This window comes from Ruminococcus sp. Marseille-P328 (genome assembly GCF_964249465.1).
Classification (GTDB): Bacteria; Bacillota; Clostridia; order Lachnospirales; family Lachnospiraceae; genus Blautia_A; species Blautia_A faecis.
Window position 1 is genome coordinate 1 of sequence record NZ_CAXUBQ010000011.1, and the last position, 57,671, is coordinate 57,671.

Genomic DNA, 57,671 nt, shown 5'->3' on the forward strand with positions numbered 1-57,671 from the left:
GGAGCGTTGCGCCGGCGAGTGAGCAATCACCATTGTCCGAATGCGTCCGCCTTGAACAACTTTCAACACACTAAATATCAAAACACCATCTTGACAGCTTTGCAAAAAATGCATATAATAATATCTTAGCGAAAGCACAATTACACAAACTTCGTCTGCGCACCAGCAATACCTATTATATACGATTAGGGCTTGTACTGGTTTCGACGGGGGTTTTGAAGTTGTGGAAGCCATCCGCAGTCTCCCGAACTGCGTAATAACGGGAAATTCTAAATATAAACGCTGACGATCAGTTAGTAATGGCAGCCTAAGTGCTGCCCGTCAGTCCTGTTGCACTCACACTTCAGGAGTCTGGCGTCGACCTTGTGAGAAACCTTGCCGGGTAAGCTTTGCCCCGGTAGATGTATCATGAAGCTACTGAAGCAGTAAGCCTGTCGGTGGGCGTGCTGTGGAGGGAATGTTAATACAGCGACTGTGATGGGAGATGCCGCAAGGGATAGACTTTCGGACGCGGGTTCAATTCCCGCCAGGTCCATAGTGAAAACGCCGTATTTACGGCGTTTTTTCTTTTTCGTGTTGCATTTCGTGTTGCATAGTTGTGAAATGCGAATTAATTTTATCTGTAAATTTCTTTTGCTCATCGTTGATCACATTTCTGTATACAGCCTTTAGAACGGTATCTGTTTTCCATCCACCTCTTGCCATAATGTACTGATCCGGGCTACCAATTGCGTGCATGATCGAAGCAGAGTAATGTCGGAGATCATGAAAACGGAATGGTATAACCATTCCTTCAAATGGACTTATTGATTGCTACAGTGCTGTTACAATATAAGCCTTTTATGTTTGGACTATTAAATTCATAGTCCATTACGTCTATACCGTCCGCGCAGGTCTGGTCTTGTAATTCCTCATATGTGCTCATGTAAACACCTCCCGCTTTAGTATATCTCAATACGTGTACAAAAATCTGTACAGTTGCTTCCACAAAAAGAAAATTGACAAATATTTCGGAGTGACATATAATATATTTAACAAGAGAACCGTTGGTCAGTGCACACCTGACCGCCGGATAAAGCATCAGCTAAAAATAGCGCCTTACTTTACCAGAGCAGGGGCGCTATTTTTTATGCGAAAAAGTAATAACAAGAGTTATGACTGCACAAAGCATAATTACAAAAGTAAATAAATCACTGTATGTAACCATCAGCACCAGCCTCCTTTCACAAAAGTGTCCGGCGGCTGACATAACACCCCAACAGTTCCCTGGGTAAATATATTATATTGTCAATGTACATTCTGGCAGATATGCCGATTATTTCCTTTTGTTTTTCACAAATTCAGCAAACTGGCGAATTTCATTCAATTCGTCTTCGGTGTATTCTTTGCCATCAAAATGAGCGGCAAGAGTGGTAAGTTCGTCATTAAGTCCGAGGAGAGTATCAGCAGAAACATTTAAGCAATCAGCAATTTTCTTTATTGTATTTACGTTTGGTTCTCTATTTCCACTCTCATATAATGAATATGTAGATTTTGCTACGCCAATATTTTCTGCCACTTCTTTCTGGGATAATCCAGATCTTAAGCGAGCTTCTTTTAAATTGTCATTAAAATTGTCACCCATAATTGGTACCTCCTGATAATTCGATTATAGTTGCATATTGAAAAAACTGTCAACAGAAAAGTTTGCAAAATGAAAAGAAAAGTATTGATAAATTTGCAAATAGAAATTATAGTATAATTTCAGTTTGCAAAACGCAAATAAGCGAAAGGAGGAAATGAGATGTTTAGAAATTTAGAAGCGGAACAAGCCAGATTTGGTTATACAAATCAGCAGATGGCAGACAAGTCAATGATGTTTGCAACTGACAACGAACCAAGAGAGAAAGGAGATGACAACGATCGTAATGACGGTTATTTTTGGTTATCAGTGTCTTCGGTCGATTTGGAATTATCAGTACCTTCTTCAACAGGTGAGCATGTGTCTTGAGTCTGTGAATACTGTTTATGCAGCTCTTCGACAGTTTCTTTTAACTATGACATTTTTCTTGAAATATGTTAAGAGCACATAACTAAGTTCGGCACATAATTACGGTTATGTTCTTAAGCACATAACCGTAAAAACTGGCTGTTCTGTGACACACCAAGCGGAGCCCAGGCCAGCGCTATTGTGTACACAATGGTAGAAATGGCAAAAGCCAATGGAGTAAACGTCTATCATTATCTTACCTATCTGCTGGAAAAACTGCCTGATGATTGGATGAGTGATGATGAATTAGAACTTCTGGCGCCATGGAACGAAACTGTCAAAGCTGAGATCGAACGTCGTGCAAACGAATCAAATCAATCATATGTGAATTGTCAAGGTGCTCCGGCTACTGAAAAGTAGTCGAGGATTTTTCTTACAGAGAATATTTAAATAAATATGATGTAAACAAAGACGCATGAGTGTGGAGTGTGTGATTGAGAAATTTCAGAAAAAGTGAAAATCAGTCAGGGCCCCCTTTGGGGAGTCCCTGACTAAATGTAGCTATTCCTCAAATTCCGCAATCACCACATACCCACTAAGCGGTGCCTTTTCCACACTGACAATGGTTCCTTCCTTTGCCTTGATTCTCTGTGAGTTCGGATAGCAGCCGGACATGGCTACAGCAGGCTCAATGATATAGCTGTAGTTCATGTAGGACTGATATTCCGTGATCTGAATCTTATCTCCCGGTTTCACCAGTCCCGGACGCTCCATTTTAAAACTTTCCTGACGCATGTGAATTCCCTCTTTTCAAAAATTGATTTATATTTTACACTGTACTTAGAGCGTGTTTGAAAAATCATTCCCGCAACCTGCACGCCCCACTTTGCGGGAGATTTCACCCGAATTCGGTTGCCGTAGCCCGCTACGGCGCCCTCATCCGAGCGAAATCTCCCACAAATTGTGACGCACATCTTGCAGAAAGCCTTTTTTAAACACGCTCTAGCATAGCACAAAACAGAAAAAAAGTCATCTGTAAGAAAATGTGCTGGCGTTCACAAAATCATCATACCCCTGTGTTAAGATACAGGTAAATCGTACAAAAAGGTATAAAAACCATGCGATAAATGAGGTTGACCAAAAAGGGAGGACAAGATATGGATACATTAAAAATCCTTGTAGTGGATGATGAAAGCCGAATGAGAAAGCTTGTAAAAGACTTTTTAACAAAGAAGAATTTTCAGGTGCTGGAAGCAGGAGATGGCGAGGAAGCCATGGATATCTTTTATAAGGAAAAAGATATTGCCCTGATCATCCTGGATGTAATGATGCCAAAGATGGACGGCTGGGAAGTATGCCGTGAGGTGCGCAAGAATTCTAAAGTACCGATCATCATGCTGACAGCAAGAGGAGATGAGCGTGATGAGCTTCTTGGTTTTGACCTGGGTGTGGATGAGTATATTTCCAAGCCATTCAGCCCGAAGATCTTGGTAGCCAGAGTAGAAGCTATCCTTCGCCGTACCGGACAGACCGGAGCGGAAGATGTGCTCAGCGCAGGGGGAATTGTGATCGATAAGGCTGCCCATCTTGCAACAGTCGATGACAAGCCTATGGATCTTAGCTTTAAGGAATTTGAGCTTCTTACTTACTTTTTGGAAAATCAGGGAATTGCTCTTTCCAGGGAAAAAATCCTTAATTCTGTTTGGAATTATGATTATTTCGGAGATGCCAGAACCATTGACACACATGTGAAGAAATTAAGAAGTAAAATGGGGGATAAAGGTGAGTACATCAAGACCGTATGGGGAATGGGTTACAAGTTTGAGGTAGAGTGATGAAGAAATCAAAGAAGCCAAAGAAAATCCGCTCCATAAAGCACCAGATCACGTTTACATTTATAGGTCTTTTATTCCTTTCCATTCTCACGATTTCCATGATCAACGGAGCATTTCTGGAAAAATATTATGTGTCAAAAAAGACGGAAACTCTTCTGGAAGCAAGGGAAGTGCTGAGTCAGATCAACACGGATTCTATGACAGAGGACGATGTGGAAAGCGAGCAGGAAGAATTGTCTTCTGAGATCATTCAGGAAAGCTCCAGGAATAATCTGACCTGGGTGGTTGTCAATGAGGATAATACGAAATATCTGTGCTGGCCGGAGAATGAAGATCAGCTGAGAAGCAAGCTGTTTTTTGGTTATGCCAGTGATCTTGACATGGATAACGGAAAAGGCACAATTCTGAAACAGACGGATAACTGTGTGGTTCAGCAGGTATATGACCGTTTCGTGGGCATGGATTATGTAGAGTGCTGGGGGAAATTTGACAATGGCAATTATTTCCTGATCCGAAGCCCTCTGGAAAGTATCCAGGAAAGCGCAAATATTTCCAATAAGTTTTATTTCTTTGTAGGAATTGTCATTATTGTTATAAGTGGAATGTGTATTATGGCAGTAACCAGAAAGCTGACCAGACCTATTTCCGAGCTGACGGAGCTTTCCCGTAAGATGACAGATCTTGATTTTGAAGCCAGATATAAAAGCAAGGCCGGCAATGAAATTGATGTGCTGGGAGATAATTTTAACAAGATGTCCAGTCAGCTGGAGCATACTATTTCCGAGCTGAAATCTGCAAACAATGAGCTGCAGAAGGATATTGAGAATAAGGTGAAAATCGATGAAATGCGAAAAGAGTTTCTGGATAATGTTTCCCATGAGCTGAAGACACCCATTGCTCTTGTGCAGGGGTATGCAGAAGGTCTGAAGGAGAACATTAATGATGATCCGGAAAGCATGGATTTTTACTGTGACGTCATTATTGATGAAGCTGCCAAGATGAATAAGCTGGTAAAGAATCTTCTTACGCTGAATCAGCTGGAATCCGGAAAAGACGCAGCTGTTATGGAGCGTTTTGACCTGACCGCATTGATCAAAGGCGTTCTTTCCACCATGGATATCATGATCAGGCAGAAAGAAGCCCGGGTGATTTTTAATGAGACAGAGCCTCTTTATGTCTGGGCAGATGAGTTTAAGACAGAAGAAGTTGTGACGAATTATGTAAGCAATGCCTTGCATCATCTGGATGGAGAAAAAATTGTGGAGATCAAAGTCCAGAAACAGGAAAACAGAGTGAAAGTAACGGTATTTAATACCGGAACCCCAATCCCGGAAGCCGATCTCCCGAATCTGTGGAACAAGTTCTACAAGGTAGACAAAGCCCGCACCAGAGAGTATGGCGGAAGCGGAATCGGACTTTCTATTGTAAAGGCTATTATGGAAGGTATGAATCAGCAGTACGGTGTTCAGAACTTTGATAACGGGGTGGAATTCTGGTTTACCCTGGATCGGAAATAATTGTTTTATTTAGCTCTTTGCAACCGCCTGTTTTTGCGTTATACTGTAAGAATATGAAAGTGTATGTTCAGCAATATTGTGCTTTGGGAAGGCAGTATTTGCTGATTAAAAGCATTTATATGATGGCAGAAAATGCTGCACACAATAGACGCAGTATTGACGAAAAACAGACAACAGGAGGAGCCCGAATGATAGCAATAATTGACTATGATGCAGGCAATATAAAAAGTGTGGAAAAAGCCCTTCATTACCTTGGAGAGGAAACTGTAGTTTCCAGAGATCCTCGGGTATTACTGAGTGCAGATAAAGTAATTCTTCCAGGTGTTGGAAGCTTTGGAGATGCCATGAATAATCTGAATAAATTCGGACTTGTTCCTGTGATCCGGGAGCTTACAGAGAAAGGAACTCCATTCCTTGGAATCTGTCTGGGTCTGCAGCTCCTTTTCGAATCCAGTGACGAAACTCCGGGAGTGGAGGGACTTGGAATTTTGAAAGGTAAGATCGTGAAGATTCCCCCGGCTCCTGGACTTAAAATTCCTCACATGGGATGGAATTCTCTTCACCTTCAGAATGATGGCCGCCTGTTTAAAGGAATTCCGGAAGAGACTTACGTCTACTTTGTTCATTCCTACTACCTTCAGGCAAAAGAACCTGAAATCGTGAAGGCGACTGCGCAGTATGGCGTAACTATTCATGCCTCCGTTGAAAAGGACAACATATTTGCCTGCCAGTTCCACCCGGAGAAGAGCAGCAAGTACGGTCTGAAAATACTGGAGAATTTTGCGAAGCTTGGGAAGGAGGCATAATTATGTTTACAAAGCGAATTATTCCCTGTCTGGATGTAAATAATGGACGAGTAGTGAAAGGTGTTAATTTCGTAGACCTGAAGGATGCAGGAGATCCTGTGGAAATTGCGAAAGCATACGACGCAGCAGGAGCAGATGAAGTGGTATTTCTTGACATTACAGCCTCCTGTGAACAGCGTGACACAGTAGTAGATATGGTGCGAAAAGTTGCAGCCAACGTATTCATTCCATTTACAGTTGGCGGCGGGATCCGTACTGTAGATGATTTCCGGAAGCTGCTCCGCGAAGGTGCAGACAAGATTTCTGTAAACTCCGCAGCCATTGACCGTCCGGAATTAATCCGTGAGGCAGCAGATAAATTCGGCAGCCAGTGTGTAGTAGTTGCCATTGACGCTAAGCGTCGTCCTGACGGCGGCTGGAACATCTATAAGCATGGCGGTCGTTTGGATACAGGCATTGATGCCATTGAGTGGGCGAAGAAAGCAGAAGCCCTTGGTGCAGGAGAAATCCTCCTTACCAGCATGGACTGTGATGGTACCAAGGCTGGCTACGACATCCCATTAACCCGCGCAGTATCTGATGCCGTATCCATCCCGGTCATCGCTTCCGGTGGTGCCGGTACCCTGGAACACTTCTACGAAGGCCTTACCGACGGCGGTGCCGATGCAGTTCTGGCAGCTTCCCTGTTCCACTATAAAGAACTGGAAATTTCTCAGGTGAAGGATTACCTGGCTGAAAAAGGTGTTCCGGTAAGACGATAGAATATTAAAATTGCTATTTAGTGTGTTGGTCGTTATTCCGGACGCGATTTCACAATGTATATTCACCGCCGCGCGTCGCAACGTTCCGGCAAGCTAATGACTAACTACGACTAAGACGCTCAGGAAAGCCTTCGCGCCTAAGTCTCCGTAAGTCATGGATCTCGCCTCCACTAAAACCGCTCCTGAAATGCGCGGCTTGCGAATATACATTGCAAAATCGCTGGTTACTGGAAAGGGAAGAATGAAACAGTAACGACAACAACGCGGGTGGGGTGAAGTAGTTGGTATCCCGCAACTTTATTGTTTTTTGCCAATCTATCATTGCCAAGAAAGTATCGGGAAACCAATCACTCCCCCTCCCCCCTCTGTCGAAAGTTCCTATGCACAAATAAGTCCCAGACAGTACACAGCATTCGGGCAATGGTGATTGCTCTAGCGAGCCATTTCAGGCGCGGTTTTAGCGTAGGCGAAATCCACTGCTTACGGAGACTTAATCGTGAAGGCTCTCCTGAACGATTTAGTCGCAGTTAGCAGTTAGTTCGCTGGAGCGTTGCGCCGGCGAGTGAGCAATCACCATTGTCCGAATGCGTCCGCCTTGAACAACTTTCAACACACTAAATAGTAAAATACAAAAGATGAGGTGACAATTAAAATGGGCCAGATAACAGGAGACTGGCAGGCCGCGCTGAGGAATGAATTTCATCAGCCCTATTATGCCAAACTATATAAAACAATAATGGAAGAATACCGCACCAGAAAAGTATTCCCACCGCCCCAGGATATGTTTAATGCTTTCGAATACACCCCGTTAAACGATGTAAAAGTAGTTATTCTGGGTCAGGATCCCTATCATAACGATGGACAGGCCAACGGCCTTTGCTTCTCTGTAAGAGAAGATATAGACATTCCCCCGTCTCTGGTAAACATTTATAAAGAACTCCACAGCGACCTGGGCTGCTATATTCCTGACAACGGCTGCCTGGAAAAATGGGCAAAACAAGGCGTATTTCTTCTGAACACAGTACTGACTGTCCGCGCCCACCAGGCGTTTTCACACAGAGGAATCGGCTGGGAACAGTTTACCGATGCGGTTATCCAGACCCTGAATGATCAGGACCGCCCGATCGTATATCTTCTCTGGGGAAGACCTGCCCAGATGAAAAAAGCAATGCTGAACAATCCGAAGCAGCTGGTACTCACAGCTGCACATCCAAGCCCGCTGTCTGCGTCAAGAGGATTTTTCGGATGCAGGCATTTCAGCCAGACCAATGAATTTCTGGAGAAAAACGGGTTTGCCCCCATTGACTGGCAGATTGAAAATATCAAAAAGGAACAATAAGAAATGGGGAAAAAGAACGATAACACACTTGTAAAAAATGCTTCATTCCTGATGATCGCGGCATTGATCTCCAAGATCATCGGAATGCTCTATAAAAGTCCGCTTTCCAATACTCTTGGAAATAACAGTATGGGTCTTTTCAATTATGCCCAGAATGTTTACTTTATCCTGCTGATGATCGCTTCTTTCAGCATTCCGCAGGCAGTATCCAAGATTATGGCAGAAAAGCTGGCTTTTAAACGTTACAGAGACGCCCAGAAGGTATTTCACTGTGCGCTGTTATATGTAATCATAATGGGAGGCGTAGTAGCACTTTTTTGTCTTTTCGGTTCGTCTATTCTGGTGCCGGAATCCATGTCCGGAGCCAGACTTGCACTGAAAATGCTGGCACCAACCATTTTCCTGTCAGGAATTCTTGGTACCTTCCGAGGTTATTTTCAGGCATATCGAAACATGCTCCCTACCTCATTGTCCCAGATTGTGGAACAGTGTTTTGTAGCGGTTTTTGCAATCCTGATGTCTACTGTCATGCTGAATAAATTCAGTAGTGCGGAAGAATCTGTACGAAATGCCTGGGGGGCTGCCGGAGCTACTATGGGAACCGGTGCAGGAGTTGCATCAGCATTGCTTTTCATGCTTTTTGTATACTGGGTAAATCGAAAGAATATCAAAAAGAGACTGGCAAGGGATACTCATTCCCGTGATGAGGCCACCGGTGAGGTTATGAAGAATATCGTTCTCATCGTAATGCCGATCATCCTCAGCTCTTTTATTTACAATGTAAACGGCTTTATTAACAGTTATATGTATTCCGGCATTCAGGGCTTTAAAGGAATTGACCATGATACCATTACAAGTCTCTACGCGGAATATGGCTATTATATGACCCTGATCAATATTCCCCTTACGCTTGCAAGTACAGCACCTACATCCATGATTCCGGAGGTTTCTGCCCAGTATGCCAAGAGGGACATGGACAGTGCCAGAGACAAGATTGACCGCGCAACCTGGATCAGTATGTTTATTTCCATTCCATGTGCAGTTGGACTTGCAGTTCTTGCCGGCCCGATCACAAGGCTTTTGTTTCCGCGAACAGAGGGGGCAGCAGCTCAGCTGATGATGCTTGGTGTCATTACCATCATCCTCAATGGAAATTCCAATATTTCCAATGGTGTGCTACAGGGAATCGGAAAGCCCAATATCCCCATGATCAATGCGGCAATTGCCCTGGTGGTGGATGTGATCGCCATGGCAATTCTGCTGTTTGCAACTGACCTTGGCGTATATGCCATTGTAGTGGCTATGATTATTTATGCGGTTGTTATGTGTCTGCTGAACGAGCGGGCGATGAAACAGTATATGCAGTACAAAAATCCATGGAGAAGTGCTTATCTGAATCCACTTCTGGCATCTGTGCCTATGGCTGTAGTGGCTGGATTTTCCTATTATGGAATTTATAAGCTGATCCATTCCAATTTTATCAGCCTTGGAATCGCAGTGGTTCTTGGAATGGCTGCCTATTTTATTGTATATCTGGCAGTGAGCAAGCCATCTGATGAGCAGTTTGCCATGATGCCAGGCGGAGCCTACCTGAAGAAAATTGCAGGGAAACTGCCGTTTTAGAACATGGTTTTTAAATATGCTATTAAAATTATAATATATTGACTTTTAGATATGCATAGGTTATAATGCCATTCGGCAAGAAAGAAGCGATATGTTCAATGTATGCAGCACGAAAGCCCTCAGAGCGGCAACTCTGAGGGCTTTCTTCTTGTATTTTTTCGGAATACGAACCGAGGCTAGTTGTTATTTTTCGCCTCTTCTGTCTTCAAATTCTTCTGTGCAGTAGAAAGCATTAATTTAATTCGGTTCAGCTGGTTTACCTCGCTTGCACCCGGGTCGTAGTCGATGGCTGCAATATTCGCCTTCGGATACTGACGGCGGATTTCTTTGATAACACCTTTGCCAACGATGTGGTTCGGCAGGCAGCCGAACGGCTGGATACAAACAATATTCGGAACATCATCATGGATCAGCTCCATCATTTCACCGGTCAGGAACCATCCCTCGCCAGTCTGGTTACCCTCAGAAACAATGGGGCGTGCCATCTTCGCCAGATCACGGATATCTGCAGTAGGATGGAAATGACGGCTTTCCGCAAGTGCCTCATTTGCAGTCTTACGAACCCAGTCGATTGCCTTAATACCTATATTTCCAAAGAATGCCTTGGATTTCTTAAAGCCAAGATTGTCGACCTTGAAATTCTGATTGTAGAAGCAGTAGGACATAAAGTCGATCAGATCCGGTACCACAGGCTCAGCTCCTTCTGCTTCCAGAAGCTCTGCAAGGTGATTGTTTGCAGCCGGAAGGAATTTAACCAGGATCTCACCTACAATACCAACACGAGGCTTCTTCTCATCACTGATCGGGATGGTATCGAAATCGTGAACCATTTCCCGGCACATTTTCTTAAACTGGCTGTGGCTTAATGAGCTGCCGGTAAGAAATGCAATCACACGTTTTTCCCAGATCTTGTGCTTGCGGTTTACAATGCCTTTCTCCAGTTCATATGGGCGCATGCGGTAAATACATTTCATAAAAATATCACCAAACACAGCGGCATACACAACAGCCTTCACCAGCGGAAGAGTAAGCTTAAATCCAGGGTTGCTCTCCAGACCGCTAAGGTTAAGGGAGATAACCGGAACCTGTTCCATTCCCGCTTTCTTAAGGGCACGGCGGATAAAAGCAATATAGTTGGACGCACGGCATCCACCGCCTGTCTGGGACATGATAACTGCAGTCTTGTTCAGGTCGTATTTGCCTGATAAAAGAGCGTCCATAATCTGTCCCACAACGATCAGGGAAGGATAGCAGGCATCATTATTTACATATTTCAGACCTACATCAACAGCGTGCTTATTGTCATTTGGAAGCACCTCCAGATGATAGCCGTTTGCATTAAAAGCAGCTTCCAATAAGGAGAAGTGCACCGGTGACATCTGCGGGCAGAGGATGGTGTAATCCTTGCGCATCTCCTTGGTAAACGCAACCTTTTCAATAGAGGACGGTTTAATGGTGCGCTCCCTTTTCTGTGCATCCTTTGCACGGAGGGCTGCAAGAAGAGATCTGACACGGATCCTTGCGGCACCAAGGTTGTTAACCTCATCAATTTTTAGGCAGGTGTAAATCTTGCCGCTGCCATCCAGAATTTCGTAAACCTCATCAGTGGTGACTGCGTCAAGTCCGCAGCCAAAGGAGTTCAGCTGGATCAGATCCAGATCATCACGGGTTTTCACAAAGTTTGCTGCTGCATACAGTCTGGAGTGGTACATCCACTGGTCATTGACACGAATCGGGCGCTCAACAGGTACCAGATGGGAAACAGAATCCTCAGTGAGGACTGCCACACCATAGCTGTTGATCAGATCCGGGATACCGTGATGAATCTCAGGGTCAATATGGTAAGGACGACCAGCCAGAACGATGCCCCGGCGGCCTGTCTCCTTCAGGTACTGAAGTGTCTCCTCACCTTTTTTCTCAATGTCCTTATGTACGGCAGCCATTTCCTCCCATGCCTTGTGAGCGGCTTCCTTCACCTCAGATTCCGGGATATCCGGGAAAATCTCAGTCAGTCTCTTTGTAACGATCTCTTCAGAGGTCAGGGCCAGGAACGGATTCATAAAGGTAATGGACGGATCGTGAAGCTCGTCCACATTGTTCTTAATATTCTCTGCATAAGAGGTAACGATAGGGCAGTTGTAGTGGTTGACTGCATCCGGGAATTCATTTCGCTCGTAAGGGATACACGGGTAGAAAATGAATTTCACACCATTTTTGATCAGCCAGGTCACATGTCCGTGGGCAAGCTTGGCTGGATAGCACTCGGATTCACTTGGAATGGATTCAATGCCCAGCTCATAAATCTTTCTAGTAGAGGTAGGAGAAAGCACTACCTGATATTTCAGCTCAGTAAAGAAGGTATACCAGAAAGGATAATTCTCAAACATATTTAAAACTCGCGGAATACCAACTTTTCCCCGGGTAGCCTTATCCGGAGAAAGAGGCGGATAGGAGAAAAGCCGTTTGTACTTGTATTCATAAAGGTTGGGGATATGATCCTTATTCTTCTCCTTACCAATACCGCGCTCACAGCGGTTACCGCTTACGAACTGACGCCCGCCAGTGAATTTGTTGATGGTAAGACGACAGTTATTGGTACATCCGTGGCAGTTGGCCATGGAGGTGGTATATTTCAGCTCGTTGATCTTGTCAATGGAAAGCATGGTGGTTTCACGGCCTTCTGCGTGGTAGCGCTCCTTGGCAATGAGGGCAGCACCGAAAGCCCCCATAATACCGGCAATGTCAGGACGAATAGCTTCACAGCCTGCTATACGCTCAAAGCTTCGAAGAACACCGTCGTTGTAGAAGGTTCCACCCTGTACCACAATATGACGTCCCAGTTCTTTGGCATCGGAAACCTTGATAACCTTGTAAAGCGCATTCTTAATAACAGAGTATGCAAGACCTGCAGAAATATCAGCTACGGATGCGCCTTCCTTCTGGGCCTGCTTTACTTTGGAGTTCATAAATACAGTACATCTTGTTCCAAGGTCAATGGGGTGCTCTGCAAACAGGGCAGCCTTGGCAAAATCCTGTACGGAGTAATTCAGAGACTTGGCAAAGGTTTCGATAAAGGAACCACAGCCGGAGGAACATGCCTCGTTCAGCTGTACGCTGTCTACGGTCTGATTACGGATCTTGATGCATTTCATATCCTGTCCGCCGATATCGACGATACAGTCAACCTCCGGGTCGAAGAAAGCTGCTGCATAGTAATGGGAAACGGTCTCAACTTCCCCCTCATCCAGCAGAAGAGCGGCCTTCATCAGAGCCTCGCCGTAGCCTGTGGAACAGGAAAATGTAATGTGTGCATCCTCCGGAAGAATGCTGTAGATCTCCTGGATAGAACGGATGGCTGTCTTAAGCGGGCTTCCGTTATTATTGCTGTAGAAGGAGTAAAGCAGGGTTCCGTCCTCACCTACAAGAGCTGTCTTGGTGGTGGTGGAACCTGCATCAATACCCAGATAGCAGTTGCCGTGATACTGGGAAAGGTCACCCTTCTTTACCTGATAGGCACTCTGACGCTTGTTAAATGCCTCATAGTCTTCCTCCGTGGCAAACAGAGGCTCCATACGTTCCACCTCGAAATCCAGTTTGATGGAGTTCTTCAGGCGGTTTGTCATATCTGTAAGGGAAACGGTTACCTCATCCTTCGCATTCATAGCAGAACCCATAGCTGCGAAAAGATGGGAATTTTCAGGTGTGATAGCGTGCTCGTCATCCAGCTTCAGGGTACGGATAAAGGCAGCCTTCAGCTGATCCAGAAAGTGAAGGGGACCGCCGAGAAATGCAACATGACCGCGAATCGGCTTGCCGCAGGCAAGACCGGAAATGGTCTGGTTTACAACTGCCTGGAAAATGGAAGCGGAAAGATCCTCCTTGGTGGCGCCGTCGTTGATCAGAGGCTGGATGTCAGTCTTGGCAAATACACCGCAGCGGGCTGCGATGGGGTAAAGCGCTTTGTAATTCTTCGCGTATTCGTTCAGCCCGGTAGCATCAGTCTGAAGCAGGGATGCCATCTGATCGATGAAAGAACCGGTACCTCCTGCGCAGATACCATTCATACGCTGTTCAATATTGCCGCCTTCGAAGTAGATGATCTTGGCATCCTCACCGCCAAGCTCGATGGCAACATCCGTCTGGGGCGCAATCTTCTGAAGAGAAGTGGATACCGCAATTACCTCCTGTACAAAAGGAACGCCAAGGTGGTTGGCAAGGGTAAGTCCGCCGGAGCCTGTGATCACCGGATGAAGGGTAAGCTCTCCAAGTTTGCCATAAGCTTTCGTCAGAAGCTCTGCCAGTGTTTCCTGGATGTTGGCGAAATGACGCTGGTAATCTGCGAAAAGTAGGGTGTCGTTTTCATCAAGTATTGCAATTTTGACAGTGGTGGAACCAATGTCAATTCCTAATGTATATTTGTTGCTCATGTAAAGAATATGCCTCCTCATCTGTTGCATATGTGCTTAAATCGTTACTGTTCACTTCGTTTACAGTAACACGCTTCGCGATGCACAGAAATCATGCTTTGCATGATTTCGCGCCGCAACTCTCGGGTTTTCTGTGAACTTTGTTCACAAAAAACACCTCGCGGAATGTTACCAGTGAACAGTAACCTTAAATCTTCTTATTTATATGTGAAAAATTCAAATGCAAATATTCCGTAATATTATACGATACCCCGGCTTAAATGACAATGTAAAAGTTTAACAAGGATTCTTTGCACAAGTGTTGAATTTTCGGTTATTTCGGGCTATAATATATGAAGTTTTCTGCCTGTGTTTTACACTCTTTTGTAAGTGTAAAAAGAAAAATGTCTTTGCAGGGCTGCAGAAACAGAAATTTTTTTGAAGATAAAGACTTAAAAAAGAAAGGATTCACATATGGCAAAATATACACTTATGAAAACAGAAGGCCGTGCCAAGCGTGCCCAGTTTGAGACTGTACATGGAACCATCCAGACACCTGTGTTTATGAACGTAGGAACTGTTGGAGCCATCAAGGGTGCAGTATCCACCATGGATCTGAAAGATATCGGTACCCAGGTCGAGCTTTCCAATACCTATCATCTCCATGTAAGAACAGGCGACAAGCTGATCAAGGAATTTGGAGGACTTCACAAGTTTATGGTCTGGGACAGACCGATTCTTACTGATTCAGGCGGATTCCAGGTGTTTTCCCTGGCAGGGCTTCGCAAGATCAAGGAAGAGGGCGTTTATTTCCAGTCCCACATTGACGGTCATAAGATTTTTATGGGACCGGAGGAGAGTATGCAGATCCAGTCTAATCTGGGTTCCACTATTGCCATGGCATTTGACGAATGTCCAAGCAGCGTGGCAAGCAGAGAATATGTCCAGGCTTCTGTAGACCGTACTACCAGATGGCTGGAGCGCTGTAAGGCAGAGATGGCCAGACTGAACGGGCTGCCGGATACAGTGAATAAAGAGCAGCTGCTTTTCGGAATCAATCAGGGAGCTATCTATGCAGATATCCGTATTGCGCATGCAGATACCATTTCCAAACTGGATCTGGACGGCTACGCAGTTGGCGGTCTTGCAGTTGGGGAAACTCATGAGCAGATGTATCATATTCTGGACGAAGTCGTGCCTCACCTTCCGCAGAACAAACCTACCTATCTGATGGGAGTAGGTACTCCTGCCAATATTCTGGAAGGAGTCGCAAGAGGAATCGACTTCTTTGACTGCGTATATCCAAGCCGTAACGGACGTCATGGACATGTGTACACCAATCGCGGTAAGCTGAATCTGTTTAATGCGAAATATGAATTGGATCCGTCCCCAATCGAAGAGGGATGTCAGTGTCCTGCCTGTCAGCATTACAGCAGAGCCTATATCCGCCACCTTCTGAAAGCGAAAGAAATGCTTGGAATGCGCCTTTGCGTGCTTCACAATCTTTACTTCTACAATCACCTGATGGAGGAAATCAGGGATGCACTGGATCAGGGCAATTTTGCAGAATATAAAGAAATGCGACTGGCTGGTTTTGAAGAGGGAAAAATTAACAGCAGATATAGTAAATGAAATTAATATAAAAAATCGGAAAAATACTTGAAGAATCAAATTATTTTGTGTATTATATACTATAATGCGCTGGTGAAAAAGACAGGGCGTGATAGTAAGATACAGGAGGAATAGCAAATGGACGCATCAAGCGGAATGAGTATGGGATTTACCATCGTATGGCTGGTTGTACTTTTCGGTATTATGTATTTTCTGATGATCAGACCTCAGAAGAAAGAGCAGAAGAGAGTACAGGCGATGCTCAGCGATATGGCTGTAGGTGACAGTATTGTAACTACAAGCGGCTTCTACGGTGTCATCATTGACATGACAGAAGAAGACGTGATCGTAGAGTTCGGTAACAATAAGAACTGCCGTATCCCTATGAGGAAACAGGCAATTGCCGAAGTTGAGAAAGCAGAGCAGGCTTCTGCATAATCAGATTCATCCGAATATGACAGAAACTAAGAACAGGCTTCATTCCATAAAGGGATGGGGCCTTTTTTCTTCGTAAATGTTTTTTGAGAATGGGAAAAAGGCAGTTTTTTGACAGTTTTTTACTTTAACATGTTGAAATATTAAAGAAAGTGCGTTATTATAATAACAATTATCCATTGGTGTCAGGCGAGAGGTGATTTTCCGCTGGCATTCAGAAACGAAGGAGAGGAAATTATTATGAATTACAACATTTCACTGATTCCCGGAGACGGAATCGGTCCGGAAATCGTTGCAGAAGCAAAAAAAGTTCTGGACAAAATATGTGAGAAATATGGACATACTTTTTCTTATTCTGAAGTACTTTTAGGCGGAGCTTCCATTGATGTACATGGAGTACCGCTTACAGACGAGGCAATCGCTACAGCGAAAGCTTCTGATGCAGTTCTTATGGGCTCTATTGGTGGAGATGCCAAGACATCCCCATGGTATAAGCTGGAGCCATCCAAACGCCCGGAGGCAGGACTCCTTGCCATTCGTAAGGCACTGAATCTTTTTGCAAACCTTCGCCCTGCATATTTATACAACGAACTTCGTGCAGCATGCCCTCTTCGCGATGAGATCATTGGAGACGGATTTGACATGATCATCGTACGAGAGCTTACAGGCGGTCTTTATTTTGGCGAAAGAAAAACAGTAGAAGAGAACGGCGTAAAGAAAGCCATCGATACCCTTTCCTACAACGAAAATGAGATTCGCAGAATTGCCATCAAGGCATTTGACATTGCCATGAAACGCCGCAAAAAAGTAACAAGCGTCGACAAGGCAAATGTTCTGGATTCCTCCAGGCTTTGGAGAAAAGTAGTAGAAGAAGTAGCGAAGGATTACCCGGAAGTTGCTCTTGAGCATATGCTGGTTGACAACTGTGCAATGCAGCTGGTGAGAGATCCGAAGCAGTTCGATGTTATTCTCACTGAGAATATGTTCGGCGATATTCTTTCTGATGAGGCCAGCATGGTGACAGGATCTATCGGAATGCTTTCTTCTGCCAGCCTGAACGAGACAAAATTTGGCCTTTATGAGCCAAGCCATGGCTCTGCACCTGATATTGCAGGAGAGAATAAGGCCAACCCGATCGCAACCATCCTTTCCGCAGCCATGATGCTTCGTTTTTCCCTGGATCTGGATGAGGAAGCAAATGCAGTTGAGGCTGCTGTACAGAAGGTTCTGACTGCCGGATACCGTACCGGTGACATTATGTCTGAGGGATGCACTCTGGTTGGAACGAAAGAGATGGGTGACCTGATCGCTAAAGAAATTTAGAATTCGGAATAAACAAAATGATTTATCAGCAGTGAAAAATGCTTATCCAGGAAATTGCATGAGCCGGGTGATATCCGCTTATAAGCAAATGGATCATTTTTTTCGGCTATGAAGCAAAAAGGAGATACAAGTTATGAGAAGTGACGCAGTAAAAACAGGCACACAGCAGGCACCTCACCGTTCCCTGTTCAATGCCCTTGGAATGACAAAAGAAGAAATGGAGCGTCCATTAGTAGGAATCGTTTGTTCCTACAATGAGATTGTACCAGGCCACATGAACCTAGATAAAATCGCACAGGCTGTAAAGCTTGGCGTGGCAATGGCTGGAGGAACTCCGGTCATGTTCCCTGCAATCGCTGTCTGTGATGGTATTGCAATGGGACATATCGGTATGAAATATTCCCTTGTAACAAGAGACCTGATCGCAGATTCCACAGAGGCCATGGCACTGGCTCACCAGTTTGACGCTCTTGTTATGATCCCGAACTGTGACAAGAACGTACCGGGACTTCTGATGGCAGCAGCCAGAATCAACGTTCCTACCGTATTCGTAAGCGGAGGCCCGATGCTGGCTGGTCACTTAAACGGACACAAGACAAGTCTATCCAGCATGTTTGAGGCTGTTGGTGCTTACGCAGCAGGCAAGCTTACAGAGGAAGGCCTGACTGAGTGTGAGAACAAAACATGTCCGACCTGCGGTTCCTGTTCCGGTATGTACACTGCAAACAGTATGAACTGCCTTACTGAGGTTCTTGGTATGGGACTGAAAGGAAACGGAACCATCCCGGCTGTATATTCCGAGCGTATCCGTCTTGCAAAGCATGCAGGAATGCAGGTTATGGAAATGTACCGCCGCAACATCCGTCCAAGAGATATTATGACAAAAGAGGCACTTCTGAATGCCCTTACGGTAGATATGGCTCTTGGCTGTTCCACAAACAGTATGCTTCATCTTCCGGCAATTGCACATGAGATTGGCTGGGATTTCGATATCAGCTTTGCAAATGAAATCAGTGCAAAGACTCCGAATATCTGCCACCTTGCACCTGCAGGCCCTACCTACATGGAAGACCTGAACGAAGCAGGCGGCGTATACGCAGTTATGAACGAGCTGAATAAGAAGGGACTCCTTCACACAGAATGCATGACTGTAACCGGAAAAACAGTAGGCGAGAATATCAAGGACTGTGTAAACCTGAACCCGGAAGTAATCCGCCCGATCGACAATCCATACAGCACCACAGGCGGACTTGCTGTACTTCGGGGCAATCTTGCACCAGACGGAAGCGTTGTAAAACGTTCTGCAGTTGTTGCGGAGATGATGGTTCATGAAGGACCTGCAAGAGTTTTTGACTGCGAGGAAGACGCAATCGCAGCAATCAAAGGCGGCAAGATCGTAGAAGGTGACGTTGTTGTCATCCGTTATGAAGGACCGAAGGGTGGTCCTGGAATGAGAGAAATGCTGAATCCTACCTCTGCAATCGCAGGTATGGGACTTGGTTCTTCTGTAGCCCTTATTACAGATGGACGTTTCAGTGGTGCATCCAGAGGCGCTTCCATCGGACATGTTTCACCAGAGGCAGCAGTAGGCGGTCCCATCGCCCTTGTTGAGGAAGGGGATATCATCAGCATCAATATTCCAGAACTGAAGCTGGAACTGAAGGTTTCTGATGAAGAGCTTGCAGCAAGAAAAGCAAAATGGCAGCCGAGAGAGCCGAAGGTTACAACCGGATACCTGGCAAGATATGCAGCAATGGTTACTTCCGGAAACCGCGGTGCGATCCTCGAGGTTCCGAAAGCGAAATAATAAGATTCTTATCCGGACATGTGAATGGAATTATGGTTCATGAAAGCATGGTTCTTTCATAGCAAATGTCAGGGATTTTTACAGTATAATATACCAGGAGGAAATGAAATTGCAGCTTACAGGAGCGGAGATCATCATAGAATGTTTGCTGGAGCAAAGTGTGGATACCGTTTTCGGATATCCAGGCGGAGCTATTCTGAACGTTTATGACGCCCTTTACCGATACAGTGATAAAATTAAACATGTACTTACTTCCCATGAGCAGGGAGCTTCCCACGCGGCAGACGGTTACGCCCGTGCGACAGGAAAGGTCGGAGTGTGTCTGGCAACTTCCGGCCCAGGTGCAACCAACCTGGTAACCGGAATTGCCACCGCGTGTATGGACTCTGTTCCTGTGGTAGCAATTACCTGTAATGTTGGAACTGCCCTTCTTGGAAAAGATTCCTTCCAGGAAGTTGATATCGCAGGCATTGTAATGCCTGTGACAAAACACAGCTATATTGTCAAAGATGTAACAAAGCTTGCAGACACCATCCGCAAAGCTTTTATCATCGCCAAAAGCGGTCGTCCTGGTCCGGTACTCGTAGATGTGCCAAAGGACGTAACCGCAGCAAAATGTGAATATATCCGTCACACCATCACAGCCGTAGAGCCGAAGGTTGACACCATCCGTCCGAAGGATGTGGATACAGCAGCCCAGATGATCGCAGCAGCGAAAAAGCCATTTATTTTTGTTGGCGGCGGTGCTGTGATCGCAGATGCATCTGAAGAAGTCCGTGCACTTGCCCACAAGATCCAGGCTCCGGTCTGCGACAGCCTTATGGGAAAAGGGGCTTTTTCCGGAGAGGATGAGCTTTACACAGGTCCGGTTGGAATGCATGGAACCAAAACTTCCAACTACGCAATGTGCGAGTGTGACCTTCTGATCACTCTTGGTGCACGCTTCAGCGACCGTGTGACAGGAGATACAAAGACCTTCGCGCCGAAGGCAAAGATCCTGCAGATCGATGTAGATGCAGCGGAGATCAACAAGAATATTGCAGTTGATGCTTCCGTGATCGGAGATCTGAAGGAAGTGCTGAAGCTTCTCCTTGTGAAAATCCCGGAGAAGCGCCATGATGAATGGGTACAGCATATTCAGGATATGAAAGCTAAGTATCCGTTGAATTACGATCATTCCCAGCTTACCGGACCCTACGTGATCCAGAAGCTTTATGAACTGACTGGTGGAGATGCAATCGTTTCCACAGATGTAGGACAGCACCAGATGTGGGCTGCCCAGTATTTCAAATTCAAGGAGCCGAGAACCTTCCTGACATCAGGAGGGCTTGGTACTATGGGTTACGGCCTTGGCGCAGCAATCGGAGCAAAGATGGGCTGCCCGGACAAAACCGTGGTAAATATAGCAGGAGACGGCTGTTTCCGTATGAACATGAACGAGATTGCCACGGCAGTTCGCTGCGGCAAACCTCTTGTCCAGATCATTCTGAACAATCATGTTCTGGGAATGGTACGCCAGTGGCAGACTCTGTTCTATGAACAAAGATATTCTCAGACCATCTTAAATGATGGTGTGGACTTCGTGAAAGTTTCTGAAGCAATGGGAGCAAAAGCAATCCGCGTTACGAAGATGGAAGAAGTAGAGTCTGCACTTAAGATGGCGCTTTCATCAGAGGGCCCGGTAGTTCTCGACTGCTGGATCGACCAGGATTTAAGCGTATATCCTATGGTTCCTGCAGGAGCAAGTTTAGACGAGGTATTTGATGAGGAGGATGTGAAGAAATGAGCAGAGTGTACAATTTTTCCGCAGGACCGGCGGTTCTTCCGGAAGAGGTGTTGAAAGAAGTCGCAGATGAAATGATGGATTACAATGGTACCGGCATGTCCGTTATGGAAATGAGCCACAGAAGTGCTGCATTCCAGGAAATCATCGACACAGCTGAGAAGGACCTTCGTGAGCTGATGAATATTCCGGACAACTATAAAGTACTTTTCCTTCAGGGCGGCGCTTCCCAGCAGTTTGCCATGATCCCAATGAACCTTATGAAAAATAAGGTGGCTGACTACATTGTAACCGGTCAGTGGGCAAAGAAAGCATACCAGGAAGCACAGAAATACGGAAAAGCGAACAAGATTGCTTCTTCCGAGGATAAGACCTTCTCCTACATTCCGGATTGCAGCGATCTGCCGATCAGCCCGGATGCAGACTATGTTTATATCTGTGAGAACAACACCATTTATGGAACCAAGTTCAAAGAGCTTCCAAATACAAAGGGCAAAACACTTGTGGCAGATGTATCCTCCTGTTTCCTTTCCGAGCCGGTTGATGTGAGCAAATACGGTATTATTTATGGCGGCGTTCAGAAGAACATCGGACCTGCAGGTATGGTAATCGCCATTATCCGCGAGGATCTGATCACAGAGGATGTTCTTCCGGGAACACCTACCATGCTTACCTATAAGACACATGCAGACGCTGGTTCCCTTTATAATACACCGAATGCATATTGCATCTACGTATGCGGTAAAGTTTTCAAATGGCTGAAGAAAATGGGCGGTCTGGAAGAGATGAAGAAACGCAATGAAGAGAAAGCAAAAATTCTCTATGATTTCCTTGATTCCAGCAAGCTTTTCCATGGTACCGTTGTTCCGAAGGACCGTTCCCTTATGAATGTTCCTTTTGTAACAGGAGATAAAGAGATGGATGCGAAATTTGTTGCTGAGGCTGCCAAGGCAGGACTTGTGAACTTGAAAGGCCACAGAACAGTTGGTGGTATGAGAGCAAGTATTTATAATGCAATGCCAAAGGCTGGCGTGGAAGCGCTGGTTGCATTCATGAAAAAGTTTGAGGAGGAAAATGCCTGATGTTTCAGTATCATTGCCTGAATCCTATTGCCCAGAAAGGCCTGGACATTTTTGATGATAATTATAAAAAAGCAGACACTCTGAATGACTGCCAGGCAGTTCTTGTAAGAAGTGCCAAGATGCATGACATGGAGCTGCCGGAGAGTGTTGCTGTGATCGCACGTGCCGGAGCTGGAGTCAATAACATTCCGGTGAAAGAGTGTGCAGAGAAAGGCATCGTTGTATTTAATACTCCTGGAGCCAATGCAAATGGTGTAAAGGAGCTGGTTCTTGCCGGTATGCTTCTTGCTTCCCGTGACATTGTGGGAGGTATTGAGTGGGTACAGAGAGAAAAAGACCAGGAAGATATTGATAAGCTTGCTGAGAAACAGAAGAAACAGTTTGCAGGCTGTGAGATCATGGGCAAAAAGCTTGGTATCATCGGTCTTGGTGCTATCGGAAGCATGGTGGCAAATGCAGCAGCTTCCCTTGGAATGGAGGTTTATGGATATGATCCATACATTTCCATCGATGCAGCATGGAACCTTTCCCGTACTATTAAGCACAGCAAGAGCTTAGATGAGATTTACAGCAAGTGCGATTATATCACTGTACATGTACCGCTTCTGGATTCCACAAAGAAGATGATCAACAAAGAGGCTTTTGATAAGATGAAAGACGGTGTTGTACTTCTGAACTTTGCCCGTGACCTTCTGGTTGACGAGGATGCGCTGATTGAGGCGCTGAACAGTGGCAAGGTGAAAAAGTATGTAACAGACTTTGCCAACCATACAGTTGCAGGTCATGAGGGCATTCTGGTAACTCCTCATCTTGGAGCATCCACAGAGGAATCTGAGGAGAACTGTGCAGTTATGGCTGTGAAGGAGGTTCGTGATTTCCTTGAGAATGGTAATATCAAAAACTCCGTAAACTTCCCGAACTGTGATATGGGTACCTGCGTGGCAGTTGGACGTATTGCCATTACACATAAGAACATTCCTAACATGATCAGCCAGTTGACCAAGATCCTTGGTGCTGAGGGCCTGAACATTGCAGACATGACCAACAAGAGTAAAGGTGAGTATGCGTATACTCTGATCGATCTGGAGAGTGCAGCTTCCGCAGAGGCGCTGGATGCGCTGAAGGCCATTGATGGCGTTTCAAAGGTTCGTGTGGTAAAATAAATTCGAATACAGATAATTGACATTAAGACAACAGAATGTTAATATAAGTATAGAAAAAGCGTGTTGCCGATAGACGGTTAGTCCATATACTGGTTAGCAAAAATTGCCGCTTAGTTTACAGACAGGGCGGCTATTTTTGTGTATTATTTACATCTTTACCCAATGTGTATCCTATTGTAAAGCAGGTTAAGCCGAAGCTTACAACTGCTATAAGGTCAACAATACTCATTGGCTTAGCCCTCCTTTCCACTGAATTCCCTTACGGGTTTCTATGTAATCAGAGAGTCACAGTCCCTCTGTTGAAGGACTAACCGCCTACCGTTATGGCAACACCCATATAATAATTATATCAGCTTTGGTAAGGAAACACAACCTGGATATTTAACAATAGAATAAAAAATATTTTAATAATAAAAACAGAAACAACTAATTCGGAAGAATTAGTTGTTTCTGTTTTTATTGTTTATATGTTTTATTTTTTATGTAGATTATCTGCCATTCTTTGCAATAAATTCCTCAACCTCTTCGCGAGTTGGCATCACGCGGAGAGCACCCTTGCGGGTAGTGATAAGAGATGCGCCTGCGTTTGCGAAGGTAAGCATTTCCATCAGGTTCTCGTCGGAGAGGTCTTCCAGACCGTGCTCCAGAACATAGTTCAGGATGCTGGCACAGAAGGTGTCTCCGGCACCTGTGGTCTCAATGGTGTGCTCCTGAAGGAATGGAGCGCATTCTACGCGGCGTCCATTATAATAAGCGCGGCTTCCGTCTTTACCCATGGTGATAAGAACCAGCGGAATGTGATATTTCTCTTCGATCAGTGCAGCACCCTTGTCGTAGTCTGTGGTATCGAAAAGGAATTCCACTTCGTTGTCAGAAATCTTCAGAACGTCACATTTGGTAAGACCGTACTCAATCTCGACACGGGCATCCTCAAGGGATTTCCAGAGTGGCGGGCGCAGATTGGGGTCAAAGGTGATGATACAGCCGGCTTCTTTTGCTACCTCAATGGCATGACGTGTAGCTTCACGTACGCCCTCATGGGTAGAAGAGAGAGTTCCGAAATGGAAAATGCGGGAATCGCGGATCAGGTCGTCCGGAACCTCATCCATAGTCAGCATCATGTCAGCACCTGGATTACGATAGAAAGAGAAGTCTCTGTCTCCATCCGGATAGGTGTGGACAAATGCCAGTGTGGTATGTACTTCTTCATCCATAATAAGAGCTCTTGTATCAATTCCAACTTCTTCAACAGCAGCTTTCAGCTGGTTTCCGAACATATCCTTTCCAACTTTTCCGATAAAAGCGGTCTTCTTGCCAAGGCGCTCAAGCATAGCCAGAACATTACATGGAGCTCCGCCCGGGTTCGCTTCCATGATCGGGTTGCCCTGCGCGCTGGTTCCATTCTCTGTGAAATCGATGAGAAGCTCGCCAAGTGCAGTTACGTCGTAGTTTCGATTACTCATTGAAAAATCCTCCTTAGGTGTTTTCAAAATCATATACCAATAATTTAACGCAGAGGGGTGTATTTGTCAAACAAATTTCTTTCTTTTTCCAGCTTAAAATGGTAAAATAGAACTATCAAAATTATGGTCGGATCGACGGGAAAATTATAACAATATTAACATATTTTCTGGAAATCCGACAGTCCGTGAAAATTGGCGGGGAAATGGAGAGACTTATGAGCAAAACAGTATATGATTATATGGACTGGCCAGAAATTGAAGCGGTTGTATATGGGGAAGAAACAGCGCCAAGAGATGTGATGGGACCCAGACTGACACCGGATGGTGTACTGATACAGGGCTTTTTTCCAGAAGCCAGAGCTGCGGCAGTGGTTACAGGGCGCACGAAATATGAAATGGAGCTGGAGGACGAGGCTGGCTATTATGCAGTGCTGATCCCGGGAAGAAAGATTCCGGATTACGAATTTCAGATAGAATTTGAGAAAGAGACGAAGAAGTTTAAGGACGCTTATGCTTTCGGCGGGCTTCTTACAGAGGATGATGAGAGGGCTTTTCTTGGCGGCGTTTATTATGAGGCATATAAGAAAATGGGCGCACATCCCATGGTGATGAATGGGGTAGCAGGCACTCATTTCGCAGTGTGGGCGCCAAATGCAGTTCGGGTAAGTGTGGTTGGTGAATTTAATAATTGGGATGGCAGAGCACTCCCTATGCATAAGATGCCTATGTCAGGTATTTATGAATTGTTTATCCCGGGAGTAAAGGCGGGGGACGCCTATCGTTATGAAATTAAGGCAAAAGGGGATGTGCTCCTTCAGAAAGCAGATCCTTATGGAAACAGAACCCAGCCTGCACCATTGTGGAATTCTGTTGTAGCGGATGTCTCTGATTTTACATGGAATGACAGCAGTTGGATGGCTGAACGTAAGAAATATGATGGCCGCAGGCAGCCGGTTTCCATTTATGAGACAAGCCTGGGACAGTGGGAATCAGGGAAAGAGCTGGTGACCTTTGCGAAAGAAAAGGGATATACCCATGTGGAACTTCATCCGGTTATGGAATTTCTGGAGGATGGTTCAGATGGATATCCTACATCTGCATATTTTGCAGTCAGCACACGTTATGGCACACCAGCAGATTTTGCAGCACTGGTAGATGAGCTTCATCAGGTGGGAATAGGCGTGATCCTTGACTGGTCACCGGCACAGTTCCCGAGATACGCAGGCGGTCTGGAGAAATTTGACGGAACGCCCCTTTATGAAGTAAAAGACCCGGAAATGGCAGTCCACCCGATGTGGGGCACCATGCTTTATAATTATGACAGCCCTATGGTAATGGATTTCCTGATTTCCAATGCCTGTTTCTGGCTGGAGGTTTTCCATGTGGACGGGCTTCGTATGGATGATGTAGATGCCATGCTTTATCTGGATTATGGAAGAAAGGATGGATGGACACCGAATATGTATGGCTCCAATGAGAACCTTCCTGCCATTGAATTTCTGAAGCATCTGAATTCCATTGTGAAGAAGCGTGATCCAGGAGCACTTCTGATCGCACAGGAGGATGGTCTGTGGCCGGAGCTGACTGACAGTGTGGAGAATGATCACATTGGGTTTGATTATAAGTGGAGTGGCGGATGGACAAGAGATTTCCTGTTCTATCTGTCAGTAGATCCGATTTTGCGGAAGAATTATCATGACCAGCTGACTTTGTCCACCTTATATGCATATTCTGAGCATTATATTCTGACTCTTGGAAACAGAGATGTGGGAAGCCTGAATGAGTTTATGGCGAAACTTCCGGGAGATGAGAAGCAGAAGCTGGCACAGGTGAGAGAGGCTTATTCCTATATGATGGTGCATCCTGGCTGTAAAATGATGGCACCGGGGACTGATATGCCGGAGGGACTTGCCAAATGCATTCAGGCGTTGAATACCCTTTATAAGAGTTCGCCTGCTCTTTATCAGATGGATGATGAGTATGACGGATTTGAGTGGGTTCAGCTGATGAAATACGAGGAGAATGTGATCACTTTCCTGCGTAAGACAGAGAAACCAGAGGAAACGCTGCTTGTAATCTGTAATTTCGCCGCAATACCCTACGAGAATTACCAGGTGGGCGTGCCTTTTGCAGGAAAATATAAAGAAATCTTTAATAGCGATGCAGTAGAATTCGGCGGCGAGGGTGTAGTAAATTCTCGTGTGAAGACAGCAAAAGCAGAAGAGTGCGACGAACGTGAGCACTCTATTAAGGTGAAACTGCCGGCACTTGGTGTAAGCATCTACAGCTGCACTCCCGGGAAAGCCCCAGCCAGGAAGAAAGTGACCGCAGCGAAAACTGCGAAAGATAAGACTGCGAAAGATAAGACTGCAGGAAAACTGGTAAGGACTGTGAAGGCAAAAACTCCAGCAAAGAAGTCAGTAAAGGAAGAAAAAGCTACGAAAGTAGAAGAAGCTGTCAAAGCAGAGAAAAAGGCAGAAACAGTGAAGAAAAGAGCCACAGTAAAAAATGACAATAACAAAGCAGACAGAAATAGCAAATGAGAAATAAATAGCCAATAAGTAATAAAATAGCAAAAAAGACTGTATTTACATATCTGAATTTCAGATGTGAGGAATGCAGTCTTTTTGAATCTTTTTACAATAAGCAAGTAGCGAAGCAGATCAGAAATATCCGATTGATGCAAATAAAAAAAGCTGGAAATGAGACTCGAACTCACGACCCCTTCATTACGAGTGAAGTGCTCTACCGACTGAGCTATTCCAGCTTATGGAATGATAAGTGTATAAAAATTTATACACTTATCAGACACAAAAGATATTTTAAGTTATAAGCAGCCATTTGTCAAGAAAATCTTGGGTAAAAATTCTGATTTATCGTGGGTGAAAATTCTGATTATACGATTTTAAACCAGTCTTTTTCCTCAAACTCAACTACCGTACAGTCATTGGCATAAGTACATTCCGGTAAAATGATCATTGCATGAAGGACATCGTTGTTTACAGGCAGAGGACATAAATGCCAGATAGCGGCATTGATCTTTACCATACATCCTTTGGGAACAAGGAAGGCCTTTGTAAGTTCCGGGACTGGCGTACCGGCAGATGCAGGAGCAACATGAATGATCATATCATCATCCAGAGCTACAATGCCTTCCCAGGTGGTTGTGTGGTATTCTGCCATCTTAACGATTCGCTCATCTTTGCGTACGGCAATGGGAGAAAATCCCATACTTCCCATACAGGTACCTGAGATACGATCCGGATAAAATTTGTGGATTTCGCCCTGTAAAGGATAACCTTCCGGTTCAGTCATGGAACAGTAGGTGCCAAAGGGAGCAAAATCTGTTGGATTAATTTTTACAGCTGTAATTTCTTTCATGGAAAACCTCCTCAAATGTAGTAAAAACCCTTGAAGCTATTGTATCATGATGTTGGTAAAAGCTCAATAAATATCATAAGCTAAAATAGTATTTCACAAAAGTTTTATGCCAATGGGAAAATAACTGTTTTCAAATGATTCATTCTATGATAGAATACACCTTGATTGCAAACAAAGGAGATGAGGTACATGTCAGGTTATTCCGCCCCAGGCTTTTTAGAAAAGTTGTACCTTTTTTTGAAGAATTATATGGGAATACGGGTTACCGATATAGCAATATACAGTAATGGCGCTATATAAACATGCACCGTGTTTATATAGAGATTTTCTGAATGTATGGCTATAGGGGTATCCCGTATTTTTTTCGTACTTCACTTAACATTACAGCCGAGCGTGTTAAAAAAGGCTTTCTTCAAAATGCGTGTCACAATTTGTGGAAGTCTGCAGGAATAATTTTCAAACACGCTCCAGAAAGGAGGAGACAAATGTCTGACTCATTTCTTGAATTAAGAAATCTGAAAAAAAGTTTTACATCAGAAGAATATGTTCTACAGGGAATCAATCTGCAAATTGATCAGGGGGAATTCGTCACCTTGCTGGGTGCTTCCGGCTGCGGCAAGACGACCACTCTTCGCATCATCGCAGGACTTGAGCAGCCGGACAGCGGAAGTGTATGGCTGGAGGGGAAAGATGTGACGAATCTGGAGCCAAACCAGAGAGATGTGAACACGGTATTTCAGAATTATGCCCTTTTTCCCCATATGAACGTGGCGGATAACATCGGGTATGGTCTGAAAATACGAAAAGTACCAAAAGCGGATATAAAGAAAAAGGTTAAGGAAATGCTGGAGCTGGTTCAGCTGGAAGGCTTCGAGAAACGAAAACCTGCGGAGCTCTCCGGCGGACAGAAGCAGCGTGTAGCCATTGCAAGAGCGTTGGCAAATAATCCACGTGTACTGCTTCTGGACGAGCCTCTCGGAGCTCTGGATCTGCAGCTTCGGCGGACGATGCAATTGGAACTGAAGCGACTGCAGAAGAAGCTTGGAATTACCTTTATCTATATCACCCACGACCAGGAAGAGGCCATTAATATGTCCGACCGGATCGTGGTAATGAATCAGGGGCAATTTGAGCAGATCGGCACTCCGGATGAGATTTACAACCATCCGAAGACAAGTTATGTGGCAACCTTTGTGGGAAATGCCAATATTTTAAAAGGAAAAGTTGTAGAAATAAATGGTTCTTATGCACAGGTTCAAATAGGTAATGACACTGTTTCCGTTTATACAGAAGAGATTGTAAAGGTGGGAGAGCAGCTTACCCTGGCTGTGAGAAGCGAAAATATTCTGCTGGATGAAGCTGAAATGGAAAATGTAGTTGAGCAAAATGAAGCTGAGGGAACTGGCAGACATCTTCACGCAACTGTGAAGGAGAAGAATTTCGCTGCAGGTCAGCTGCGAGTTCTGCTTGCTTTGTCTGACCGCACAGAACTCACAGCCAGCCGGTTTGGCATGAATGCAAACATTCAGCCAGGTCAGCAGATAAAATGGTATTTTGATCCGCGAAATGCAATTGTAGTAGATCGGGAGTTTAAGACGAAAGAGCCTGCTGATATGTCAGGAGGAAATCAGTGATGGGCGGTCTCAGTAACAGCCGTGGCAACAGCCAGAAATCTGCACCTGTAAAGAACAGCCACGGCAACAGCCAGGAATCTGCATCTGCAAAGAATATCCGCGGCAATAGCAAGAGTGCTGCATCCACCAGGCATACCCGCGCCACCATCTGGATGATTCTGCCACTCTACATTTTTACCCTGATTTTTGTGGCTTGTCCTCTTATCTATATGGTTGCCTTAAGCTTTGCCACTCCCGGAGAAGTCCACGGTGTACAGTGGATTTTTACACTGGATAATTACAGGAAGATTTTGGAACCAGTGTACCTGGATACCTTTGTCCAGTCCTTCCAGCTGGCCATTACAAGTACTGTTTTTATTACCCTGATCGGGTATCCCTTTGGCTATTTTATGGCGAAATTACCAGCAGGCGGCAAAAAGAAAGCTATGCTTCTTCTTATGCTTCCCTTCTGGGTGAATTCCCTGATCAGACTTTACGGCTGGATCATCATCCTTCAGAAAAAAGGCGTTCTGAATTTTGTGCTGAAAAAGCTTGGCTTGATCGAGAAGCCGCTGAAAATCATGTACAGCTACCCGGCAATCATCATTGGTATGATATATGTACTGCTGCCATTTATGATTTTATCCGTATATTCCAGTGCGGAAAAACTGGACTGGTCACTGGTAGAAGCCGCCCGTGATCTGGGGGCAGGTAAGGCAAAGGCCTTCTGGACAGTCAGCTTTAAGCTGACCCTGCCAGGACTTTTGTCCGGCGTAATCCTAACCTTTATTCCATCTATGGGACTGTTTTTCATAGCAGATATCCTGGGCGGAAACAAAGTTGTGCTGGTAGGAAGCCTGATCCAGGACCAGATGACACGGGGAAATAACTGGCCCTTTGCGGCTGCACTGGCGGTGATCATGATGATCCTTACCACTTTGATGATCCTGCTATACCGCAAGGTCACCAATGCGAAAGAAGTGGAGGGACTGGGATGATAAAAACACAAAATAATGAAATAGAAGTGCTGGATCCGAAAATGCAAGGTGAAGGCGCCGAGGCTAAAAACGGTACATTAGTTAAAAAGTTTGGAAAGAAGAGAAATACAGGCTCTGGCATGAAACGGAGCACCCGCTTTGAGAAGATATACCTTGGTATCATTTTCTTCTTAATGTACCTCCCAGTAGCCGTAGTCATCATTTTCTCCTTCAATGAGTCCAAGCTGCCTGTCCGTCTCACCGGATTTTCCCTCCAGTGGTACGAAAAGCTTTTCGCAGACAGTGCCATGATGGAAGCACTGGTAAACAGCCTGATCCTTGGCGTGGCCAGCTGCGCGGTTTCAGCAGTTATCGGAACTTTAGGCGCTGTAGGCCTGTCACGGATTCACTGGAAAACAAAAGGCGCATTGGAGTACATTTCCATTTTGCCCCTTATGATACCGGAAATTATTCTGGGTATGGTGCTGATGGCATTTTTCTACATGCTGAATCTGCCCTTCGGAATGCTTACTCTGCTGATCGGACATACGGTATTTTGCATTCCTTATATATTGATGGAAGTAAAAGCCAGACTTGTGGGCATGGATCCTTCCCTTGAGGAAGCTGCCCGGGATCTTGGAGCTACTTCCATGAGAGCCTTTCTTGACGTTACGCTGCCACTGATCATGCCAGCTGTTGCGTCCGGCTCATTGCTTGCCTTTGCCATGTCCATGGACGACGTGGTAATCAGTATTTTTATTAACGGTCCGAGATTGTCTACCTTGCCAATTAAGGTGTACACTCAGATCAAAACCGGTGTCACGCCGGAAATCAATGCCCTGTGTACGATTATGCTGGCTTTTACGGTAGGAATTCTGCTTGTATATTCCCTTGTGAAAAAGCTGCGCCGGAGATCGCAGTAGATTTGCGGATTGAATATTTCTTACTGGACTGTATCCATGGAATCAAGGCGAGATCAGATACATTCCGGGGAATGGAAAGGGTTGCTGGACGTTATGCAGACAGTGGCCGGAAAGGAGCACACGAATGAACAAACTCATAGAGTTGAAAAACCTCACAAAAAATTTTGATGACCAGCAGGTTCTCCGCGGAATCAATCTGGACATCTATGAGAACGAGTTTCTCACCCTTCTGGGACCAAGTGGCTGTGGAAAGACCACAACCCTTCGTATTATTGCAGGCTTCGAGGAGCCAAGCGGCGGCGAAGTATTGTTTAACGGAATTGAGATTTCCAAGCTGCCTCCATATAAGAGAGAGGTAAACACCGTTTTCCAGAAATATGCCCTTTTTCCCCATCTGAATGTGGCAGAGAACATTGGATTCGGTCTGAATCTGAAAAAAGTGGACAAGGACGTGATCGCCCAGAAAGTCACCAGAATGCTGAAAATGGTAGGTCTGGAGGGTTTCGAAAAAAGAGATGTCACCCTGCTCTCCGGCGGACAGCAGCAGCGAGTGGCCATTGCCCGTGCGCTGGTAAATGAGCCGAAAATCCTTCTTCTTGACGAGCCTCTTGGCGCCCTGGATGCGAAAATACGAAAACAGATGCAGATTGAGCTGAAAAAAATCCAACGGGAGGTTGGAATTACCTTCATTTACGTTACCCATGACCAGGAGGAAGCCCTTTCCATGTCTGATACCGTGGTCGTTATGAATAACGGCGAAATTCAGCAGATCGGTTCTCCTACTGATATTTACAACGAGCCCGAAAACCGTTTTGTAGCAGGCTTCATTGGAGAGTCCAATATTATAGAAGGAATTATGATCAGAGATTATCTGGTTCAGTTCGACGGATTTGAATTCGAATGCGTGGACAAAGGCTTTGAGGATAATGAAGAAATCGAGGTTGTGCTTCGTCCTGAGGACCTTGACATTGTGGAACCATCTCAGGCGAAAATCAGCGGTGTTGTTCGAAACGTCACCTTCAAGGGCGTTCATTACGAAATTCTCGTAGAAACAGAACTGCGCACCTATAAAGTTCAGACCACCGATTATGCGGAAGTGGGCCGCCAGGTAGGACTGAAATTCGAACCGGAAGACATTCACGTCATGTACAGAATGGGAGCTTATTGATGAAACAGTTTAAGCGCCTGATCATTCCTTACTTTATCTGGGCAATTGTTATCCTTGTGATCCCACTGTTTCTCATTGCCCTGTATGCGTTCACCACAGAAGGAAATGAAGTAATGACACTTTCCTTCACCTGGGGGAATTTTGCCAAATTCCTGGAAGCTACCTACCTAAATGTGATCCTGAAATCCTTCTGGCTGGGACTTCTCACCACCTTTATCTGTCTGGTGCTTGGCTATCCCCTTGCCCTGATCATTGCGAGATGCTCTGAGAAAGTCCAGGGACTTCTCATTATGCTGGTAACCATTCCAATGTGGATCAACATGCTTCTTCGTACCTATGCGTGGATGAATCTTCTTGCAGATAACGGAATCATCAATAACCTTCTGGCAAAAATCGGACTGGGACCTATCAGCATGATGTATACGGATTTTTCCGTAATGGTAGGCCTGATCTGCAACTTTATGCCCTTTATGATCATTCCTATCCATACATCCTTAAATAAAATGGATAAATCCCTGATCGAGGCAGCCTACGATCTGGGAGCCAACCGTTTCCAGACCTTCTGGAAGGTAATCTGGAAGCTGTCCCTGCCAGGGGTGGTAAATGGTATTATGATGGTTTTCCTTCTTGCCATTTCCTCCTTCGTTATCCCGAAGCTTCTGGGAGGCGGACAGTACATGCTCATCGGTAACCTGATCGAGTCCCAGTTTATCTCAGTTGGAGACTGGAATTTCGGAAGTGCCATTTCCATGATTCTGGCGGTGATCATTTTGATTTCCATGAGTCTGATGAAGCGGATGGACAAGGAAAAAGGAGAGTAGGAGAGTATCATGCAGAAAAAAACAAGCTTTTTTCAGAGATTTTATGTGGCCATCTGTCTGGTATTCTTTTACCTGCCAATCCTGGTGACCATGATTTTTTCCTTTAATTCCTCCAAATCCCTGACCAGGTTTACGGGATTCTCCATGAGATGGTATACAGAGCTGCTGCACAATACAGAAGTCAGCAAAGCGGTTTACGTGTCTGTGACCATCGCTATCCTGGCAACTGTGATCTCCACAGTGCTGGGAACCATCACTGCAATTGGTCTTTCCAAGTCCAGGAAGGTGTTAAAGGAAACACTTTTAAATATCAACAACCTGCCCATTTTGAACCCGGATATTGTTACCGCAATCGGACTGATGCTTCTGTTTTCATCACTGGGCTTCCGGAAAGGGTACTTTACCATGCTGCTGGCGCACATTTCTTTTTGTACGCCATATGTGATCACCAGTGTTTATCCCAAGGTGCGAAGCCTTGATCCGAACCTGGCAAATGCAGCCATGGACCTTGGAGCAACTCCGTTCCAGGCATTGACCAAGGTAATCGTGCCCATGATCAAGGATGGCATTTTCGCCGGTGCGCTGCTGGCGTTTACCATGTCCTTTGACGATTTCGTAATTTCGTACTTTGTATCCGGAAACGGTGTAAAGAACATTTCCATTGTGGTCTATAATATGACCAAACGAATCAACCCTACCATCAACGCCCTGTCCACAATTGTAATCCTGGTCATTGTGCTTGTCATGGTTTTTGCCAACGTGCTTCCAAAGATCCTGGAAAAGCATGCCAGCAAGCATGCGAAAAAGATTCAGCGTGTGATCGCCCTTCTGCTGGTTTTCGCCCTTGGCTTCGGACTGATCAAGTGCGGGGGCGGTGCAGCGGAGAACCATGTCCTAAAGGTTTATAATGCAGGAGAATATATGGATCTGGATCTTCTGACACAGTTTGAGCAGGAATATAATTGTACTGTAGTTTACGAAACTTTCGAATCCAACGAAATGATGTACACCAAGCTTTCCGGCGGTGAGTCCTATGACGTGCTGATCCCTTCGGATTACATGATCGAGCGTCTGATTAAAGAGGATTACTTACAGTATATTGACTGGGATCTGATCCCGAATAAGGGCAGCCTGATGGATGAGGTCATGAATAAAAGCTATGATCCGGGAAATCGTTATTCCTGCCCGTACTTCTGGGGAACGGTTGGTATTCTTTATGATACGACTGTGGTTGATCCGGCAGATCTTCAGGAGGGCTGGGATCTTCTCAGGGATACCAAATATAAAGGAAATATTTACATGTATGATTCTGAGCGGGATTCCTTTATGATCGCACTGAAGGCTCTTGGATATTCCATGAATACTACAGATGAGAATCAGATTCAGGAAGCTTACCAGTGGCTGGTTGACCAGAGAAATACCATGGACCCGATTTACGCAGGTGATGACGTCATTGACAATATGATTTCCGGAAACAAGGCTATGGCAGTTGTTTATTCTGGAGATGCTTCTTATATTATAAGCGAAAATCCGAATATGGATTACTTCACACCGAGCCAGGGAACCAATAACTGGTATGATGCAATGGTTATTACGAGGGACTGCAATGAGACAGAGCTTGCCCATCAGTTTATTAATTTTATGCTAAATGAAGAATCTGCTCTTTCCAATACGGAAGAAGTAGGTTATACTTCTCCTGTAAAGAGTGTTTACGAAACTATGATCGAGGGAGACTACGAAGGTGTTTCTTCTTACATTCCGGATTTCGAAAATCCAAACAGTGAGATCTTCCGTTATCAGGAACCGAAAATCAAGCAGAAATATGCGGAGCTGTGGACGAAGATCAAGGCAGAGTAAACATGGAAATTTATAAAAACGGAAACGTGGCTGGCAGAAGCCGGCTGTGTTTTTGAAGAAGAGGAGAATGATTATGAAGAAAAAGGTATTTGCGGTAATTCTTGCTGCAGCAGCAATCTGTGGCAGCCTGTCACCTGTATACGCAGCTGACTCCGAGCTGGTCCTCTATACATGGGAGGGAATGTTCCCGCAGGAGGTCCTGGATGGCTTTGAGGAAGAGACCGGATGTAAGATCGTGTATTCCAACTTTGACACTGACGAAACCATGCTGGAGAAGGTTTCCATGGCAAAAGGCGGAGACTATGATGTGGTAATTGCAGATGACTACATTCTCGAGAAAATCGTGGAAGAGGGTCTTGCCACAAAGCTTGACAAAGACAAAATCTCCAATTGGGAAAACATCAATCCTCTTTATCAGGGACAGTTCTATGATGAGAAGGACGAGTACACCGTGCCATATGGCGCAGGTATTCCGCTGATCGTATACGATCCGGAGGAGGTTGATCTTGACATTAAGGGCTATTCTGATCTGTGGGATCCGTCTCTGGAGGACAGCATAGCGCTGATCGGCAACTATCGTGTGATCAACGGCATTACTCTTCTTACCATGGGTAAGAGTATGAATGAAGAAGACGTGGATACCATTGCAGAATCTGGTGAAAAGCTGGTAGAGCTGGCACCCAATGTGCGTATGATCCAGGATGACAACACCCAGAATGCACTGCTGAACGGAGAGGCTTCTGTAGCGTTCCTTTACACCTCCCAGGTAACTGCAGCTCTGGCAGAGAACCCGGATCTGAAAGTGGTTTATCCGGAGGAAGGCCTTGGCTTCGGTGTTATGGGAATGTTTATTCCAAGCGAGGCTCCCAATGCAGATGCAGCTTACCAGTTTGTAGACTACATCTTAAGACCGGAGGTTGCGGCACAGTGCTTCAATTATATCGGTTACTACTGCACCAACAAGGCAGCAGATGAGCTGGTAGACGAGAGCCTGGTGGTTCCGGACAGTGTAACAAGTGGAGAGAGTATTAAGAATGTAAGTCAGGAAGCTGAGGAACAGTATAATAAGAACTGGACTGAGTTTAAGGCTGCCTGCGATTAATTGAATTAATTCAGTAAAAGGATAACATCAGGAAAGAGCCTGTGAGTGAACCATTCGGGAGAAAAACGGATAAATCACTGTGCAGGCTCTTTTTTTATGTAATAGAAAAGTCCTACCGGGCAGGATTGCACTGCGGAGAAAGGAGAGAGGTCGCTGGAGGTGGAGAATGCTTGCACATATATGTTTCCGGGGCCAGAGAAAACAACACTGATATTGACAAAGTTTCGCCAGTGTGTGATTATTATTTACAGAAATAAATGAGTTTTTTAGAGGAGAAACAAAATGGAAATATACAAGGGAGCTTCCGCCTTTGCGGGGATTGCCATTGGGAAAATCAGGTTTTATCGGAAAGGTGAATATCAGATCCGACAGCATCAGGCAGATGATGTAAAAAAGGAACTGAAGAATTTTGATGTGGCTCGTCGGCATGTGATGCAGACCTTGAAGGAAGAGTATGACAGAATGTCAGAAAAGCAAATGGACACAGCTGATCCTGAATTGGATATGGAACCCCAACCTTTGGATAGAATTGTGAAAGTGAATGGGGAAAATGGAACAAACCAGATCCTGGAGCAGGCAGAGCTTCTGGGCTCTGGCAGCTTTCTCCGTGCGGTACAGAGTATGATCACAGGGGAAAAGGTGACTGCTGCTTATGCAGTGCAGACCACAAGAGATGAGATGCAGAGTACTTTTTCCAGGCTGAACGATCCGACCATAAAGGAACGAATCCACAATGTAAGCCGCATCTCCAGTCTCCTTCTGGAGATTCTCGGGGAAGATGAGAACAAAATTGATCTGGGAGAGGAACCAGTCATTCTGGCAGCAGATGCCCTTTCTCTTGCAGAACTGATGGAAATGGATAAGGAGAAGCTTCTGGGTATTGTCACCCGCAAAGGTTCTGCTACCTCTCACGCTGCGATCCTTGCGAAAAATATGGATATTCCCTGTGTTACAGGTATTGGGATTCCCCAGTCAGAAGAAGAGTGGGAAGACAGCATTGCCATTATTGACGGATATACGGGAACCATCTATCTGGAACCGGATAATGAGGTACGAAAAGAATACGAGATTCGCCGAAAAGCAGATCTGGTAGAGCGGGAATCCCTTTTGAAGCTGAAAGACAAGGGCGATATTACGAAAGATGGACGTGAAGTGGGAATCTACGCGAATATTGGCAGTCTGGATGATTTAAACAGTGCCCTTTATTATGGGGCAAAGGGAATCGGACTGCTGCGAAGCGAGTTCCAGTATCTTGGCAGGGAGAATTATCCCGGGGAAGAAGAACTTTTTCAGGCATATAAGAAAACTGCTGAGACTATGGGCGACCGCCTGGTAGTTATCCGCACCGCCGATCTCGGGGCTGATAAGCAGGCTTCCTACCTTGAAATTCCGGTAGAAACCAACCCTCTCATGGGTAATCGCGGAATCCGTCTCAGTCTGGACCGGAAGAACCTGTTTAAAACCCAGATCCGTGCCATTTACCGTGCAAGCTGGTATGGAAATCTGGGGATGATGTACCCTATGATCTGTTCGGAAGAGGAAATGGATGAGGTTGAAGCTCTGGTGATGGAAGTAAAAGAAGAGCTGAAGGCAGCAGGTGTACCATTTAAGGAAATCCGGACTGGAATTATGATGGAGACTCCGGCAGCAGTGATGATCGGGGAAGAGCTGGCGAAACGTGTGGACTTTCTGGGAATCGGAACCAATGACCTGACTCAGTACACCTTGGCCATGGATCGTCAGAATCCGCTTTTACAGAAGAAATATGATGATCATCATCCTGCAATTCTGAAAATGATAAAGATGATTGTAGATGCAGGACATGCGCAGAATTGCAAAGTATGTCTCTGTGGGGAACTGGCAGCGGATACCAGATTGACGGAGACATTTTTGCAGATGGGGGTAGATGCATTGTCTGTGGTACCGGCATGTATATTACCAGTGAGGAAGGCACTGAGGGCGGTTTGCATCGCAGAAATGTGATCTTAGCCTATCCTCTGCGACTGTATTGAGGCGTGCATGTATGTGTGAAAAATTGCAGAATAATTACAAAATAAAACGAGAGCACCAGACATGCAGATCCAGATTACAGGCTGTATGTTTGAAAATATGGGTAGAAACATGAACACAAAAAGCAAAGTAATTGTACTTCCCTGTGAAGCTTACGATGAAGAACGAATTTATACACTTATGAAAAATGGTCTGTCTCAGCTGGGAGGTCTGGACAACTTTATAAATAAAGAAGAAAAAATCCTTTTGAAGCCTAATCTTTTGAAGAAAGCAGAAGTGGAGAAAGCGGTCATCACGCATCCGGTTGTGGTGGGTGCTTTTGCCAGGATTTTACGTGAGGAAGGTTATAAGAATATTGTGCTTGCGGATTCCTGTGGTCACGGGACTACGAAACCGGTAATCCAGGGCACCGGAATGGATACTTATCTGGAGAAGTACCAGATCCCGGCCATTGACTATACGAAGGGCGTGCGTGTGGAAAATCCGGAGGGTAACCAGGCGAAGGAATTTATCCTTCCGAAAGAACTGCTGGAGGCAGAGTGTGTGATTTCTCTTTCCAAAATGAAAACCCACGCTCTGGAGCGAATTACAGGAGCAGTGAAGAACAGCTATGGATTTGTATATGGGAAAAATAAGGCCATTGGTCATACCAAATATCCCAGCGCAGACAGCTTCGCCCGGATGCTTATTGATCTGAACCAGTATGTGAAGCCGAGACTTTACATTATGGATGGAATCACTGCGATGGAGGGAAATGGACCGGGCTCCGGAGACCCGGTAGCCATGAACCTGATTCTGATGTCCACAGATCCGGTGGCACTGGACAGTGTGTTTGCAAGACTGGTTTATCTGAAACCGGAGATGGTTCCTACCAATTACCATGGGGAGAAGATGGGACTGGGAAATTGCAGGGAAGAAAATATTGAGGTTGTGGTAGTTGAGGAGAATCCTTCGGCATCAGCAGTGCGTGATGAAGGAAGTGAAATAACTGGGCGCGAGAAGCAGCGCCAGAATGCAAAGGTTTCTGTAGATAAAAAGCAGATTGGTATTGACGTGGTTTGTAATGTGATTTCGATGGAAGCATTAATAGAAAAATATGGCAATCCCAATTTCAATGTGGACCGCACGAAAGTACGAAACAATGTCTGGACAAAGCTTGCCAAGGCTCTGAATATTTTTCAGAAGAAACCATACATTGAGCCTGACAAATGTATCCGTTGTGGAATCTGTGTAAACAGCTGCCCTGTGCCCGGAAAAGCAGTAGATTTTCGAAATGGCAAAAATAATCCGCCTGTTTATGATTATAAGAAGTGTATTCGATGCTTCTGCTGTCAGGAAATGTGCCCGAAGAAAGCGATTAAGGTGAAGTGAGTGTAAAATACTCCGAAGGGAATATCGGAGAAACATCAGAGTAATTTCGGAGATAAAGAAGAAAAGCCACTACCGAGCGTCAACTAAGTTGTGACGTTCTACAGTGGCTTATGTATTTTATCGTCCGATCATCTTCGCTACTTCCCTGATATATTCCGGTGTAGTACCGCAGCAGCCCCCTACAATACCGGCACCTGCATCAATCAGAGCTTTCACATGTCTGGCAAAATCCGGCGCTTTCATGGAATAAACGGCGTTTCCATTATCATCAATGAACGGCATGCCGGCATTCGGCTTGGCAATGACCGGGATGGAAACATTTTCCTTAATATTGCGGATAACAGAAACCAGCTGATCGGGACCAACAGAGCAGTTCACGCCCACAGCATCTGCACCTGCAGCCTCCAGGGAAACAGCAGCTTCAATAGCATTTCCACCGCTGAAAATACTTCCATCTGCATCTACCGTCATGGTACACATAATCGGCAGCTCGCAAACTGTAGAAGCAGCATCCACAGCTGCCAGAGTCTCTTCAATATTGATCATGGTCTCAGCAACGATCAGATCCACGCCGGAATCCTTCAGAATTCCAATCTGCTCCTGATACATTTCGAAAGCTGCCTCATAGGTCATCTCCCCGGCAGGAGCCATCATTTTACCACTGGTGGTAATATCCGCAGCAACGTAAACCTTATGGTCTGCCGCATCCGCGACTTCTCTTGAATAGGAAACCAGAGTGCGGTTGATCTCCTCCATACGGTCCTGCAGACCATGCATGGTAAGACTTACACGGTTGCCGCCAAAAGTAGGAGCGTAGATAATATTGCTTCCCGCTTCGATATAAGCTCTCTGAAGATTCTGGATCACATCCTTATGTGCCAGCACCCATTCCTCTGTGCATACCCCCTTCGGCATACCGGCAGCCATCAGGTTGGAACCTGTAGCGCCGTCCAGAAGAACAATACTCTGTGTCAGTTCCTGAAACTCGTGTTTTGTCATATTGTAATTCCTCCTTAAATTGGCAGAATATTGCATTCAAAACATATTTGCATAACATGCCGCCCATTGTGGTCTGCAACCATCTGGCGAACATTTATCCTGCCGGATACGGTTGATTTCGTCATATTCCTGTCCGCGTCCTGGAAGTTATAACGTTTTCATAAAAAAATTTTATAAATCTTTCGTATTATAACACTATTTAACTTGATTTTCCAGTTGTCAGCGTATAAAATATAAGATATGCTTTTGATGGGGCTGGCTATAAAGTAAGCAGCAGCCCTTAATGACAAAAGAAATAAAAAAGGAGCTAAAAGATGAGTAGAAGGAGAAGAAGAAACGACTGGATACCAGGCGCGGTGATCACCATCATCGTCATTATGCTTTCTGTTGTTTTTATGGGACTTCTGGCAATGACCAAGATGGTTCCCACCATTTATATGCTGATCATCGGCATTGTACTTGCGGTGATCGCAGCGATAATCTGGCTGCTGGTATGGCATACCAGATACACAGGCCGCTTTATTGGCGGAACTGTTTTGGCAGTGATCATGATTGCCATTCTGGCATTCGGCGGTTTTTATATTAATAAGACAAGATCCGCCATCAGCAATATTTCCGGTGAGACCACTGAGGTCACACAGATGGCTGTTTATGTAAAGAACGATGATGCCGCTGATTCTGTAGAGGCAACTGCCGGATATACTTATGGTATTCTTTCCTCACTTGACCGTGAGAACACAGATGGCGCGGTAGCACACCTGAACAGCGAATTCGGCACAGAGGTACAGACGAAAGAGTACGCAGGTCTGACCGAGCTTGCTGACGGAATCCTAAACGGTGAAGTAAATGCCATGCTTCTGAACAGCGGATATCTTAGTGTATACGAGGATATGGACGGATACACAGATTTCAGCACTAAGATAAAAGAGGTTGGAACAGTAGACGTTGAATCCACAATTCAGTCTGCAGAAGAGTCCACCCCTATAGAGCCGATCACCACTGCTAATGGCGGTAAGGTTTACACCATCTATCTCAGTGGTATTGATACCAGAGGTGAGATGACAGCTAAGAGCCGAAGCGATGTAAATATTATTGCCACTGTGAATACAGATACACATGAGATCCTGCTGGTTTCCACACCTCGTGATTACTTTGTACCGCTTTCTATTTCCGGAGGTGCACCGGATAAGCTGACACATGCCGGTATTTATGGAATCGATGTGTGTATGGATACTCTGGGAATGCTGTATGATATTGACATTAATTATTACTTCCGAATTAACTTCGGTGGATTTGTGAAGGTAATCGATGCACTTGGCGGAATTACCGTTAATTCAGATTATGATTTTGATTCCAAGAATATTCTGGGTTATCATTTTAACAAGGGTGAGAATTATGTGAATGGTGAGCAGGCGCTTATCTTTGCAAGAGAGCGTTACGCATTCCAGGAGGGTGACCGCCAGCGTGGTAAGAACCAGATGGAGGTTATCCGTGGTGTTGTGAAGAAGGCACTTTCTCCGGAAATCCTTACCAGCTATTCCTCCATTCTTTCCAGTCTGGATGGATGCTTCGGTACTAACATCACATATGAAGAGATCGCACAGATCCTTCAGCAGCAGCTTACCAATGGGGGCGACTGGACAATCGTTTCCTACAGTGTAAATGGTACCGGTGCTACTGAGAAACCATATTCCATGAGCCAGAAGGCATATGTTATGGTTCCGGATTATAACACTGTTGATAAGGCTAAGAGCCTTATGGAAAAGGTTCGCAACGGTGAGGTGGTTACCCAGGAGGAAGCTGACGCACCAGTTAGTGGAAGCACAAGCACTGACAGCACCTCCACAGAAACTGTGACCGAGCCAGGTACAGTAGCAGCCGAGACACAGGCTGCGACAGATACCACTGCTGCAGATGGAACTACAACTGAAGGCGCAGCTGATACTACTACACAGCAGTAAAGAGAATGAGATTCCTCTGGTGAGAGGAATCTAAATATAGAAAGAAGCAAATCATTATATAACGTGGTTTGCTTCTTTTTTTGATAAATTTATAAACTTTTAAGATGATTTTTATATTATATTGTGATAAAATGGGGATATAGAAGAAGGAAAGGCGGGTGAATCTGAGTTTACATTCTTGGATTTTACAGAAGATGACATCGCACAGCTTAGTATGACACCACTTATGGGTGGCCAGATGAGCCGCAAGGATAAGATTAAAGAAGGAATTCTAATAGCGAAAGAAGAGCATAATGATATGGCGGATAAAGTGATGGCTATGTTGTATACTCTGGCAGATAAGTTCTTGGATGGAGCAGAACTTGATGAGATTAAGGAGGCGATGACAATGACGAGATTGGGACAGATGATAGAGAAAGATGGACGTGAAAAGGAGCGTATAGCCTTAAATACGCTGAATAAAAAATTACTTTCTTCCAATCGCATTGAAGATTGTATAAAAGCTACAGAAGATGAAGAATATCAGAAAAAACTCATGAAAGAATTTGGTATAAAATAAATAAAACCTGGCCGGGACATCACTTACCTGATCGTTCCCGGCCCTAACTATGTTAGAAACATATAGAAGCAAATTTGCATAACCCACCACCCAACTGGAAACAATAAAAAAAGATGACCTCCAAGTCGCATTATTTCAGTAATGCGACGGTCATCCAGGCAGTTTTTCTGCTTTCTTTCCCATCGTCGCTTTACATTCTATCGCGAATAACAGGGAAAGTCAACCGATTATAGCGACTATAGACTCTTTTTGTCGAATTATACCATAATTTATTCCAAATTCACCTTTTTCCCATTAGTTTTTCAAAGGGATTTTTTCGATATAAAATAATTGCGTGGTCAAATAATTGGTACATACTTATAGAATAAGGAGGCAGCTATGTGCAGAAAAGGTGAAAACATACGCAAACGCAAGGACGGGCGCTGGGAAGCCCGTTATATCAAATACCGTGATCCGGAGGGAAAAATCCACTACGGTTCCCTCTATGGCAAAACATATGGCGAAGTAAAGGACAAACGAAACAAAAAAATTGCAGAAGTGCCAGGCTATGGACATCTGGTGCGAAACCCTGGCATTTTGAATTACCAAGCTACCTTCGAAACAGCCGCAGAACACTGGAAGCAGGAAATCCGCTATACCATCAAGGACAGTACTTTTTCCAATTATGAAGCGATCCTGAAGAACCAGCTTCTTCCGGAGCTTGGCAGCACCCAGATACGGAAAATCAGCAATTCTCAGATCACGCAGCTTATTCATAAGAAAAAAGAGCTGGCATTGTCTGCAGGAACCATTCATGTAATTTTAAGCGTACTCCGCAGCATTTTGAACTTTGCAGCAAAGGGAGGCGTCTATACCAGTGAACCAATCCGCTACCCCCATTTGGCTGGCACCAGCCAGGAGGTGCAGATTATGAAGCTTGCAAACTATAACCAGCTGGAGAAATTTCTTATTGACAATATCAGTGATTTCCATTTCGGTCTGCTGCTTTGCATGCATACCGGCATCCGTGTAGGCGAACTCAGCGGCCTGCGCTGGGAAGATGTGGATTTCGCCCAGCACAAAATCCGCATACAGCGTACTGTGATCCGCATCAAAAATCTGGATCAGACCGCCAATCCGGACACTGGAAAAATCCCAAAAACCATTCTGTATATCGGTCCGCCGAAGACAAAACATTCCAACAGGGAAATTCCATTGCCAGACAAGCTGCTTTTTTATGCGAAACGTTTTCGCAAAGATGGCTCCGCATATATTTTGTCTGGAACTGCCAGATGCATGGAGCCGCGGGTCATCCAACGCAGATATGCAGCGCTGCTAAAAACATGTGGAATTCCCCCCATTAAAATCCATGCTCTCCGGCATCAGTTCTCCTGTCGCTGGGTGGAACATGGCTTCGATACCAAGTCCCTGTCCGAAATACTTGGACATACTTCCGTGCGAACCACACTGGATCTGTATGTGCATATCCAGGCGGAAACGAAGCGACAGTATATGAATCAGATGATGGAGCAGGCAATATAACAGAATAAACAATTTCAGAAAAGGCAGTTATACCAGAGAATTCTCTTGTGAGAGACCTCTGGTGTGACTGTCTTTTTTGCTGTCTGGAAAAGGTGACCGGATACTGAAAAATCTCAATTTCTAAAATAAGGGGTCTTTATTCGGGGTCGATAGTCCAAATTGTACTGATTTTCTGCTTGTTTGCAGCGCAAATACGCATTACTGAAATATTACGAAAGAAACCAGCAGAAATCACAGACAAAATTTATGAAAACAGGATACAACATCCGAACCTGGCGCATGCGCCTGGTTTGTCCGGAGCCTATATGGCTGGACAGAACAGAAGAATATTTTCAGAACGTGGTGGAGTTTTACTACCACCTTTTGAGACAGCATGAAGAACTGTGGAACAGCAGCCTCTTCGACATCCAGCGCAGTCTGGAACTCCTGACCCTGGCCGGTCGGGACGGCAGACAGCCCACCAACCCCTTACCAATGGGAAAAGTACCTGTCTACCTGAGACGTGCTGCCATCAACAAAGCATCTGCCACAGTGAAAAGCACCCAGGAGCTTCAGTCCGGATTCCCCGAGAAGCTGGAAGCCAAGGTCACCTTTTTTAAAGGAATGTATTCCGACCTCACCGACAGATCCATTTGCCTGAAGCTGTGGAACGGTGAGAAATGGATCTGGACAGACTGCAAGCTGAAAGGACGCCCCTTTCCCCAAGATGGTCAGCTAATGTCACCCACCCTGGTAAAGGAGGGCAGGCGCTACCTGCTGAATATCCCGGTGAAACAGGAGAACAGCGACGCCCGCACTGCCAAAGAACGAATGGCAGAAGGCACGAACCTGTGCAGTGTCCGCTTTACAAACACAGACACCTTCGCAGTGTGTTGCATTCTGGATGAGCAGGGAAAACAGCTGGCTGTACATACCTGCCGGGGCGGAGATGCGTACCGTCACCGCTGCAAGCTGCTGGAGACCAGAATACAGAAATCCAGACCAAACACAGTGGGAGACAATAGTCCCCAGCCCAACCGGAAGTACTACATGCACCTGAAGAACCTGTCCGAGCACTATGCCCACCAGGTCAGCCGTGAGATCCTGAACTTCTGCAAAGAGAATCAGGCAGGAATCATTGTCCTCCCCGATTACGACCAGAACTTCACCCGGATGGCAATGGTAAAAAGCGGTAATTTTTCCCCGCTTCACTTAAGCAGTAAGATTCGGACCAACCTGCAGTACAAAGCCTGGGCAGAAGGCATTCTGGTACTGGAAACCAGAACAGACGGCCTGAAAGACAAATGTGCCATCTGCGGCGGCAAGGTTCGCCGGAAGGGAAATGAATTCCTCTGTGAAAATGGTCATCAGGGAAACCGCTTCCTGAATGACGCCAGAAATCTTGGCAGGAAATGCCAGGACAGTTTTTTTCGCGGAAGTAGAACAAAATAATTATTGACAACAAAGATAAAAATGATAATAAGCAGCGTTACGAACGCTCTTATCTATAAAAACGGGTAACCGGGCAAAGAGGCTGCGCCAGTGACGCAGGCTTTTCGGCCGACCACCGCCGGTGCGGGTTCCGGATTTCCCCAAGATATCATGGGAGTCGTCGAAGCACCAGACAGGAAGCTATCTGGTAAGTGGTCAAAGTTATGAAAAAATGGGAGGAAAGGACTGGGGGGGGGGTAACTCCGTCCGTATGATTAAGAAATGACAACGAAAAAACAAAAAACCGAACGCAAAAAAAGAAAGTTAGAGCATTGGCAGGTAATCGCACTTTACCTGATGATTTATGATGTGATCGCCGTAAACGCCGCATACTTTCTCGGACTGTGGTTCCGCTTTGATTGTACATACTCCGCAATACCCGGAGAATATTTGTCTGCCTATCTGAAATTTGCACCATGGTATACAGTATTCTCTGTTTTTGTCTTTTGGGCATTGCGCCTCTATAACAGCGTATGGCGCTTCGCAAGCTACAGTGAGCTGTTAAGAATTTGCTTATCTACTGTAATTACATTCCTGTTCCAGATAATTGGAATTACATTTGTCATTCAGAGAATGCCAATGTCCTATTATCTCTTCGGAACCATTATTCAATTTTGCCTGATTACAGGAATCCGTTTTTCATATCGATTTATTCTTCTGGAAAGAACACGGAAACAGAAGGAAGAAGAAGGTCCGCTGCATCACATTATGTTGATCGGTGCCGGCCAGGCAGGACAGATCATTCTCCGCGACGTGGAACGTGCCAAAGAGCCAAAGGGAAAGGTTTGTTGTATTATTGACGATAACCCGAATAAATGGGGACGTTATATGGAGAGTGTGCCCATTGTAGGCGGTCGTGATGACATTCTCGCAAGTGCAAAGAAATATAAAATCGACCAGATTCTTCTGGCAATTCCAAGCGCAAGTGCGGCAGAGCGAAGAGATATCCTGAACATCTGCAAGGAAACCAAATGTGAAATGAAGATTCTTCCAGGTGTGTATCAGTTTGTCACCGGAGAAGTGTCTCTCAGCAAAATGAAAGACGTGGCGGTGGAAGACCTTCTTGGAAGAGATCCTATTAAGGTAAATATGGACGAGATTTTCCGCTACATCAGTGGAAAAACCATTCTGGTAACTGGTGGCGGCGGCTCCATCGGAAGTGAACTTTGCCGTCAGATCGCAGCCCACGTGCCGAAACGACTGGTGATCTTCGATGTCTATGAGAACAATGCCTACGACATTGAACAGGAGCTTCGCTCCAAATATCCACATCTGGATCTGGTGGTACTGATCGGTTCTGTGCGTGATACTCGCAAGATCAATGATGTATTTGAAACCTATAAACCAGACATTGTTTACCATGCAGCAGCCCATAAGCATGTACCCCTTATGGAGACAAGCCCCTGCGAAGCTATTAAGAACAATGTAATGGGAACCTATAAAACTGCCCATGCAGCTTTGAAAAACGGCTGCCAGCGTTTCGTACTGATCAGTACGGACAAAGCTGTAAATCCAACCAACATTATGGGAGCCAGCAAGCGTCTCTGTGAGATGGTTATTCAGACCATGGATAAGATCAGCAGAACCGGAAGAGAAGATCTGCTTCCGTTACTGGGAAGTCATTATGAGGACAGTGAGGAAGCACTTGCTCAGGTGGCAGCGACTTGTGAAAATCCAGGAGCAAATGGTGAGAGAAAATACAGGACTGAATTTGTGGCAGTGCGTTTCGGAAATGTGCTGGGAAGTAATGGATCTGTTATTCCGCTGTTTAAGAAACAGATTGCCAAAGGTGGTCCGGTGACCGTTACCCATCCGGATATTATCCGTTACTTTATGACCATTCCGGAGGCGGTAAGTCTAGTGCTCCAGGCTGGAACCTATGCAAAAGGCGGAGAAATCTTTGTGCTGGATATGGGAGCTCCGGTGAAGATTGATACGCTGGCGAGAAACCTGATCAAGATGTCAGGACTGACACCGGATGTGGATATTAAAGTGGAATACACAGGACTTAGACCTGGAGAGAAGCTTTATGAAGAGAAGCTGATGGCAGAGGAAGGGCTGACGAAGACGGATAATGATCTGATCCATATTGGGAAGCCGATTCCGTTTGATACGGATGAGTTCTTACATCAGCTTGAGAATCTGGCTGTTGTGGCATATGGAAATGATCCAGATATTAGAAGCTATGTGGAAGAAATTGTGCCGACTTATCATGCGGCGAAGGATGATTTGAAACTGCATGGGGAGACATATAAGAAATTATTCAATAAAGCAACTGAAAATAATCATTAATTCATTTGAACATATATTATTAAATTTTAAGAGAGGCAGAGAACAATGAAAATACCATTTTCACCACCAGATATTACAGATGCAGAGGTTGAACAGGTTGCAGAAGCACTTCGTTCCGGTTGGATTACTACCGGACCGAAAACAAAAGAATTAGAGCGTGAAGTTGCGGATTTTTGTGGCGTTAACAGAGCAGTATGTTTGAATTCACAGACAGCTTGTGCGGAAATGACACTGAGAGTTTTAGGAGTAGGAGAAGGTGATGAAGTAATTACCTGCGCTTATACCTATACAGCAAGTGCATCTGTAGTATGCCATGTAGGTGCAAAACTTGTATTAATCGATACACAAAAAGATTCTCTTGAAATGGACTATGAGAAACTTGCAGATGCAATTACAGAAAAAACTAAGGTAATTATTCCTATTGATCTTGGTGGTGTACCATGCGATTATGACAGAATCTTTTCTATAGTTGAAAGTAAGAAACATCTGTTCCATCCGTCAAACGATATTCAAAAAGCAATAGGAAGAATTATTGTAATGACTGATGCAGCTCATGCGTTTGGAGCAGAGTGGCATGGCAAAAAGGTTGGAAGTATTGCTGATTTTAGTAACTTTAGTTTTCATGCAGTGAAAAATTTTACAACTGCAGAAGGTGGAGCTGCTACATGGAAAGATATTGAGGGAATTGATAATGAAGAATTATATCATAAATATCAATTGCTTTCCCTTCACGGACAGTCAAAAGACGCTCTTGCTAAAACTCAGCTTGGTGCATGGGAATATGATATTGTTGGTCCATGGTATAAATGCAATATGACAGATGTTGTTGCAGGAATTGGTCTTGCACAGATGAAACGTTATAAAGGCTTACTTGCCAGAAGAAAAGAAATAATTGGAAGATATGATGATGCATTTAAGCCATTAGGAATTGAAGTCCTGAATCACTATGCAGATGAACATCAGTCATCAGGTCATCTTTATATTACAAGAATTCCAGGGATTACTCTGGAACAGAGACATGAGATTATTGTAAAAATGGCGGAAAAAGGAATTGCATGTAATGTACATTATAAGCCATTGCCAATGATGACTGCATACAAGAATCTTGGGTTTGATATTAAAGATTATCCAAATGCTTATAAGAGATTTGAAAATGAAATTACACTGCCACTTCACACTAAATTGACTGACGAAGAAGTGGAATATGTAATTGAAAATTATTGTGAAATTGTAAAGAACTATATTGGAAAATAATTAGGAGAAGTAATTAATGATTTTGAAAAAATGGGATGACCTTCCTGAATTTATGAAATGTGATGAGGTAAAGGTATACTATGATATTTTATCACGAAAGAAAGGAAGTCTGGTTCTGAAACGGATTTTTGATATTGTAGTGGGGGTTATCCTGTTGATTCTCCTGGCTATACCTATGCTGATTATTGCTGTGATGATAAAAATGGACTCTAAAGGACCTGCTTTTTATCGTCAGGAGCGTGTAACCAGATATGGTAAAAGGTTTAGAATACATAAATTTCGTACTATGGTCAATAATGCCGATAAGATTGGATCTGCTGTAACAGTAGGTGGTGATTCAAGAATCACCAAAGTGGGAGCAAAAATTCGGGATTATCGGTTAGATGAGTTGCCCCAGGTTTTTGATGTACTAAGTGGAGATAGCGGTATAATAGGAACAACCAAGAAAAACCTTGATTTTACAGGGGTTTCGCTGGCTTAGTCGAATCTGGTTATGATAATTTTTCTGCATGGTTGTGTCGGTTAAGCAAGGGGAACGGAATAAATGAATGGTTTCTTGGATGCTTATTTTGACCCACACTATAAGCTGAAAAATTATGATAAGGAGGTTTGACCTAGCCTGCGAATGATCTTTAAATAGAACATTCACAGGCTAGTTGTCGTGTTAAGGACTCCAAAATTGTTGGGGGGGGGTAATGGACTATATGAAAAGGAAAGATTGTAAGAATGAATATGAGAAACAAGTAAGAACAATGATCTTCATTGAACGATGAAAATTTAAGTTTTTAACAAAAAAAGAAAATGCAGGAAAAGTAAGATTAAAACCTGCGGATGGAGAAATACAAATGAAATATAAGAAGCGTAATGTTCGATGGATGTTGGTTGTATACGATTTGCTTGTGTATGAATTATCAGCGGTGTTACTTTTAGGACTTTATGGTGGAAATGATAAACTTTCCATTTCAGGCATGATGCAGCAGATGGTTCTTGCACTGTTATGTGTATTTTCAATTAGATTGATTGGAAATGTATATGGACAGATTTGGAGATATGGCGGTATCCAGTGTTATATTCGATTGCTATATACAGATGCAATAGCATTTTTTGTCTATTTGATCTTAGAACTGATTCTTCCAGTTGAAAAAATTACATTTGCGAGAATGCTGTGTTTGAGCAGTATAAATCTCTTAGGTGCATTGGCATTAAGGATGATGTACAGATATGCATATAAATGTAGTAATAAGGAAACTAATCAGGGAAGATTTTTAGCTTCCTTATTATATATATTCGGCAGAGTAAAGAAAGGAAATGATAAAGAAGTCCAGAAAATCAAAATAGCAATAATTGGAGCTGGACGTGTAGGAGTAAGCTTTGCGGAAGATCTTCTGAATAGTGATGAAGCGGCATACATTCCGAGATGTTTTATTGATATTAATGAAAATAAAGTAGGTCGTGAAATTCAAGGATTACCGGTATGGTCAGAAGATGAAGCAACATTTAGAAAATTGAATGAGTACGAAGTACAGGAAATTGTATTTGCCATACCGTCAATGGACGCAGAAAAGAAGAAAACATTATATGAATACTATAAAAATGCTGGATATAAATTAAAAGTTTATGATTATCCGACTGTTTATGCGGCAGGAGGAAAGCGACATTTAAGAGAATTTGATATTGAGGAATTACTGTTCAGAAAGCCATTGGTGGTATCTGATGAGCATACAAATGAATATTACAAAGGAAAAGTTGTTTTGATTACTGGTGGTGGCGGTTCCATTGGATCGGAGCTGTGTCGTCAGTTGGCAAAGATGCAACCGAAACAGATTGTTATTTTGGATATTTATGAAAATGGTGCATACGATGTTCAGCAGGAATTAAAAATTGCATATGGAAATACTTTAAATCTTCAGATTGAAATTTGTTCTATTACACACAAGAAAGCACTGGAACATGTATTTGCTAAGTATCATCCACAGATTGTAATTAATGCAGCAGCACATAAGCATGTGCCTTTAATGGAACATAACTGTATCGAAGCCATCTATAACAATGTATTTGGAACACAGAATCTGGTAGAACTTTGTGAAAAATATGAAGCCGAACGTTTCATGATGGTATCAACGGACAAAGCGGTTAATCCTACGAATGTTATGGGTGCTACCAAGAGAATGTGCGAAATGATTGTACAGAGTGCAAGTACGCATGGAAAAGTGAAGTACAGTGCGACACGTTTTGGAAATGTATTAGGTAGTGCGGGGTCAGTTATTCCGTTATTTAAACGTCAGATAGCTAATGGAGGACCGGTTACAGTTACAGATAAGCGAATTATCCGATATTTTATGACTATCCCAGAAGCATCACAGCTTGTACTTCAAAGTGGAGCTATGGCAAATAATGGAGAGCTTTTTGTATTGGATATGGGACAGCCTGTAAAAATAATGGATTTGGCAGAGAATATGATTCGATTGTCTGGTGTACAGGGAATTGAAATTGTGGAAACAGGATTAAGACCGGGAGAAAAGTTATATGAAGAATTGTTGGTTAAAACAGAAGAATTAGATAAAACAAGTAACAGCATGATATTTATTGAGCGTGATTCAGCATTAAGTCCGGAAGAAATTAATACTCGTCTGAATATGCTTAGAGAAGTTTGTGAAACAGGAGATGACTCACAGGCAAGAGAAGTATTAAGAAAAGCTGTACCAACATTTAAAAAGCCGGAAGAAGTTAATCGAGCTGCTGAATTTGTTGTACATCAAAAAAAGAGTGAGCCTGAAAGGGAAGAAGCAGTAGCTATATAAAATATAACAAGATTGTATTTTTATAAAAATACGGGAAGGACGCATATGCATTACGAAACAAAATCAATATTAGACAAAATCAAAGGTTCTATTATTTTGGCAACAGAAGAGGGCGAACAGGAATATGTAAATATTGATGCAATTCCAGAGAATCTATTGGATGCTGAAATGATTGTTAGTGCTATTGAGGCAAGGGATAGCAAAATTGTTCTTTATTTTAAAAAGAATGAAATAGTCAAAAATGATCTGAATTCAGATTGGGTAAAAGAAGAGGTAGGAAGAACGGGTGTTGAGCCAGGCTTTTTCTAAAATAATCAGTCAGATAAAAGGAGGAAACGATATTATGAGGATTCCATTTTCACCGCCAGATATAACAGAAAAAGAAATTGAACATGTTTCAGAAGCATTAAGATCCGGATGGATTACAACTGGGCCTAAGACAAAAGAATTAGAGCGAGAGGTTGCAGATTTATGTGGAGTAAATCGTGCTGTTTGTCTTAATTCACAGACAGCATGTGCAGAAATGACCTTGCGTTTATTAGGAATCAAAGAGGGCGATGAAGTCATTACATGTGCGTATACATATACTGCAAGTGCGTCTGTAGTATGCCATGTAGGGGCAAAACTTATTTTAATTGATACTCAGAGAGATTGTCTTGAAATGGATTATGAGCAGTTGGAAAATGCGATTACTGAAAAAACAAAAGTAATTATTCCAGTAGATCTCGGTGGAGTGCCATGTGATTATGATAGGATTTTATCTATTGTAGAACGTAAGAAAGACTTATTCCATCCGGCAAATAAAATACAGAAAAGCATCGGCAGAGTGATTGTTATGGCAGATGCAGCACATGCTTTTGGTGCAACCTGGAAAGAGAAACCAGTTGGTAGCATTGCAGATTTTTCTAATTTCAGCTTCCATGCAGTTAAGAATTTTACAACTGCAGAAGGGGGTGCTGCTGTTTGGAAAGATATTGATGGAATTGATAACGAAGAAATTTATCATCAGTACCAGTTGTTATCACTTCATGGTCAGTCAAAAGATGCACTTGCGAAAACGCAGCTTGGGGCATGGGAGTATGACATCATTGGACCTTGGTTTAAATGTAATATGACGGATGTTGTAGCTGGAATCGGACTGGCACAGATGAAGAGATATAAAGGCTTGCTTGAACGTCGAAAAGAAATCATAGGAAAATATGATGCAGCATTTAAGCCAATCGGAATAGAGGTATTAAATCACTATACGGAAAACCACCAGTCATCTGGGCATTTGTATATAACAAGAGTTCCGGGAATTACGTTGGAGCAGAGGCATGAGATTATCGTGAAGATGGCAGAAGCAGGTGTTGCCTGCAATGTGCATTATAAGCCGTTGCCAATGATGACTGCATACAAAAATATGGGATTTGATATTAAAGATTATCCTAATGCATATAAAAGATTTGAAAATGAGATTACTTTACCGCTTCATACAAAACTTACAGATGAAGAAGTGGATTATGTGATCAAGCAGTTTAGTAGAATCGTGAAAGAATATATTTAAATGTGATAGAAGAAATAGGAGATACAGATGTTACGAGAATGGGAGAAATTACCAAAATTTATGCAGACGGAGGAAGTTCGTCCATATTATGACAGTTTAAAAAAGAAAAAAATTAGTTTGGCTTTAAAAAGAGGATTTGATGTATTTGCTGCATCTGTTATGCTCGTAACATTTTCTCCTGTATTAATTGCTATCTCAATTATGATTGTAAGAGATTCTAATGGAGGAGTGTTTTATCGTCAGGAGCGTGTTACACAATACGGAAGAAAATTCAAGATATTTAAATTCCGAACAATGGTTGCTAATGCAGATAAAATCGGCACCCAGGTTACCGTATCCAATGACAGTAGAGTTACGAGGGTAGGCGAAAAACTTCGTAAATATCGTTTGGATGAATTGCCGCAGTTAATAAATATTATTTTAGGCGATATGACGCTTGTAGGAACCAGACCGGAAAGTACGCATTATGTAAAGAAGTATACACCGGAAATGTATGCTACGTTGTTATTACCGGCGGGAGTTACATCTGAGGCAAGTATAAAATATAAAGATGAAGCAGAGTTATTGGATAAAGCTGATGATGTGGACAAAGTATATGTAGAAAAGGTTCTTCCGGAGAAGATGAAATACAATCTTGAAAGTATTAGGAAATTTAGTTTTATACATGATATAGGAACAATGATAAAAACAGTTTTTGCAGTGATTAGGTAGGGAGTGTATATGGAAAAAGGATTAGTATCAGTTATTACGCCAACATACAATTGTGCGAAGTTTATAGGGGAAACAATTGAATCTGTTCAGGCACAAACTTATCAGCAATGGGAAATGATCATTGTTGATGATTGCTCGACAGACAATACAAAAGAAATTGTCGATAAATATATAAAAGAAGATAGTAGAATAAAATATTTTTGCTTAGAAAATAACTCTGGAGCTGCCGTTGCAAGAACAAAAGCAATGGAGTTGGCAAATGGGGAATATATGGCTTTTTTGGATTCGGATGATATTTGGCCAGAAGAAAAATTGAAAAAGCAATTAGCATTTATGAAAAAGCATGATGTCGCATTTTCTTGTACAGCGTATGAACAAATTGATGAAAATGGGAAAGTGTTAAATAAAATTATAAAGACAGTACCAAAGGCTGATTATAATCGAGTGCTTTTAGATTGCCCGGTAGGAAATTCTACGGTTATGTACAACGTAGAAAAGATGGGGAAATTTGAAGTCCCTAATATTAGAAAACGAAACGATGATGCTTTGTGGCTTCAAATGTTAAAAAAAGAAAAATATATTTATGGTATGAGATCGGTACTTATGAAATACCGCATAAGACAAAATTCTATTTCAAGTAATAAATTTAAGGTAATTAAATATCATTGGATTTTATATAGAGATATAGAACATCTAAGCATAGCCAGAAGTGTTTTTCATATAGCATATTGGTGTGTGATTAAATTGCTAAAAATTAAGTAAGGAAATAAATATGAAAATATCAGTATTAGTTCCTACGTTAGGAACAAGAGAAAAGGAAATTAGACGATTATTAGAAACACTGGAAAAACAGTCATATAAAGACTTTGAAATTATATTTGTAACGCAGGATAATCATGAAATTGTAAAAGATATAATTTATAAATATAGTAATTTGGATATAAAGCAAATTGAAATGAGTGTAAAAGGATTATCACGAGCTAGAAATAGAGGATTAGAGCAGGCATCAGGCGAGATAGTAGTATTATCTGATGATGATTGTTGGTATCCTGCAAATGCATTTGAAATTGTTGTAAATGCATTTAAAAAAAGACAATGTGCTAAAATTGTATTATCACAGATTTTTGATCCGGAAAAAAATATTCCATATAAAAATTATACTTCCGACGAAGAGTATGTAAGAAACAAATTACAGCTCATGTCAAAATCGTCTATTGAAGTTGCATTTAAGAAAGATTTAGTGATGAATAAAAAATTTGATGAACGTTTAGGTTTGGGAAGCGAATTTGTATGTGGAGAAGAAGTGGATTTCCTTTTAAGTAATTATGAAAAAAATGCAATCTTTTATATACCAGAGGTAACGGTTTATCATAAAAAGAAAGAAAATGGTAGTAGCAACAAACAAATTATTGCTAAAGGGGCAATTTATGGAAAGAATTTTAATATATTTATTTGTGTATTAGTTTTACTTAGAGATTTGATGTTAAAAAAAGAAAATAATTTTAAATACTTTTTTGAGGGATATAATGAATATTTTAAAAGAACAAATTAAACTGTCAGTAGCTTATCCTGGATGGCGTTCGGCAATAAAAAAATTAAAATCAAATAAAAATAAAAAGATTTTTTTGTTTGGAACACCTATGCATGGTAATTTGGGGGATCATGCAATCGCAATCCAAGAACAATATTTTTTTGAAGATTTTTTCCCGGATTATGAATATTTTGAAATATTGATGCCTATGTATCATACACAAAAAAAAATAATAAAAAATACAGTAACACCTGAAGATTTAGTTGTAATTTCGGGTGGTGGATGGATGGGAAATTTATGGATACATAATGAATGTGTTATACGTGAGATTGTGCAGAACTACCCAAATAATAAGATTATTATTCTTCCACAAACAGTATATTATACTTCAGACGAACTGGGAGAGAAGGAATACAGAATAACAAATGAAATATTAAAAAAACATAGTAATTTACATATATTTGTAAGAGAAAGGAAGTCTTACAATTTTATAAAACAAAAATTTGAATTTACAGGAAACTCAGATGTATATTTAGTGCCAGATATGGTTTTGTATGGGAAAAATATAATAACAAAGGGAAAATGTACTGGACATGAGAAAGTGATAAATGTATGCATTCGAGAGGATTGCGAATCTGAGCAAGAAAATATTGATGATTTTTATGAAAAAATAAAACAAAACTATAATATTAGAAAGGTTAGTACTGTTATAAAATCGCCAGTTGTTTTAAGAAAGCGAATAGGCGAGTTGCAAAAGTCGTGGGAAACTTTTGCAAATGCGGAAATTACTATAACAGACCGTTTACATGCAATGCTGTTTTCTGTATTAAATGGGACTCCATGCATTGTTTTAAATAATAAAACTGGTAAAGTTTTTGGA

The 57,671-nt window shown here is 43.6% G+C and carries 49 protein-coding genes, 1 tRNA gene, 1 other RNA gene and 1 pseudogene (1 of these 52 running past the window's edge); 41 read left to right on the top strand and 11 right to left on the bottom strand.

The window, feature by feature from the left end; translation table 11 throughout:
• On the bottom strand, nucleotides 1-234 hold a 234-nt coding region (locus ACESTK_RS09195; RefSeq protein ID WP_373119575.1), incomplete at its 3' end, for a hypothetical protein.
• On the opposite strand from ACESTK_RS09195, the gene ssrA reads away from it, so the two are divergent.
• Nucleotides 189-538: a transfer-messenger RNA gene (ssrA, locus tag ACESTK_RS09200) on the top strand. The two genes, ACESTK_RS09195 and ssrA, sit on opposite strands and share 46 nt — an antisense overlap.
• Nucleotides 539-552: 14 nt before the next feature.
• Here the strand turns inward: ssrA and ACESTK_RS09205 are convergent.
• From ACESTK_RS09205 to ACESTK_RS09215, 3 genes are all read right to left on the bottom strand, one after another.
• Nucleotides 553-705, bottom strand: a complete 153-nt coding sequence (locus ACESTK_RS09205) for a hypothetical protein (protein WP_233456192.1) — start codon at nucleotides 703-705, stop codon at nucleotides 553-555.
• Nucleotides 706-793: 88 nt separating this feature from the next.
• Nucleotides 794-925 carry a hypothetical protein gene (locus tag ACESTK_RS09210; RefSeq protein ID WP_267904441.1) on the bottom strand — a complete coding sequence of 44 codons (132 nt, stop codon included), beginning with the start codon at nucleotides 923-925 and terminating at the stop codon, nucleotides 794-796.
• Nucleotides 926-1,315: 390 nt separating this feature from the next.
• A complete protein-coding gene (locus tag ACESTK_RS09215; protein ID WP_148461842.1) occupies nucleotides 1,316-1,624 on the bottom strand; it encodes a helix-turn-helix domain-containing protein in 309 nt (102 codons plus the stop codon).
• A gap of 159 nt (nucleotides 1,625-1,783) precedes the next feature.
• On the opposite strand from ACESTK_RS09215, the gene ACESTK_RS09220 reads away from it, so the two are divergent.
• The gene (locus ACESTK_RS09220) at nucleotides 1,784-1,990 is read left to right on the top strand and encodes a hypothetical protein (RefSeq protein ID WP_373119577.1); all 207 of its coding nucleotides are present in this window, start codon (nucleotides 1,784-1,786) and stop codon (nucleotides 1,988-1,990) included.
• Nucleotides 1,991-2,116: 126 nt separating this feature from the next.
• Nucleotides 2,117-2,389, top strand: a pseudogene (locus tag ACESTK_RS09225) (transposase domain-containing protein); the annotation flags it as partial.
• A 141-nt stretch (nucleotides 2,390-2,530) separates the two neighbouring features.
• Here ACESTK_RS09225 and ACESTK_RS09230 read toward each other — a convergent pair.
• A complete protein-coding gene (locus ACESTK_RS09230; protein WP_118584275.1) occupies nucleotides 2,531-2,764 on the bottom strand; it encodes a hypothetical protein in 234 nt (77 codons plus the stop codon).
• A complete protein-coding gene (locus ACESTK_RS09235; protein WP_373119579.1) occupies nucleotides 2,722-2,985 on the bottom strand; it encodes a DUF6783 domain-containing protein in 264 nt (87 codons plus the stop codon). Before ACESTK_RS09235 ends, ACESTK_RS09230 begins: the two co-directional genes overlap by 43 nt.
• A gap of 141 nt (nucleotides 2,986-3,126) precedes the next feature.
• Here ACESTK_RS09235 and ACESTK_RS09240 point away from each other — a divergent pair, with 141 nt between their 5' ends.
• From ACESTK_RS09240 to ACESTK_RS09265, 6 genes are all read left to right on the top strand, one after another.
• On the top strand, nucleotides 3,127-3,804 hold the full coding sequence (locus ACESTK_RS09240) for a response regulator transcription factor (protein WP_118584277.1): 678 nt from the start codon (nucleotides 3,127-3,129) through the stop codon (nucleotides 3,802-3,804).
• Nucleotides 3,804-5,321 (top strand): cell wall metabolism sensor histidine kinase WalK, encoded by a 1,518-nt coding sequence (locus ACESTK_RS09245; protein WP_118584278.1) that lies wholly within the window; start codon nucleotides 3,804-3,806, stop codon nucleotides 5,319-5,321. Before ACESTK_RS09240 ends, ACESTK_RS09245 begins: the two co-directional genes overlap by 1 nt.
• A 188-nt stretch (nucleotides 5,322-5,509) precedes the next feature.
• Nucleotides 5,510-6,127 (top strand): imidazole glycerol phosphate synthase subunit HisH, encoded by a 618-nt coding sequence (gene hisH, locus ACESTK_RS09250; protein ID WP_373119580.1) that lies wholly within the window; start codon nucleotides 5,510-5,512, stop codon nucleotides 6,125-6,127.
• Between the two features lie 2 nt (nucleotides 6,128-6,129).
• On the top strand, nucleotides 6,130-6,888 hold the full coding sequence (gene hisF / locus ACESTK_RS09255) for an imidazole glycerol phosphate synthase subunit HisF (protein ID WP_173717557.1): 759 nt from the start codon (nucleotides 6,130-6,132) through the stop codon (nucleotides 6,886-6,888).
• 652 nt (nucleotides 6,889-7,540) lie between these two features.
• Nucleotides 7,541-8,227 (top strand): uracil-DNA glycosylase, encoded by a 687-nt coding sequence (ung, locus tag ACESTK_RS09260; protein ID WP_373119582.1) that lies wholly within the window; start codon nucleotides 7,541-7,543, stop codon nucleotides 8,225-8,227.
• Between the two features lie 3 nt (nucleotides 8,228-8,230).
• Nucleotides 8,231-9,850 carry a polysaccharide biosynthesis protein gene (locus ACESTK_RS09265; RefSeq protein WP_148461838.1) on the top strand — a complete coding sequence of 540 codons (1,620 nt, stop codon included), beginning with the start codon at nucleotides 8,231-8,233 and terminating at the stop codon, nucleotides 9,848-9,850.
• 176 nt (nucleotides 9,851-10,026) lie between these two features.
• Here ACESTK_RS09265 and ACESTK_RS09270 read toward each other — a convergent pair whose 3' ends face one another.
• On the bottom strand, nucleotides 10,027-14,277 hold the full coding sequence (locus ACESTK_RS09270) for an acyl-CoA dehydratase activase-related protein (protein ID WP_373119584.1): 4,251 nt from the start codon (nucleotides 14,275-14,277) through the stop codon (nucleotides 10,027-10,029).
• Nucleotides 14,278-14,730: 453 nt separating this feature from the next.
• Between ACESTK_RS09270 and tgt the strand changes: the two genes are divergently transcribed.
• From tgt to ACESTK_RS09305, 7 genes are all read left to right on the top strand, one after another.
• Nucleotides 14,731-15,888 (top strand): tRNA guanosine(34) transglycosylase Tgt, encoded by a 1,158-nt coding sequence (gene tgt / locus ACESTK_RS09275; protein ID WP_148461836.1) that lies wholly within the window; start codon nucleotides 14,731-14,733, stop codon nucleotides 15,886-15,888.
• A 117-nt stretch (nucleotides 15,889-16,005) separates the two neighbouring features.
• Nucleotides 16,006-16,305: a preprotein translocase subunit YajC gene (gene yajC / locus ACESTK_RS09280; RefSeq protein WP_118584184.1), complete on the top strand. Its 300-nt coding sequence runs from the start codon at nucleotides 16,006-16,008 to the stop codon at nucleotides 16,303-16,305.
• A 237-nt stretch (nucleotides 16,306-16,542) separates the two neighbouring features.
• Complete coding sequence (gene leuB / locus ACESTK_RS09285; protein ID WP_373119586.1) at nucleotides 16,543-17,625, top strand: 3-isopropylmalate dehydrogenase; 1,083 nt, start codon at nucleotides 16,543-16,545, stop codon at nucleotides 17,623-17,625.
• Nucleotides 17,626-17,758: 133 nt separating this feature from the next.
• Nucleotides 17,759-19,432 (top strand): dihydroxy-acid dehydratase, encoded by a 1,674-nt coding sequence (gene ilvD / locus ACESTK_RS09290; protein WP_148461834.1) that lies wholly within the window; start codon nucleotides 17,759-17,761, stop codon nucleotides 19,430-19,432.
• Between the two features lie 103 nt (nucleotides 19,433-19,535).
• A complete protein-coding gene (gene ilvB, locus ACESTK_RS09295) occupies nucleotides 19,536-21,218 on the top strand; it encodes a biosynthetic-type acetolactate synthase large subunit (protein WP_373119587.1) in 1,683 nt (560 codons plus the stop codon).
• Complete coding sequence (gene serC, locus ACESTK_RS09300; protein WP_148461832.1) at nucleotides 21,215-22,297, top strand: 3-phosphoserine/phosphohydroxythreonine transaminase; 1,083 nt, start codon at nucleotides 21,215-21,217, stop codon at nucleotides 22,295-22,297. Before ilvB ends, serC begins: the two co-directional genes overlap by 4 nt.
• The gene (locus tag ACESTK_RS09305) at nucleotides 22,297-23,460 is read left to right on the top strand and encodes a phosphoglycerate dehydrogenase (protein WP_373119589.1); all 1,164 of its coding nucleotides are present in this window, start codon (nucleotides 22,297-22,299) and stop codon (nucleotides 23,458-23,460) included. The genes serC and ACESTK_RS09305 overlap by 1 nt, the downstream gene beginning before the upstream one ends.
• A 488-nt stretch (nucleotides 23,461-23,948) precedes the next feature.
• Here the strand turns inward: ACESTK_RS09305 and ACESTK_RS09310 are convergent, their stop codons facing one another.
• Nucleotides 23,949-24,923 carry a carbohydrate kinase gene (locus ACESTK_RS09310; protein WP_373119590.1) on the bottom strand — a complete coding sequence of 325 codons (975 nt, stop codon included), beginning with the start codon at nucleotides 24,921-24,923 and terminating at the stop codon, nucleotides 23,949-23,951.
• 215 nt (nucleotides 24,924-25,138) lie between these two features.
• On the opposite strand from ACESTK_RS09310, the gene glgB reads away from it, so the two are divergent.
• Nucleotides 25,139-27,466 carry a 1,4-alpha-glucan branching protein GlgB gene (glgB, locus tag ACESTK_RS09315; protein WP_373119591.1) on the top strand — a complete coding sequence of 776 codons (2,328 nt, stop codon included), beginning with the start codon at nucleotides 25,139-25,141 and terminating at the stop codon, nucleotides 27,464-27,466.
• 151 nt (nucleotides 27,467-27,617) lie between these two features.
• Here the strand turns inward: glgB and ACESTK_RS09320 are convergent.
• A tRNA-Thr gene (locus tag ACESTK_RS09320) sits at nucleotides 27,618-27,690 on the bottom strand.
• A 128-nt stretch (nucleotides 27,691-27,818) separates the two neighbouring features.
• Nucleotides 27,819-28,304, bottom strand: a complete 486-nt coding sequence (locus ACESTK_RS09325; protein WP_118578965.1) for an ureidoglycolate lyase — start codon at nucleotides 28,302-28,304, stop codon at nucleotides 27,819-27,821.
• 485 nt (nucleotides 28,305-28,789) lie between these two features.
• Between ACESTK_RS09325 and ACESTK_RS09330 the strand changes: the two genes are divergently transcribed.
• From ACESTK_RS09330 to ACESTK_RS09375, 10 genes are all read left to right on the top strand, one after another.
• Entirely contained in the window at nucleotides 28,790-29,938 is a 1,149-nt protein-coding gene (locus ACESTK_RS09330) for an ABC transporter ATP-binding protein (protein WP_373119593.1), read from the top strand.
• A complete protein-coding gene (locus ACESTK_RS09335) occupies nucleotides 29,938-30,915 on the top strand; it encodes an ABC transporter permease (RefSeq protein ID WP_373119594.1) in 978 nt (325 codons plus the stop codon). The genes ACESTK_RS09330 and ACESTK_RS09335 overlap by 1 nt, the downstream gene beginning before the upstream one ends.
• A complete protein-coding gene (locus tag ACESTK_RS09340) occupies nucleotides 30,912-31,817 on the top strand; it encodes an ABC transporter permease (protein ID WP_373119596.1) in 906 nt (301 codons plus the stop codon). The genes ACESTK_RS09335 and ACESTK_RS09340 overlap by 4 nt, the downstream gene beginning before the upstream one ends.
• A gap of 124 nt (nucleotides 31,818-31,941) precedes the next feature.
• Complete coding sequence (potA, locus tag ACESTK_RS09345; protein WP_373119597.1) at nucleotides 31,942-32,985, top strand: spermidine/putrescine ABC transporter ATP-binding protein; 1,044 nt, start codon at nucleotides 31,942-31,944, stop codon at nucleotides 32,983-32,985.
• Nucleotides 32,985-33,806, top strand: a complete 822-nt coding sequence (locus ACESTK_RS09350; RefSeq protein ID WP_148461825.1) for an ABC transporter permease — start codon at nucleotides 32,985-32,987, stop codon at nucleotides 33,804-33,806. Before potA ends, ACESTK_RS09350 begins: the two co-directional genes overlap by 1 nt.
• Before the next feature lie 9 nt (nucleotides 33,807-33,815).
• On the top strand, nucleotides 33,816-35,663 hold the full coding sequence (locus ACESTK_RS09355; RefSeq protein WP_270432469.1) for an extracellular solute-binding protein: 1,848 nt from the start codon (nucleotides 33,816-33,818) through the stop codon (nucleotides 35,661-35,663).
• A 73-nt stretch (nucleotides 35,664-35,736) separates the two neighbouring features.
• Nucleotides 35,737-36,765 (top strand): spermidine/putrescine ABC transporter substrate-binding protein, encoded by a 1,029-nt coding sequence (locus tag ACESTK_RS09360; protein WP_270432472.1) that lies wholly within the window; start codon nucleotides 35,737-35,739, stop codon nucleotides 36,763-36,765.
• A 41-nt stretch (nucleotides 36,766-36,806) separates the two neighbouring features.
• A complete protein-coding gene (locus ACESTK_RS09365; RefSeq protein WP_118578947.1) occupies nucleotides 36,807-37,022 on the top strand; it encodes a hypothetical protein in 216 nt (71 codons plus the stop codon).
• A gap of 25 nt (nucleotides 37,023-37,047) precedes the next feature.
• Complete coding sequence (gene ptsP, locus ACESTK_RS09370; protein ID WP_148461822.1) at nucleotides 37,048-38,748, top strand: phosphoenolpyruvate--protein phosphotransferase; 1,701 nt, start codon at nucleotides 37,048-37,050, stop codon at nucleotides 38,746-38,748.
• Nucleotides 38,749-38,838: 90 nt separating this feature from the next.
• The gene (locus ACESTK_RS09375; RefSeq protein ID WP_270432475.1) at nucleotides 38,839-40,146 is read left to right on the top strand and encodes a DUF362 domain-containing protein; all 1,308 of its coding nucleotides are present in this window, start codon (nucleotides 38,839-38,841) and stop codon (nucleotides 40,144-40,146) included.
• A 117-nt stretch (nucleotides 40,147-40,263) separates the two neighbouring features.
• Here ACESTK_RS09375 and ACESTK_RS09380 read toward each other — a convergent pair whose 3' ends face one another.
• Complete coding sequence (locus ACESTK_RS09380; protein ID WP_373119600.1) at nucleotides 40,264-41,145, bottom strand: homocysteine S-methyltransferase family protein; 882 nt, start codon at nucleotides 41,143-41,145, stop codon at nucleotides 40,264-40,266.
• 314 nt (nucleotides 41,146-41,459) lie between these two features.
• Between ACESTK_RS09380 and ACESTK_RS09385 the strand changes: the two genes are divergently transcribed.
• The 14 genes from ACESTK_RS09385 to ACESTK_RS09450 all read left to right on the top strand — a co-directional run.
• Complete coding sequence (locus ACESTK_RS09385; RefSeq protein WP_373119601.1) at nucleotides 41,460-43,106, top strand: LCP family protein; 1,647 nt, start codon at nucleotides 41,460-41,462, stop codon at nucleotides 43,104-43,106.
• Between the two features lie 178 nt (nucleotides 43,107-43,284).
• A complete protein-coding gene (locus tag ACESTK_RS09390; protein ID WP_227200746.1) occupies nucleotides 43,285-43,665 on the top strand; it encodes a hypothetical protein in 381 nt (126 codons plus the stop codon).
• Between the two features lie 378 nt (nucleotides 43,666-44,043).
• A complete protein-coding gene (locus ACESTK_RS09395) occupies nucleotides 44,044-45,186 on the top strand; it encodes a tyrosine-type recombinase/integrase (protein ID WP_373119602.1) in 1,143 nt (380 codons plus the stop codon).
• Between the two features lie 246 nt (nucleotides 45,187-45,432).
• Complete coding sequence (locus ACESTK_RS09400) at nucleotides 45,433-46,617, top strand: transposase (RefSeq protein ID WP_373119604.1); 1,185 nt, start codon at nucleotides 45,433-45,435, stop codon at nucleotides 46,615-46,617.
• Between the two features lie 261 nt (nucleotides 46,618-46,878).
• On the top strand, nucleotides 46,879-48,948 hold the full coding sequence (locus tag ACESTK_RS09405) for a nucleoside-diphosphate sugar epimerase/dehydratase (RefSeq protein WP_270432483.1): 2,070 nt from the start codon (nucleotides 46,879-46,881) through the stop codon (nucleotides 48,946-48,948).
• A 45-nt stretch (nucleotides 48,949-48,993) separates the two neighbouring features.
• Complete coding sequence (locus tag ACESTK_RS09410) at nucleotides 48,994-50,202, top strand: DegT/DnrJ/EryC1/StrS aminotransferase family protein (protein ID WP_195991072.1); 1,209 nt, start codon at nucleotides 48,994-48,996, stop codon at nucleotides 50,200-50,202.
• 16 nt (nucleotides 50,203-50,218) lie between these two features.
• Complete coding sequence (locus tag ACESTK_RS09415; protein WP_373119606.1) at nucleotides 50,219-50,683, top strand: sugar transferase; 465 nt, start codon at nucleotides 50,219-50,221, stop codon at nucleotides 50,681-50,683.
• 364 nt (nucleotides 50,684-51,047) lie between these two features.
• Nucleotides 51,048-53,003 (top strand): nucleoside-diphosphate sugar epimerase/dehydratase, encoded by a 1,956-nt coding sequence (locus ACESTK_RS09420; RefSeq protein WP_117638712.1) that lies wholly within the window; start codon nucleotides 51,048-51,050, stop codon nucleotides 53,001-53,003.
• 45 nt (nucleotides 53,004-53,048) lie between these two features.
• Nucleotides 53,049-53,312, top strand: a complete 264-nt coding sequence (locus ACESTK_RS09425; RefSeq protein ID WP_373119608.1) for a hypothetical protein — start codon at nucleotides 53,049-53,051, stop codon at nucleotides 53,310-53,312.
• A gap of 34 nt (nucleotides 53,313-53,346) precedes the next feature.
• Nucleotides 53,347-54,549 carry a DegT/DnrJ/EryC1/StrS family aminotransferase gene (locus ACESTK_RS09430; RefSeq protein WP_373119610.1) on the top strand — a complete coding sequence of 401 codons (1,203 nt, stop codon included), beginning with the start codon at nucleotides 53,347-53,349 and terminating at the stop codon, nucleotides 54,547-54,549.
• Between the two features lie 27 nt (nucleotides 54,550-54,576).
• Nucleotides 54,577-55,260, top strand: coding sequence for a sugar transferase (locus tag ACESTK_RS09435; RefSeq protein ID WP_005428643.1), 684 nt, complete (start codon nucleotides 54,577-54,579; stop codon nucleotides 55,258-55,260).
• Nucleotides 55,261-55,269: 9 nt separating this feature from the next.
• A complete protein-coding gene (locus ACESTK_RS09440; RefSeq protein ID WP_005428644.1) occupies nucleotides 55,270-56,022 on the top strand; it encodes a glycosyltransferase family 2 protein in 753 nt (250 codons plus the stop codon).
• A 10-nt stretch (nucleotides 56,023-56,032) separates the two neighbouring features.
• Complete coding sequence (locus tag ACESTK_RS09445) at nucleotides 56,033-56,812, top strand: glycosyltransferase family 2 protein (RefSeq protein WP_005428645.1); 780 nt, start codon at nucleotides 56,033-56,035, stop codon at nucleotides 56,810-56,812.
• Nucleotides 56,787-57,671: the 5' portion of a polysaccharide pyruvyl transferase family protein gene (locus ACESTK_RS09450; RefSeq protein WP_373119613.1), read on the top strand. 165 nt of this gene lie beyond the right edge of the window; the window shows 885 of its 1,050 coding nt (coding positions 1-885); the start codon lies at nucleotides 56,787-56,789; the stop codon falls past the right edge of the window. Before ACESTK_RS09445 ends, ACESTK_RS09450 begins: the two co-directional genes overlap by 26 nt.

Excerpts from the sequence above, each read along its gene's own strand:
- ACESTK_RS09205 (WP_233456192.1), bottom strand. The coding sequence starts at position 705 with ATGGCAAGAGGTGGATGGAAAACAGATACCGTTCTAAAGGCTGTATAC.
- ACESTK_RS09210 (WP_267904441.1), bottom strand. The coding sequence starts at position 925 with ATGAGCACATATGAGGAATTACAAGACCAGACCTGCGCGGACGGTATA.
- ACESTK_RS09215 (WP_148461842.1), bottom strand. The coding sequence starts at position 1,624 with ATGGGTGACAATTTTAATGACAATTTAAAAGAAGCTCGCTTAAGATCT.
- ACESTK_RS09220 (WP_373119577.1), top strand. The coding sequence starts at position 1,784 with ATGTTTAGAAATTTAGAAGCGGAACAAGCCAGATTTGGTTATACAAAT.
- ACESTK_RS09230 (WP_118584275.1), bottom strand. The coding sequence starts at position 2,764 with ATGCGTCAGGAAAGTTTTAAAATGGAGCGTCCGGGACTGGTGAAACCG.
- ACESTK_RS09240 (WP_118584277.1), top strand. The coding sequence starts at position 3,127 with ATGGATACATTAAAAATCCTTGTAGTGGATGATGAAAGCCGAATGAGA.
- ACESTK_RS09245 (WP_118584278.1), top strand. The coding sequence starts at position 3,804 with ATGAAGAAATCAAAGAAGCCAAAGAAAATCCGCTCCATAAAGCACCAG.
- hisH (WP_373119580.1), top strand. The coding sequence starts at position 5,510 with ATGATAGCAATAATTGACTATGATGCAGGCAATATAAAAAGTGTGGAA.
- hisF (WP_173717557.1), top strand. The coding sequence starts at position 6,130 with ATGTTTACAAAGCGAATTATTCCCTGTCTGGATGTAAATAATGGACGA.
- ung (WP_373119582.1), top strand. The coding sequence starts at position 7,541 with ATGGGCCAGATAACAGGAGACTGGCAGGCCGCGCTGAGGAATGAATTT.
- ACESTK_RS09265 (WP_148461838.1), top strand. The coding sequence starts at position 8,231 with ATGGGGAAAAAGAACGATAACACACTTGTAAAAAATGCTTCATTCCTG.
- ACESTK_RS09270 (WP_373119584.1), bottom strand. The coding sequence starts at position 14,277 with ATGAGCAACAAATATACATTAGGAATTGACATTGGTTCCACCACTGTC.
- tgt (WP_148461836.1), top strand. The coding sequence starts at position 14,731 with ATGGCAAAATATACACTTATGAAAACAGAAGGCCGTGCCAAGCGTGCC.
- yajC (WP_118584184.1), top strand. The coding sequence starts at position 16,006 with ATGGACGCATCAAGCGGAATGAGTATGGGATTTACCATCGTATGGCTG.
- leuB (WP_373119586.1), top strand. The coding sequence starts at position 16,543 with ATGAATTACAACATTTCACTGATTCCCGGAGACGGAATCGGTCCGGAA.
- ilvD (WP_148461834.1), top strand. The coding sequence starts at position 17,759 with ATGAGAAGTGACGCAGTAAAAACAGGCACACAGCAGGCACCTCACCGT.
- ilvB (WP_373119587.1), top strand. The coding sequence starts at position 19,536 with ATGAAATTGCAGCTTACAGGAGCGGAGATCATCATAGAATGTTTGCTG.
- serC (WP_148461832.1), top strand. The coding sequence starts at position 21,215 with ATGAGCAGAGTGTACAATTTTTCCGCAGGACCGGCGGTTCTTCCGGAA.
- ACESTK_RS09305 (WP_373119589.1), top strand. The coding sequence starts at position 22,297 with ATGTTTCAGTATCATTGCCTGAATCCTATTGCCCAGAAAGGCCTGGAC.
- ACESTK_RS09310 (WP_373119590.1), bottom strand. The coding sequence starts at position 24,923 with ATGAGTAATCGAAACTACGACGTAACTGCACTTGGCGAGCTTCTCATC.
- glgB (WP_373119591.1), top strand. The coding sequence starts at position 25,139 with ATGAGCAAAACAGTATATGATTATATGGACTGGCCAGAAATTGAAGCG.
- ACESTK_RS09325 (WP_118578965.1), bottom strand. The coding sequence starts at position 28,304 with ATGAAAGAAATTACAGCTGTAAAAATTAATCCAACAGATTTTGCTCCC.
- ACESTK_RS09330 (WP_373119593.1), top strand. The coding sequence starts at position 28,790 with ATGTCTGACTCATTTCTTGAATTAAGAAATCTGAAAAAAAGTTTTACA.
- ACESTK_RS09335 (WP_373119594.1), top strand. The coding sequence starts at position 29,938 with ATGGGCGGTCTCAGTAACAGCCGTGGCAACAGCCAGAAATCTGCACCT.
- ACESTK_RS09340 (WP_373119596.1), top strand. The coding sequence starts at position 30,912 with ATGATAAAAACACAAAATAATGAAATAGAAGTGCTGGATCCGAAAATG.
- potA (WP_373119597.1), top strand. The coding sequence starts at position 31,942 with ATGAACAAACTCATAGAGTTGAAAAACCTCACAAAAAATTTTGATGAC.
- ACESTK_RS09350 (WP_148461825.1), top strand. The coding sequence starts at position 32,985 with ATGAAACAGTTTAAGCGCCTGATCATTCCTTACTTTATCTGGGCAATT.
- ACESTK_RS09355 (WP_270432469.1), top strand. The coding sequence starts at position 33,816 with ATGCAGAAAAAAACAAGCTTTTTTCAGAGATTTTATGTGGCCATCTGT.
- ACESTK_RS09360 (WP_270432472.1), top strand. The coding sequence starts at position 35,737 with ATGAAGAAAAAGGTATTTGCGGTAATTCTTGCTGCAGCAGCAATCTGT.
- ptsP (WP_148461822.1), top strand. The coding sequence starts at position 37,048 with ATGGAAATATACAAGGGAGCTTCCGCCTTTGCGGGGATTGCCATTGGG.
- ACESTK_RS09375 (WP_270432475.1), top strand. The coding sequence starts at position 38,839 with ATGCAGATCCAGATTACAGGCTGTATGTTTGAAAATATGGGTAGAAAC.
- ACESTK_RS09380 (WP_373119600.1), bottom strand. The coding sequence starts at position 41,145 with ATGACAAAACACGAGTTTCAGGAACTGACACAGAGTATTGTTCTTCTG.
- ACESTK_RS09385 (WP_373119601.1), top strand. The coding sequence starts at position 41,460 with ATGAGTAGAAGGAGAAGAAGAAACGACTGGATACCAGGCGCGGTGATC.
- ACESTK_RS09395 (WP_373119602.1), top strand. The coding sequence starts at position 44,044 with ATGTGCAGAAAAGGTGAAAACATACGCAAACGCAAGGACGGGCGCTGG.
- ACESTK_RS09400 (WP_373119604.1), top strand. The coding sequence starts at position 45,433 with ATGAAAACAGGATACAACATCCGAACCTGGCGCATGCGCCTGGTTTGT.
- ACESTK_RS09405 (WP_270432483.1), top strand. The coding sequence starts at position 46,879 with ATGACAACGAAAAAACAAAAAACCGAACGCAAAAAAAGAAAGTTAGAG.
- ACESTK_RS09410 (WP_195991072.1), top strand. The coding sequence starts at position 48,994 with ATGAAAATACCATTTTCACCACCAGATATTACAGATGCAGAGGTTGAA.
- ACESTK_RS09415 (WP_373119606.1), top strand. The coding sequence starts at position 50,219 with ATGATTTTGAAAAAATGGGATGACCTTCCTGAATTTATGAAATGTGAT.
- ACESTK_RS09420 (WP_117638712.1), top strand. The coding sequence starts at position 51,048 with ATGAAATATAAGAAGCGTAATGTTCGATGGATGTTGGTTGTATACGAT.
- ACESTK_RS09425 (WP_373119608.1), top strand. The coding sequence starts at position 53,049 with ATGCATTACGAAACAAAATCAATATTAGACAAAATCAAAGGTTCTATT.
- ACESTK_RS09430 (WP_373119610.1), top strand. The coding sequence starts at position 53,347 with ATGAGGATTCCATTTTCACCGCCAGATATAACAGAAAAAGAAATTGAA.
- ACESTK_RS09435 (WP_005428643.1), top strand. The coding sequence starts at position 54,577 with ATGTTACGAGAATGGGAGAAATTACCAAAATTTATGCAGACGGAGGAA.
- ACESTK_RS09440 (WP_005428644.1), top strand. The coding sequence starts at position 55,270 with ATGGAAAAAGGATTAGTATCAGTTATTACGCCAACATACAATTGTGCG.
- ACESTK_RS09445 (WP_005428645.1), top strand. The coding sequence starts at position 56,033 with ATGAAAATATCAGTATTAGTTCCTACGTTAGGAACAAGAGAAAAGGAA.